Origin of the sequence: Ferrovibrio terrae, from assembly GCF_943371255.1 — a bacterium.
Lineage (GTDB): Bacteria > Pseudomonadota > Alphaproteobacteria > Ferrovibrionales > Ferrovibrionaceae > Ferrovibrio > Ferrovibrio terrae_B.
This window is the reverse complement of sequence record NZ_CALRUC010000015.1, coordinates 1-53,384: the sequence shown is the minus strand read 5'-3', so window position 1 is coordinate 53,384 and position 53,384 is coordinate 1. Positions and strand designations below refer to the sequence as shown.

Genomic DNA, 53,384 nt, shown 5'->3' with positions numbered 1-53,384 from the left:
GGAATGGCGGTCAGGCCATTGTCACTCATGGTGCCCCAGGCCACCGAGGCCGACGACACCAGGAAGGCATTGCCGAAGGCCAGCATGCCGCCGCCCAGGCCCATCAGCAGCATCACCGCGCCGATCGGCAGGCCGATCAGCATCAGCGCCACCATGACCAGGAACCCGATAACCCCAATGGCGACCATGCTCATGGTGTCGGATCTTTCGTCAACGGCAGATCCGGATCGGCCGAGACACCGCGTGCCCGCAGATCGTCGAGCTCTTCCTGCAATTCTTCCTTGCTGCCGCGCGGACCGTAGAAGCGATTCAGATCACTGCTGCGACCGGCCAGCGCCAACCGGGCAAACCGCATCAGTTCAAGCACGGCGACGACACCGAACACCCCCAGGGCACACAGCCAGGCGGTCTGCGGAAGCCAGAGCGGCGTCGCCCAGGGTGTCTGCGCCGTGGCATTGAACAGCAGCGATTCATCGAGCGCGATCCAGGCCATGCGCAGCAAGGCTGCCGCACAGAGCGCGATACACAGCAGCGACAGGCCATTGAGCGCGATGCGCAGCGGCTGCGGCAGACGGTCATGCAGCAGGTCGATACGGATATGGGCGCGGCTGATCAGGGCAACGGCGCAGGCCAGCGCCGCACCGCAGGCCAGAAGATAGCCGCCCAGTTCATCGACGCCCTGCAGCGAATAGTTGAACAGTTTGCGCAGCAGCGTTTCCGCGGCCACAGCCAGGGCCTGGATGAGGAAGACGGCCCCGAACAGCGCGGCGGCCACAGTTTCAAAACGCTTCATCGGGATTGCGTGCCGGCAGCGGTCGCCGCCGGCACCGCCTCGCCTATTTCAGGCCGATGATCGGCCCGACCGAGGCCTTCCAGCCCGCCGAGCAGCCGGGATTGACCTTGTCGCAGGCTTCCGACCAGGCCGGATAGGAAATCTCGCGCACGGCACCCTTTACCAGATCAAGATCCTGCGGCTGCACCGCGACAGTGGTGAGTTTGTATTTCTTGCCGGTGGTGCAGGGCTCCTGCCCGGCATTGCAGCGCATTGCATCATCCCAGAGTTCCTTGGAATAGCTCCAGATGCTTTCATTCAGATCGGTGAAGGCCTTCTGCAGCTTGACCTGCTGGTCCGGCTTCAGCTTCTTCCAGGTATCGAGATTGATGCCATAACCCTGCACCGCGACCTGCAGCGCTAGCGGATAGACATGGGTGACGCTTTCCGGCCAGCCGGCGGAATTCGCCGAGCTGGGGCCGGTGACGGCGCAATCGATGGTGCCGAGCGACAGGCCCTGCGAGACCTCACCGAACGCCATGGTGACCGGCGTGGCGCCGACCCGCTCCATGAATTTCGCCATCACGCCATCGAGGATACGGACCTTGAGGCCCTTGAGATCGGCCAGCGACTTGATCGCCGGCTTGCAGAACACCAGCTGCGGGCCGAACGGCCAGACGCCGAGCAGCTTGGTGTTGAAGAGTTTCTGCAGCCGCTCGTCGACGGCGCCCTGATAAGCGGTCACCACCTTGCGGGCGGTGTCGTAATCGCCATTGAGGCCGACCAGGTCGAGGCCAAGAATGGTCGGCTCGTCGCGCGAAATCTGCGCCAGACGCAGGCCGATGATGTCAAACAGGCCGGAGCGGGCCACGCGCAGCTGCTCGAATTCCTTGATGCCGGTGGAATCGAGCGGCTTGTAATCGACTTCGACCGGGAAGCCGAGGGTCTTGGGCAAGGTCTCGAAAAACGGCTGCTCGCGATCACTGCGGATCTTGCCGGTCGCCAGCGGCATCCCCATGACCCGAAGCTTCACGGCCTCCTGGGCCTGGGCCATACCTGTCAGGGCCAGGCAGCCCACCATCAACAGGCCGCCTATCGTCGCTGCAATCGTCTTGGTCATGATCATCCCCTCGCTCAGTACCCGGAAAAGGTTTGCAAAGACCAGGCCACGCCTGACCAGGCGCCGGAAGCAAGCCAGGGGCATGAATTGCCGCTCCCCCGTCCGTCTGCCCGCCTTCAGTAAAGACCATGCGCTTATAAAATAGGCAATCCCGGAGGAGCAGACGCCCTAGAGCGGGCGCCGCTCCGGCGGCAGGGCGTCATAAGGTGTGCGCGTCCCCACCCGGTGATTGACGCGGAAGACATTGCCTTCCGGATCGGCCAGCACCGCCTGACGCGCATTATAGTAGGTCAGGTACGGTGGCTTGAGCACCGCACCGCCCAGCCGCACACAATTCTCGGCAATACGATCAACCGCATCGGCGCTGTCCAGTTCGATGGTGAAATAGACCCCGAGTGGCAACGGGTTTTGCGCATCCACCGGCTGTCGTGTCTGCAGATTGAGCAGCGCATAGGCCTCGGTGGCATTGAAGCCCAGTTCAGCGCCATGGGCATCGAGGCAGCGATAGATCGGCGAGCGATGCGCCGCGATCTCGGGAAAGCCCAGCAGTTCTGTATAGAATCCCGACAGTGCAACAATGTCGCGGGCAAACAGGTTCACATAGGCAAGACGGGCGGCAGCCATGCTTATCACCCTGCCTTGCGGCCGTAGGAGCGATTAAACATTTCCATCATATGCTCGCCGGCCAGGCAGGGCGCATGGCGCGGCGGCCGTTCCGCGCTGCTGCAACCGGGCAGGCATTCGATACGGGCGAAATGATCGGGCGTATAGAAGAACGGCACTGAATAGCGATCGCGCGAAACTTTGGCGCGGTTCAGCACGCGATGCATGTTGGAGCGATAGAGATCGTTGGTCCAGCGCTGCACCAGATCGCCGAGATTGATCACGAAGCTGCCGGCCAGCGGCGGCGCGACGATCCACTCCCCCGCCGTGTTCTGCACTTCCAAGCCGCCGGCATCGTCCTGCGCCAGCAGCGTGATGCCGCCCCAGTCGGTATGCGCGCCGGCGCCCAGCTGGTTGAACTGCGCCGCCTCTGGCTGCGGCGGATAATGCAACAGCCGGACAACAGCATTCGGCTTGCGATACATCGGCACAAAATAATCCGGCGCGAGATCGAGCGAGCGCGCCAGCAGGCTGAGCAGCCGGTCGCCCAGCACGCGCATGGCCGCATGATAGGCCTGCATCTGCCTGCGGAAGCCGGCGGCATCGAAGCCGGGCAGGTCATCACCGGGCCACTGGTTGCCGCCATAGCCACGGATGCCGGCGACGACATAGGCATCATCTTCCGGCAGGTCGGCCGTGTAGTAAAAGCCCTCTTTCAGGTCCGGCGGCGAAGCCGCATCCAGTGTCTGCCCGGCCAGCGGTTCGTAGCCGGCGAAGCTGCGCGAGCGCTTCATATGCAGGGCCGCCTTCACATCCATCGGCAAAGCGAAGAAGCGCCGCGCCCAATCGAATTGCGCGGCAACCAACCCCTCTGCCACGCCATGACCGGCAACATAGAAAAAGCCGGTATCCCGGCAGGCCTTGTGAATCTCCCAGGCTGTTGCGCGGCAGGCGGCGTCATCGTTACCCGCCGTGGCGGCGATATCGATGACGGGCAATTCCCTGGCGGGCTGCGGCGGGGAGTAGAGAACCATGATGCGGCATCCGGACTGATGAACTCAGCCTCAGGCCATGCAGCATTGATGCCAAAGCACCAGATCAGGCGGCGCGGTCGTCCTGGTGCGCCAGCACGACATCGAGAAACACCTGGCCAAAGCGTTCCAGCTTGGCCTGGCCGATGCCGTGAATATCAGTCAGTCGATACAAACTGGTCGGCCGCTTGGCCGCCAGTTCAAGCAAGGTGCGATCCGAAAAGATCACATAGGCCGGCTGCTGCAACTCGGTGGCAAGCTGGCGCCGCAGATCCTTCAGCGCTGCCAGCAGGCGCTGATCCGCCGGTTCGAGTGCCGCCTCGGCCATGCCCGATGCGCCGCGGCGGCTTTTTTCACGCCGCGCGCTCAGGGATTCAACACGCATCTCGACCTTCTGCTGGCCACGCAGCACCGCACGGCCGGCATCGGTGATGAACCAGCCGCCATGGCCAGCAATATCAAGATCGATCAGGCCGCCACCATAGAGCTGGCGGAAAATCGAGCGCCAGGCATTGGCATCGCGATCCTTGCCGACGCCGAAGGTAGGCAGGCGATCATGCTCGCTGCGCAGGATCGCATCGGTGGTGTTGCCGAGCAGCAGCTGCACCAGATGCTCGGTGCCATAGCGCTGGCCGGTGCGCATCATCGCCGACATCGCCTTCTGCGCCTCCACCGTGCCATCGAAGCGCGCCACGCCATCCTGGCACAGGTCGCAATGACCGCAGGGCTCAGAAGCCTCGCCGAAATAGGCCAGCAAGGTCTGGCGACGGCAGCGCGGCGATTCACACAGTGCCACCAGGGCATTGAAGCGCTGGCGTTCGATGCGCTTGCGCTCATCCGAGGTCTCGCCCTCTTCGATCTGCATGCGGCGCAGCCGCATGTCGTCGAGGCCATATAGCGTCAATGTCTCGGCCGGCAGCCCGTCGCGGCCGGCACGGCCGATTTCCTGGTAATAGGCTTCCACATTGCGCGGCAGGTCGGCATGGCAGACATAGCGCACATCGGGTTTGTCGATGCCCATGCCAAAGGCCACGGTCGCCACCATCACCACGCCATCGTCGCGCAGGAAGGTATCCTGGTTGGCATCGCGCAGGCGCTGCTCCATGCCGGCATGATAGGGCAAGGCATTGTGGCCCATCGCCACCAGGCCGGCAGCCAGCTCCTCGGTCCGCTTGCGCGACGAGCAGTAGACGATGCCGTTCAGGCCGCGGCGGGCGGCGATGAAATCGCCGATCTGTTTGCGCGCGCTGGCCTTGGGCTGCATCATCAGATGCAGGTTTGGCCGGTCGAAGGAACGGATGAATTCGCGCGGCACCTTCCCGCCATCGCCGGCGAACAGCTTCTGCACGATATCGGCCCGGGTCGGCGCATCGGCCGTCGCCGTCAGCGCAACGGTGGTGATATTGCCCAGTTCGGCACGGATGCTGCCCAGCGCCAGATATTCCGGGCGAAAATCATGGCCCCATTGCGAGACGCAATGGGCCTCATCGATGGCCAGCAGGCCGGCATTGGAGCGCTTGAGCAGAGCCACGGTGTCGGGCCGCACCAGCCGTTCGGGCGCGACATAGAGCAGCCGCAGGCTGCCCTCGCGCAGGTCGCGATAGACCCGCTGGTTCTCGGCCTCGTCATTGGCGGAATTCAGGCTGGCGGCGTTGATGCCGAAGCCCTGGAGCTGCCGCACCTGGTCGCGCATCAGCGCGATCAGCGGCGAGACCACCACGGTCAGGCCGCCGCGCAGGATCGCCGGCAGCTGATAGCACAGCGACTTGCCGCTGCCGGTCGGCATCACCGCCAGCACATCCTCGCCCCCCAGCAGCGCCTGCACGATCTCGGCCTGCCCGGCGCGGAAACGCTCGAAGCCGAACACCGTGTGCAGCATGGCCTGCGCTGCATCCATCGAAACAGGACTGGGGGAAACTGATGTCATGCCAACCGCTTGGCAGCACCGATTCGCTGCGCACCCACTGGCATAACAAAGATGCCACCGCCGGGCGAGGCCTCAGGCCGGGCTGGTTTCGCGGTTAAGTGCTTGAAGAAAATGGTGCGCTCGAAGAGATTCGAACTCCTGACCCCCAGATTCGTAGTCTGGTGCTCTATCCAGCTGAGCTACGAGCGCACGGCGATTGGTATCGCAACGGGGGCGGAACCTACTCAATTCACTGGGGGGACGCAAGGGCCAAGCCCGGAATACTGCCCTGCCGTGCAAGCCTCGGATTCTACAGGCAGATGATGCTTGCGGGCGGTTCTGCCGACCCCTAGAATAACGCTGTCTCCAGAAGGCTCGCCACGCGGTTCTCCGCTGGGCTGGAACCACTGAGACGGGGGGCCTCCAGGCCAGCAGTTCTGAGTTCATAACAATCAACGCGAGACCGCGCGGCATGGCACATCCTGTTCGTAATCCGGCGCATCGGCGTCGAATGCTGGCTTCGGCAAGCACGATTTCCCTCGCTTTGCTGCTCTCTGGCTGCTCTTACGTCAGCGATGAACTCTGGCCGTCCCTGACCGGCGCCGACCCCTCCGAACAGCCGGTGATGCGCCAGCAGATTCCGGCCTCGGCGGCAGAATCGAACCCGAGCCCGATCCTCAGCCAGCCTGCCATGGGCAGCACCAATTTCGTCGTGCCGGGCGTCACCCAGGCCGCCTCGACCGGCACTTTTGTCGGCCAGAAGGTGCAGCAGATGCGCGGCGAGCTGTCGCAGCTGCAGCAGCAGGTCACCCAGCGGAACCAGCAGTTGCAGGCGGCCCGCGGCAGCGCCACCCAGAATTCCCAGCGCTATCATGGCACGGTTGCCGCCGTGTCGACGCGCCTGCAGATGGGCACCACGCCGGGCAATCCGATCCTGGTCAGCCAGTGGACCCAGGCGCAGACCGATCTCGACCGCATGGCCGCCGATGTCGGCACCCTGAGCAACATCGCCAACCAGGTGGCTGCCGATTCCGCGATGTCGACCTATCTGCTGCAGTCGATCAAATCGACCTACAGCCTGCAGGGCGCCATCGACGAAGATCATCGCCAGCTGTCGGTGCTGGAAGACGAAACCTCGAAGACCGTGGTGCTGATCGACCGCCTGCTTGGCGAACTCAGCACCGATGTCGCGCGCCAGACCAACTATATCGGCGCCGAGCGTACCAACCTGACGACGCTGTCGGCCGCCATCAAGCAGGGTGAGCTGCTCGGCCCGGGCCTGGGCAACCGCGCCAACTTCTATGCCGGCGCGCAGCAGTTTGCCGCCGCCGATGCGGCCGCCGCGCCGTTTGCCGCCGATGGCCGCACGCCGCTGGTGGTGATCCGCTTCGACCGCGCCGACGTGCCCTACCAGCAGGCGCTGTACAACGCCGTTTCGCAGGCGCTGGCCCGCAAGCCCAATGCCGTGTTCGACGTGGTGGCGATTGCCGCCGGCGGTACCCAGGCGCAGACCGCCAGCAACCAGAACCAGGCACGCCGCAATGCCGACCGCGTCCTGCGCTCGCTGGCCGATATGGGCCTGCCGGCCAGCCGGGTGAATGTTTCGGCCGCCAGCAGCAGCCAGGCCGCCACCAACGAGGTTCAGGTCTTCGTGCGCTGAAGCGCTCCGGCCTTACGACACTAAAAAAGCCCGGCTTTGAGCCGGGCTTTTTCTTTGTCTGAAGGCTGTGGATCCTACTGCCAGGACACCGCCGTCAGGTCGTTCACGAAGATCGGTGCATTGACCCAGAAACCGGTCAGGCCCTGCTTGTACACGCCCAGCCGCGGCAGGTTGTACAGATAGACATTGACCGCATCGTCGGCCAGCAGGCGCTGCAGATCCTGCAGGGCCCTGGCACGCTCGGCCTTGTCGAGCGTCGAATTCGCCTTGGCGATCAGGTCGCGGGCCTTCTGGCTGTCATACTGCCAGTAATATTCCGGCTCGGCATATTTTACGAAGTCGTTCGGCTCGACATGGCTGATCACCGTCAGGTCGAAATTCTTGTTCTTGAAGGTGCCATCCAGCCACTGCGCCCATTCGACATTCTCGATCTTGGCGGTGATGCCCACCTGGCTCAGCATGGCCTGCACCACCTCGCCGATCGGCCGCGCATAGGGCGGCGGCGGCAGGCGCAGCGTGACTTCCAGATTGTTCACGCCGGCTTCCTTCAGCAGCGCCCTGGCCTTGGCCGGATCGTAGGGATACTGCTTGGTCAGATCGACATAGGCCGGATCATGCGGGGGGAAATGGCTGCCGATCGGCTTGCCATAGCCTGCCGTGGCGGCCTCGATCACCGCATCGCGGTCGATGGCGTAGGTGAGCGCACGGCGCACCCGCACATCATCAAACGGCTTGCGCTTGTTGTTGATGATCACCATGGTCTCGCCTTCGGTCGAGCCGGCCGTGACCTTGAAACGCTTGTCCTTCTCGAACTCGCGCACATTCTCGCCGGTAATGCCGATCGGCACGGCGTCGATATCGCCGGCCCGCATCGCCGCCACCATGGCGCCCTGGTCGCTGATGAAGCGCATCTTCACCGTCTTGATCTTGATGGCGCCCGGGTTGCGATAGGTATCGGTGGCAACCAGGGTGACGGAATCGCCCTTCACCCAGTTTTCCAGCTTGTAGGGGCCGGTACCCACCGGCTTGGTGGCATTGGTATCGCTCGATTCCGGCGCCGTGATCACCGCCGTGTTCTCGCCCAGGCTGAACAGGAAAATCGGGTCCGGGGTCTTGAGCGTGATCGCCACCGTGAGCGGATCGGGCGTCGCGATGGAGGCAATGTTGGTGAACACCGCCTTGCGCTTGTTGGTGCTCTTCTCGCCGGCATATTTCTCGAACGAGAATTTCACATCGGCGGAATCGAAGGTCGTGCCGTCGTTGAATTTCACGCCTGCCTTCAGCTTGAAGGTGAAGGCCTTCATATCCGGCGACACAGTCCAGCTGTCGGCCAGCAGGGGCTGCACCTCGCCATTCTCGGCGATCTTGGTCAGGCCCTCCAGGATATTGTAATGCACCACATCGCCAATCGCGGCGGCCGGGGCGATGGTGGGATCGAGACCCGGCGGCTCCAGCGACATGGCCATGATGAGGGATGTCTTGGCTTGTGCCAGCGCCTGGCCGGCAGCCAGCGATGCCGCCGTCATTCCCATCGCAACCGCGAATATTTTCCAGCCCTGCATGACGTCCTCCTTACGAATTCCGCGCCGCGGCGACCACATCGCGAGCAGATTGCAATGCTCCCAGCGGATCGGCGGCCCAAACACCGCGCGCTGCCGCACGGGCAACGCAATCGGCGGCGATACTGCCCACCCTGGCGGTGAGCCAGAATGTGTCGGCGGCATCCTGGGTATCCTGCCACGTTGCCGTGGCGAGGGCAAAGAGGGTATCGCCATCGAAAGGCGTGTGAACCGGCCGCACCGCCCGGGCCAGGCCGTCATGCGCCATGGTGGCAATCTGCCGCAAGGCGGATTTGTCGAATGCGGCATTGGTGGCCACGATACCGATGCAGGTATGGCTGCCGGCAGCCGGCCGGCCAAGGCGGGATTCCGCAGCCAGCCCCAGATCGACGCTCTGCGCCTGAAACGGCAGCCCGCCAAACTCCGCATCCTGCTCCCAGGGCGCCGCCCAGAAGCTGCGGTTGCCCGGGGTCAATACGCTGCCGACTGCATTCACGGCCACCATGGCCGCCACGATCAGGCCGTCAGGCTCGACCCAGGAGGCACTGCCCAGCCCGCCCTTGATCTGGCCGGCCATGGCGCCGAAGCCCGCGCCCGTATTGCCGAGCGGGAACGGGCCGGCCGAAGCCGCATCGCAGGCCTGCCGCCCGAGCAGCCGGTATGGCGGCTCCACGCCCCAGTCCTTGTCGCCACCATTGTTCAGGTCGAACAGGATGGCCGCTGGAACGATGGGCACGATATGACCGCGCACTTCGACGCCACGCCGGCGCTCGGCCAGCCAGTGCATGGCGCCCGAGGCGGCATCCAAGCCGAAGGCCGAACCGCCGGACAGGCAGATGGCATCCACCGCCTGCACGGTGGCCTCGGGCCGCAGCAGATCGGTTTCCCGCGTGCCCGATCCGCCGCCGCGCACATCGACGGAACAGGCCGCACGCTGCATCGGCAAGATGACGCTGACACCGGAACGCAGCCTTTCATCAACCGCATGCCCGACCATGAGGCCGGGCACATCGGTGAGCAGGTTCTGCGGCCCCGGTTTGCCGGTCATGCTAAAGACTGGCCATCTTGGGACCCTGGTTGGGCGGATAACCATAGACCTTGTTGAGCGGCACAGCGGCCGGATCGACGGCATGGGCCGCCAGTTTGCCGCCCATGCAGGCGCCTTCGAAGCTGCCGACATTGAGGCCGGTGTAGATCCAGTCGCCGGCGATCACCAGATTGGCAAAGCCGGAGTCCCAGGCCTTCAGGCGATATTTGGTGCTGCCCGGCGGCGAGGTGACATAACGTTCGGTGGGATCGATATTGGGTTTCCAGAACTGCTGCTCCAGACGCGCGACACCGAGCGTGGTGGCGTCATCCTTCAGGCAGACCAGCTGCGAGAAATCGAAGCCGATCATGTCGCCCGGCGGATTGACCGCATTGGTCACCGACTTCGGCAGCAGCGCCCCCATGCAGGCCTGCAGATACTGCTGGGCCTGATATTTCACGCGGGCCTTTTCGCGCACGGGATAATCATGATCGCTGAACGGCGGCTGTGCGCTGTATTGCGGCGCGGCACCGGAGAAATACAGCAGCGACTGCGGCGTATGATCGGCCGGCCAGTCCTCCACCGGGATCAGGTCGGTGAAATCTGCGACACCATCGATTGGATTGACAAAGGTGGCGCCGATCAGGCGGTCATAATTCTTGTATTCGAAGGGCAGGCCCATGTCTTTCAGGGTGCGGTTCATCCAGATCTGCAGGGTCTGGGTCTGCACCGTCTTGATGGCTTCGACCATCGGCGGCCATTGCGGATTGGCCTGCATCAGCTGCGGCGCCAGGATCGGCAATGCGCCGATGGAAATGGCGCAGATCACGGTGTCGAAATCCTCGCCGGCCTTCAGCCGTTTCTCGGCGACAGGCTGCCACGGCGTCCAGTAGGATTCGATGTCGACCTTCGCGGCCTTCATCGCCTCGCCCTGGACCAGCTGATCGAACAGCGGACGATCAGGCCAGACCGGCAGGGCCTTGCCGTTGTATTTCGCCAGCGGCAGATCGATCAGCGGCTCGTAGCCCCTGGCCGGATCCTTCAGCGTGGCCTGGATGTCGAAAACGACCTCGCCGACGCCATTCGGCCCCGTGGTGATTTCGCGCACCTTGTGGAACAGCTCGAATTTCACACCGAGCCGCTTGAGCAGCTGGTACAGCGGCGCCACCACGGTATCCCCGGTGCCGGCCGCGAACAGCCAGCCGAAGGAGCCCAGATAGGCGAATTCGCGCAGCGTCCAGTGCAGATAGGCGCCGGCCGCCATCGCCGGTGGCCGTGTCGTGTCGCCATCAGGATACTGGTAGGACAGGTTCGGTGTATTGAGGCTGAGCGGCGAGGAGATCGTCAGCATCGAGCCGCCGTGGCGGGCGAACCAGTCGGAGAAATTCTCGTTGTCGAGCTGGTCGAAGCCCAGGTTGATCACGTCATCTGCGATGATGCCGCGGATCATGGTCAGGAAGTAATCCAGCGTGATGTAGAGATGGCGCAGGGCGTCGTTCTTCTCGACCAGCGCCTCGACATGTTTCTTGAACCACAGCCAGAAATCATCGATTGCCTTGAGCAGCGGCCCGCCCTCGCCCGTCGCGATCTTGTCGGCCTCGGCGGCGAGCTTGTTGAACAGCCCGCGCGCCAGGGTGAATTCCAGGAAAGTCGACGGCACCGTGCCGGCCGCATGGTCCAGCCGCTTGCCGAGAAACTCGACCAGCGCCTTGATCCAGTGCTGCAGCGTCGGCAGCGATTCCGGTTCCCAGGGCTTCAGGTCGTTGCGCGGCATGGTCAGCGGCCAGTTGACCCAGCGATAGTCGCGGAACTCCCAGCACAAGATGGAATCGACCGGGTAGAAAGCCTGCTCGAAGGTGGCGAGCGGCACATCCTTCGGCCGATCAAGCTGCTTGTAGACCTCGGTCATCATCGACAGCGTGTTGTAGTAGCAACCGAGGAAGCCATGGATGCCATGCTCCTCGATGCGCATGCCGAAATCGGCATTGCGGCCGGTGGCGCATTTGCCGCCCAGGCGCCAGCCGATGCAATACAGGGTTATGTCGTATTTCTCGGCGGCGCCCGGCTGCGATGCCAGATAGAACGCACTGGTGAGCGCGGAAACTCCGCCGCCCAGGATGGCAATCTTCTTTTTCCCCGCATCAGACATCTGGCAGCACCCCCGTTTTATTGCCGCCACCATCATGCAGCGGTTCTATGTCTATTTGATGCCGGTACGCATGGTCTGCTCAAGCCTTGAGATAGACAAAATAGCGGTCTGGCGGAATCGGCACGGGAACCGGCTGCAACAGCAGGTCGGGATGGGTGAGCTTCTGGTCGCTGAGGAGTAGCGCGCCGCGCCCCAAGAGCGGCGGCAACCAGCCGCTCATCTGCACCACCTGGCGGGCATTGGCCTCGGGATCACCCAGCCCGACATCGCTATGCACCAGAATGGCGGCACCGGGGCGCCGGGCGGCAAAAGCCTGCAGGGTGTCGCCGAACTCCCCGAGCACCAGGCGGTCATCGGGCGGAATCGAGCGCGGGTTGGCATTATTGGCGCGGTCAAATGCGTAAATGCGGTCTGCCGTCAGCCCGGCGCGCAGATGGTCATAGGTGCGTCCATTGCCAAGGCCGACCTCCAGCACCAGACCTTCACGCTGCCTCACCCATTCGATCGCCCAGTTGAGCAATTCACGCTGGGCCGACAGACGACTGATAAAACTGTCCAAACGGCTCATGCCTGCGGTCAGCCCTTCACCTTGGCCGAAAGCTCGCGCAGGTCCGCCGTGGTGCGATCCAGTCGCTGTGCCAGCACACGCATGATCTCGATGGCGATCTGCGGGAAGTCACCAATCAGGCGGAAGAACAGGTCCTTCTCGATACGCAGCACCGTGGTTTCCAGGGTGGCCGTAACGGTCGCAGTGCGCGGCACATCGCACAGAATGGCGATCTCGCCGACAAAATCGTTCTGCCGCAGATGCGCCACCTTCAACGGGCCGGTCGGCGTATCGACCACGACATCGGCTTCGCCACCGATAATCACAAAAGCCGCGTCACCGGGATCGCCCTGGTGAAACAGAACATCGCCCGGCTTGTAGGTGAGACGCTGACTGGTGAAGGCCAACAGTTTCAGCTTCGACGGTTCGATCTTGGCGAAGAGCGGAATCCGTCGCAGCAGTTCGACTTCTTCAATCAGACTCATGACCTGCTCTCCATCAATGCGCGGCTCAGGCCGGCGCCAGCATCTGCTTGAACCGGGCACTCTTCTCGCACAGCTCGGAATATGAACCGGTATGCGTGACGCGCCCATTTTCCACGACGACGACAATATCGAAGCTTTCGCAGTCCGTTGCGCGCTGCAGAGACCAGATCAGGCCGGCCTCCTTGCGCAATTCGGTAACCGCCTTCACCACGACTGCATGGCTGCGCGGATCGAGCGCCGCAGTGGCTTCAGACAGCATCACCCAGTCCGGCTGCTTCACCAGGGCGCGCGCAATCGACAGTTTCTGACGCTGTGCCGCCGTCAGACGGGCACCGGCGATGCCAACCTCGAACAGCAGGCCGACCGCGATGATCGGCTCGCGCAGCTTGAGCTGTTCGACGACATCGGCCATGACGCGGCCAATCTTCTCCTGCGCCTGCGCCTGCCCGTAAGCGACGCGCCCGAACAGGATATTGTCGACAATGCTGGACGAGACGGTGAAATGCTCCGGATCGAAGAAGGCGATCGCACCCTGGCGATCTTCCGGCAAGGTATCGGCGAAGATTTTACGGGCCTTCAGGATGGCCTCGCGCTCGGCATCATTGAAATGGCCAAGACGGTGGCGCGCGAATACCAGCTTGAACGGCAAGGACATCAGCCGGGCGCGATCCCCCTCCGGCAGCTGATCCAGCGCGCCAGGCTTGGCACGCTGCAGCAGGTCTTTGTAGTCGGGCAGATCTTCGGACGAGATGAAGCTGAACTGCTGGAAGAATTCATGCTCGGGCGGCAGATCGGCGAACAGTTCGACCATGGTGGCGGCGACTTCATGGCCGATCTCAAGGAAGCGTTGCCGCAGGCCGACTTCATCGAGCACGCGCAGCATATGCGAATCACGCGCCAGGTTGTCTTCGTGATAAATCCCATTGCGCGCGGTACCGAACATCAGGTTTTCCGCCACCGTGGCATTGCTGTTGTAGCGCGCCGGATCCCAGCTTTCGACCAGATCAGCCAACGCGCCATTGGTCAGCTTCTCGCGGAAAGCCCGCCGCGCGGCAAGAACGCGCTCCGCCACGTCGGGCTTGGCGGCCGGATCAACGGTTCCGCGCATACCCAACTGATAGACATCCTCATCGAAGCTGGCGGCTTTCAATGCGGCGATCGCCACTGTCACGAGATTGTCAGGCCCGTCAGCGCCGGCCGCCGCATAATCGGTCCAGTCCGCATCGGGATCATACGACGAGTTGCCTGAGGCTTCGGCTTCGGCGACCTCACGCTCATACCGCGCCTGCACGGCCTCGCTCAGGCTGCGGGTTGTCAGCGGGCGATGCCGCAGGCCCATGAACAGGTTGTCGCCCAGGCTGGTATTGAAGACGTAGCTGGCCGGGCCGACATAGGCGAGCCGGCGCCCGGTGACGGTTTCGGGCAGTTCGGCCAGATTACGTTCATTGATGGCGATCCGGCCGCGGGTCGGATCATGCAGCCGCGCCAGAAGCTGCAGCAGTTCATCCCGCCCGTTATCGCCCACCACGGCCACACGGGATGGCCAGGGCAATGACAGGCTGAGATTCTCCAGGATCGGCTGTCCCTGGTCGTCATGCAGAACCAGGCCGGAAACCGCGACCGGACCGGCCAGCGACACCGGCTGTTCCGGCTCCACATGCTGGTCGTCGGGGCCACGCATGCCGTCCAGCACAAACTGGGTGACAACCTGTTCGTATTTCTGCTTCACGTCCTCGCGCTGCTGATAGTGGTTCAGCAGTTCCTTCCAGGGCGCCGCCATTTCCTTGTGCGCGTTCACCGCTGCCACCACGGTACCGACATCCATCTGGCCGCGGATCGTGAGGTAGCCGCCAATGGCATAGAAGAAGAATGGCCCGAGCTGCTGGATGAAGTTGTTGAGAAACTTCACCATGAACTTGCGCTGATAGATCTCGACGCGAATCCAGTAGCTGATGCTGAGGCGGCCGCTAAATTCCGCCAGCATGCGGTTCGACACATCATGGGTGTGCAGATCGGTCACGCCACTGATGGTCTCGCCAATGCGATCCGACAGCCTGCGCTGGTTCTTGATGCGCTCGCGGCCGAGCGCCCGGACCTTGGCCTGCATTTTCGGCACGAAGTAGAACTGGATCGGGTATAGCGCGACGGCCGCCAAGGCCATCAAAGGATTCTGCAGCAGCAGGAAGCCAAAGATCACCAGCAGCATGCCACCCTGGAAGATCGGCAGGGCAAAGCTTTCGCCGATAAAGCCGCCGACCGGCTCAACCTCGGCGATCACCATCGGAATGATTTCACCCTGGCTGGTACGCCGGAATGTGTGCAGCGGAAACCGCAGGATATGAGCGTAAAGCTCATAGCGCAGCCTGCGCAACATGCGTTCGCCGGCAACGCCCTGGAAGTAATTTATGGCGTATTTGAAGCCCTGCTGAATCAGCACCAGCAGCAGGAAGACACCGCAGAGCAGGAACAGATAGGCCGTGTTATCGAATTGCCACAAACCCCAGCCGAACAGGTCGACCGGGTAACTGATGTCTTTGCCCTGAATACCCTGATTGACGATCGATTTCGGGATGCTCAGGTAATAATAATAGGGAATAAAGGAAACGACCGAGAGCAGCGTGATGATAACCTGCTGCTTCAGACTGTATTTTAGGATGAAGCTGTAGAGATTTTTTTCCACCGGACTTCCCCGCTTTGTCCCGACCTTAACCGAAGGTCGACAGCCCGCCAATTGTCAGACGGGACCGGACTGTGCCCGGTATCACTATTTATCTCAGGGGCTTGTGAGAACCAGGGCTTGGCCTGAGCGGGGGGGCTATGCCATAGTCCGGGCAGACTTTCGACCCCAGAACGCTCCCGATTGCTCCCCGAGGGGGGAAACCAGCATGGTATCGCGCAGTGACGGCACGCGTGTGCTGATATACAGCCACGACACCTTCGGACTCGGCCATTTGCGCCGATGCCGGACGATTGCTCATGCCCTGGTCGAGCGGCACCAGGACATGTCGGTCCTGATCATGTCCGGCTCGCCGATCATCGGCAGTTTCGATTTCCGCAGCCGCGTCGACTTCGTCCGCGTGCCCGGCGTTATCAAGCTGCGGGACGGCCAGTACACCTCGCTGAACCTGCCGATGGATATCGAGGAGACCCTGAGGATTCGGGCCGAAATCATCCAGCATACGGCTCGGGTCTTCGATCCCGACATCTTCATCGTGGACAAGGAACCGCTCGGCCTGCGGGGCGAGGTTCTGGAAACCATGAAGATGCTCAAGGCCAATGGCACCCGTCTGGTGCTCGGCCTGCGCGATGTGATGGACGAGCCCAGCGCGCTTAAGCCGGAATGGGAACGCAAGAACGTCATGCCGGCGCTCAAGAATCTGTTCGACCAGATTTGGGTCTATGGCCTGCCGCAATTCTGCGATCCGCTGGAGGGCATCACCCTGCCCGAAAAGGTCCGCCGCAAGGTGGTCTATACCGGTTACCTGCCGCGCACCTCTAACGAGTCTCCGCCGGAGCACCAGTTGCCCGAAATCACCCAGCGGCCGTTCCTGCTGGTGACGCCGGGCGGCGGCGGCGATGGCGAAGGCCTGATCGACTGGGTGCTGCGAGCCTATGAAAGCACCGAGATGCTGCCCTATCCGGCACTGATCGTGCTGGGCCCCTTCATGCAGAAAGACCGCCGCGCCGATTTCCTGGCCCGGGTAGCCCGCCTACCGCGCGTGGAAGCCATCACCTTCGACGCGCATATGGAGCATCTGGTGCGCAATGCCGTCGGTGTGCTCGCCATGGGCGGCTACAATACCTTCTGCGAAATCCTGTCGCTGGACAAACGTGCCATCATCGTGCCGCGCAAGCGCCCGCGCATGGAGCAGTTCATCCGCGCCAGCCGCGCCCAGGAACTGGGCCTGATCCGCATGCTGGAAGATGACGGCCAGTATGATCCGGCCGTGATGGCAAATGCGCTCCGCAACCTGCCGCGCCAGCCGCTGCCCTCGCAGATCGTGATTCCCGGCCTGCTTGAAGGCCTGGATAACGTCGACCGCCTGGTGCAGCCGTGGCTCCGGCCGCGTGCCGAATTGTCCGGCAACGTGGTCGAATTGCGGGGCTGATCCGCCCGCCGTTTCCGCGTATGTCCGTGTCCGCACCGCCGTCTGTCGCCTTTGTTCTGAAAGGCTATCCACGCCTGTCGGAAACCTTCATCGCCCAGGAGATCGCGGCGCTTGAAGCGCGCGGGCTCGATATCCTGATCGTATCGTTGCGCCACCCCACCGACACGAAGCGCCATGCCCTGCACGATCAGATCAAGGCGCCGCTGCTATACCTGCCGGAATATCTGCATCAGGAACCGTTGCGCGTGCTGCGCAGCTGGTGGCGCGCGCGCCGCCTGCCCGGCTATCGCGCCGCATTCCGGCTCTGGTGGCAGGATTTCAGCCGCGACCGTACCCGCAATCGCCTCCGGCGTTTCGGCCAGGCCATGGTGCTGGCTGCCGAACTGCCGGAACGCTATCGCCATCTGCATGCCCATTTCATCCACACACCGGGCTCGGTGGCGCGCTATGCAGCGCAGATTCTGCAATGCCCGTGGACGGCATCGGCCCATGCGCGGGATATCTGGATCACACCGGACTGGGAGAAGCGCGAGAAACTGGCCGACTGCCAGTGGGCCGTCACCTGCACGGCGCATAACCACACGCATCTGTCGGCGCTGAGCAATCCCGAGCGCGTGTCGCTGGTCTATCATGGCCTGGATTTCAGCCGCTTTCCCGATGCACCGGCCTGGCGACCGCGCCGCGATGGCCGCGACGCCCAGGATCCGGTGCGGCTGCTCTCGGTTGGCCGTGCCGTGGAAAAGAAGGGCTACGACCTGCTGCTGCAGGCGCTGGCCCGGCTGCCGACGGACCTGTACTGGCATTTCACCCATATCGGCGGCGGCCCGTTGCTGAAAACGCTGAAGACGCAGGCGGCGCAGCTCGGTATTGCCGACTGCATCACCTGGCGCGGCGCGGCGGCACAGGATGATGTGATTGCCGCCTATCGCGATGCGGATATCTTTGCACTGGCCAGTCGCCGCGATCGGGACGGCGACATGGATGGCCTGCCCAATGTGCTGATGGAAGCCCAGAGCCAGGCACTGCCCTGCGTCGCCACAACCATTTCCGCGATCCCGGAATTGATCAACGATGGCGAGACCGGCCTGCTGGTGCCGAGCGAGGATATTGGCGAACTGATGGTCGCGCTGAATCACCTGATCGTCGACCCGGCTCTGCGCCATCGGCTGGGCGCTGCCGCCGCAAGCCGGGTCCGACAGACCTTCGGCATGGGCAACGGCATCGCCGAGCTGGCCCGGCGTTTCGGCCTGGCGGCCTGAACCGGAGCGCGGCGATGCGGATCGGCTTCTATGCACCGCTCAAGCCGCCCGATCATCCGGCGCCATCTGGCGATCGTCGCGTCGCCCGGCTCTTCATGGCTGCCCTACGTGGCATGGGCCATGATATCGAGCTGCTCTCCGATCTGCGCAGTTTCAATCGCGACGGCGATACGGCACACGAAGCCGCCACAGCCAATGCCGCCGCCACCACAGTCGACAGCCTGAGCCGCAGCTGGCTGCAGGATATACGCCGCAAACCCGATCTGCTGTTTACCTACCATGTCTATCACAAGGCCGCCGATTACATCGGCCCGGCCCTGAAGCAGCGCTTCGGCCTGCCCTATGTGATTGCCGAGGCCTCGGACTCGCCGCGGCGCCGGGAGGGCGCCTGGGCAAAAGGCTATGCCCAGGCCATGCAGGCGCTGTCAGCCGCCGATGCCCTGCTGGCCATCACGCGATACGACCTGCCGCCGCTGATCGCCTGCGCCGGCACGCGGGTGCAGTATTTCGCTCCTTTCATCGATCCGGCGCCATTCACGGCCGCAGCCACGCGGCGCCAGCAGCATCGCAACGCCTTGGGCGCGCAGTTTGGCTTACCGCCGGATCGTCCATGGCTGCTGGCTGTCGGCATGATGCGCAGCGGCGACAAGCTGGCGTCGTTCCAGCGCCTGGCCGAAACCCTGCCGCTGGTGGCGGAGGCGGACTGGCATGCGGTGCTGGTCGGCGATGGCCCCGAACACCAGGCCGTGCAGACCGCCTTTGCGCCCCTGGGCAACCGGATAACACTGACCGGTCAGCTTGATGCAGACAGCCTTGCGGCATTTTATGCGGCCAGCGATTTGTATGTCTGGCCTGCCGTGAACGAAGCCTATGGCATGGCATTGCTGGAAGCGCAGGCCGCCGGCCTGCCCGTGCTGTCGGTGGATACGCGCGGCGTGCCTGATATCGTGGCACATGGCAAAACCGGCTGGCTGACAGCCGATGACCAGCCGCAAACGCTGGCAACCGCGCTGCGCAACCTGCTCACCGATCCGGCCCTGCGACTGCGCATGGCGGCTGCCGCACCGCTGCGTGTCGCCCGTGACCTGTCGATGAGTGCGGCACAGAAACGGCTGCAAACCCTGTTCACACAACTGGGGCTGCCGGCATGACCCGCCATATCGTGCTGCTGCGCCACGGGCCAACCGACTGGAATGCCGAAAAACGCCTGCAGGGCCGCACCGATACAGCGCTGTCCGAGGCTGGCCGGCAGCAGTTCGGCGGCCGGCGCATTCCGGCCGCCTATCGGGGCTGGACCTGGTATGCCAGCCCACTGCGCCGGACGCAGGAAACCGCTGCTCTGCTGGGATTGCAGGCCACCGCCGAACCGGCCCTGATCGAAATGAACTGGGGCGCGTATGAAGGCAGCACGCTGGAAGAACTTCATGCCAAATATGGCGCTGCCTTTGCCGCCTATGAAGCTCTTGGCCTCGATCTGCAGCCACCCGGCGGCGAAAGCCCGCGCCAAGTCCAGCAACGCCTGCTGCCCTGGCTGCGCAATCTGCCGGGCAATGCCGGCGCCGTCACCCACAAGGGCGTGATCCGCGCGATCCTGGCGCTCGCCTTCGACTGGCCGATGCTGGGCAAGCCGCCCGTCAGGCTCGACTGGCGCTGCCTGCAGGAATTTAGCATAACGGAGGATGGGCGGCCCGTTCTGGCCGCCGCCAATGTTCCGCTGGAGTGACGATGGCCGCGCCGCGCGTCCTGATCTATGTGCAGCACCTGCTCGGCGTCGGGCATCTGCATCGCGTGGCGACAATCGCCCGTGCGATGCGACGCGGCGGCTGCACGACCATGCTGGTTTCGGGTGGCCTGCCCGACCCCACCCTGCATGGCCTGGATGGCATCGATTTCGTCCAACTGCCGCCTGCACGCGCCAAGGATGCCACATTCAAGATTCTGCTGGATGAAACCGACAGCGAAATCACTGACGCCTGGAAAGCGATGCGGAGCAACAAGCTGCAGGCTACGGTGACGGCATTCAGTCCTGATGCCATCCTGACCGAGCTGTTTCCCTTCGGTCGCCGGCAGATGCGGTTCGAGTTGCTGCCCTTACTGGACAAACTGCACCGGCAGCCGCGGCGCCCCCTGATTTTCTGCTCCGTGCGCGATATCCTGGTCGACCGCAGCAAGCCGCAGCATGATCTCGACACCCTGTCATGGCTGCAAACCTATTATGATGGCGTGCTGGTACATGGCGATCCGGCCATCGTGCCATTCGAGCAGACCTTCCCGCTGGCCAGCCAGATTCGCGACAAGCTGTACTACACCGGCTACATCGCCGAACGGCATGCCGTCGCCGCAACCGACGCCGGCGCCGGGGAGGTGCTGGTCTCGGCCGGTGGCGGCGCAGTGGGTATGGCATTGTTTGATGCCGCGCTGGCAGCACGGCCGTTGTCGCTGGCCCATGCCGCACCCTGGCGCCTGCTGGTCAGCCCGCAGGAGGATGCGGGTGCCATTGCCGCACTCCAGCAGCGAGCAGGACCCGATGTGATCATCGAGCCCGTGCGGCCAGATTTTCCGGGCATGCTGCGTCACTGCCTGCTGTCGATCAGCAAGGCCGGCTACAACACCGTGATGGAAACCCTGGGCAGCGGAGCGCGTGCCGTGGTGGTGCCTTTTGCCGGTGGCCGCGAAACCGAGCAGACGCTGCGCGCCGAGCTGCTGGCGCAACGCGGCCTGCTGCAGATCCTGTCGGAGCAGGACACCAATCCCGAAACCCTGGCCCGGGCCATCGACCGGGCGCTGACCGCGCCCAGGCCCGATCCACGCGCCATTCGGCTGGACGGGGCCGAGGATACCGCCCGGCGGGTGCGTGAACTGGTGGAGGCCCGGCCATGACCGCCGCTGCCTGGCAGGGCCTGACCGCCGAACTCGATCTCTGGGCGGCCCAGGGCCGCACGGCTTATTTCTGGTGGCGTGATGACGATGCCGTAGCAGCCTCGCCGGCGCTCGACCGGCTACTGGAACTGCAAGCCACCCGTGAAGCTCCCCTGGCGCTTGCGATCATCCCGGCGCAGCTGCAGGAGAGCCTTGCTGGCCGGCTGGCGGGCCACGATGGAATTGCTGCGCTGCAGCATGGCTATGCCCATCGCAATCACGCCAGTTTGACCGAAAAGAAATGCGAATTTCCCGCCAGCCGCCCCCTGGCTGACCGCCTGTCCGACCTGCAGGCCGGGCAGGCTCTGATGCGGCAGCATTTTGGCCGGCAGTTTCAGCCGATCTTCGTGCCACCCTGGAACCGGCTGGCCGCCGACTGCCTGCCTGAAATGCCCCGTCTGGGCTACACGGCCGCTTCCGGATTCACGCCGCGTAAAACCTACTGGGCTGCGCCCGGCCTGGCCTGGCTCAACACCCATGTGGACCCGATCGACTGGCACGGCACTGATAACTCCGGTGCCGCCATGCGCAGTCTGACCGCTGCCAGCGCGCTTTTGCGCGCCATGCGACTGGGCGAACAGCAACTGCAGCCTGTTGGCCTGCTGACCCACCACCTGCGCCATGACGAGACCATCTGGCACTTCACGGATGTCTTCCTGGCGACGACAACGCGGCATGCCGCAGTGCGGTGGCTCGACCCGGCTGCCGCCCTGCAGATCGGTTCACCGCCGGCTGTTCCACCGGCTGTCACGCCGACGTCATGACGCGGCTGTATTACCCCCTCGCCCGTCTCTGGCCGGACTACCTGCGGGCGGCTGTCGGCCTCGCCATCTGTCTGGGACTAGTGTTGTTCACCGCCCTCCAATCTGTCATTTTTGGACTGCTGGTCGGGTTGAGCCTGTTGCTCGCCTGGCTTGGCGCCGTCACGTTATGGCGTCAGCAGATCGAGATCGAACTCGACGCGTCCGGGGTGGTCCGGCGCAGCCTGTGGTTTGACCGCCCCGGGCTGGGCCGATGGGGATGGGGTGGGGCTTTGGCGTTGCGATGGTCGGGGATCAGGGCCGTCAATCTGCGCTATTATTCCACCCGTCACGACCGCAGCGAGGGCTGGCTGCAGTTAACGATCGAGGCAGATGGGGGAACTTTGCGGGCCGATAGCGATTTGATTGGTTTTCCATCCTTGGTCGAGCAGGCCTTCGCCGCGGCCGAGCGCAATGGCATTGCTGTCAGTGAAGCCTCCCGCCTGAATGCCACGCGCCTGTACAGCGTGAATGAGAGCCACCGGGGATACCAGCCGTGAGCAATCCGGAGCTGAACCGCAACGTGCTTGAGGTCAAGAATCTGCAGGTCCAGTTCGACCTGCCGGAGGGTGTTGTCCGCGCCGTCAACGGTATCAGCTTCAACATTCCCCAGGGCGGCACGGTCGCGCTGGTCGGTGAGTCGGGCTCGGGGAAATCCGTGGTCAGCCAGGCGATCATGGGCATCCTGCCGCGCATGGCCCGCATCGCCGGCGGTGAAATCCTGTTCCACGACCCGCAGCTGCCGGGCCAGACCACCAATATCGCTGAGCTGCCGCGCGGCGGAAGCGCCATGCGGCAACTGCAGGGCGGTCGCATCTCGATCATTTTCCAGGAACCGATGACCTCGCTGAGTCCGCTCCATACCATCGGCGACCAGATCACCGAAGCCCTGCGGCTGCATCGCAAGGCCGGCGAAAGCGAAGCGCGCGAGCTGACGACAGATATGCTGCGGCTGGTCGGCTTCCCCGACCCGCAGCGCGCCTTGCGCACTTACGCCTTTGAGCTGTCGGGCGGTCTGCGCCAGCGCGCCATGATCGCCATGGCACTTGTCTGCCGCCCCGCCCTGCTGGTCGCCGACGAACCGACCACGGCGCTGGATGTGACCATTCAGGCGCAGATTCTCAAACTCCTGAAAGACCTGCAGTCTGAACTCGGCATGGCCGTGCTGATGATCACGCACGATCTTGGCGTGGTGGCCAACATGGCCGATGAGATCGTGGTGATGTATCACGGCCAGGCCATGGAGCGCGGTGGCCTGCAGGATATCTTCGGCAACCCGCAGCATCCCTATCTGAAAGCCCTGCTCAATGCCGTGCCGCGCTTCAACATGAAGCCGGGCGAACGGCTGGTGCCCCTGCGCGAGATCAAGGGCGAAGTCGGCACCCTGCTGCGTAGCGGCAAACCGGCAGATACGGGCAAGCGCGGCGAACCCCTGCTGGAAGTCGAGCATGTCAGCAAAAGCTTCACCTTGCGCAAGGGTGGCCTGTTCCGGCCCGGACCTGCCGCAACTGCGCTGGCCGTGGATGACATCAGCTTCACGGTGCAGCGCGGTGAATGCCTGGGTCTGGTCGGCGAGTCCGGCTGCGGCAAGACAACCGCCAGCAAACTGATCCTGCGGGCGATCAAGCCCGACAGCGGCAACATCCGTTTCAATGGCGCGGATGTGCTGCAGCTGGAAGACCAGGCGCTGTTCAATTACCGCCGCCAGGTACAGTTCATCTTCCAGGATCCGTTTTCCTCGCTCAATCCGCGCATGACGGTGTTCGATATCGTTTCCGAACCGCTGGTCATCCACAAGATCGGTGACGAGGAAGAGCGCTTCCAGCGCGTCAAGGAGCTGATGTCGCTGGTCGGTCTCGATCCGCGCTTCCTGCGCCGCTATCCGCATTCCTTCTCCGGCGGACAGCGCCAGCGTATCGGCATTGCCCGCGCCCTCGCCCTGCAGCCTGAACTGCTGATCTGCGATGAGCCGGTCTCGGCACTCGACGTCTCGATCCAGGCGCAGATCCTGAACCTGCTGAAGGATCTCAAGGCCGAACTCGGCCTGACCTACCTGTTCATCTCGCATAACCTGGCTGTGGTCGACTATATCGCCGACCGTATCGCCGTGATGTGCGCCGGCCGCCTGGTGGAACTGGCGCCGCGCGAACAGCTGTTCAACAATCCGGTGCATCCCTACACCAAGGCGCTGCTGGCCGCCGTGCCCAAGCCAGATCCGAACAGCCGTCTCGACCTGCATCTGCTGATGGAGGGCAAGGCGTCCAGGCCGGCCGACTGGCCACGCCCCTTCACCATCGACAGCACAACACATCCACGCATGGTCGATGTCGGCCAGGGCCATTTCGTTCGCGCTGACGCCAGCGCCGATTTCCGGGATCTTGTAGCATGAAGACGATATCCAGCCTTGGCGCCGGGCTTCTTGCCCTCGCCCTCTCCTACACCGCGGCGCAGGCACAGATGCCGGACCTGCAGGAAACTCCGATGCTGGCTGCGGAAGTCAGCGCCGGCAAAATGCCGCCGATTGCGCAGCGAATCCCCGAACAACCGCTGATCGTTACACTGAAAGCGCCGCAGGAAGCCGGCAAGCCGGGTGGCGACCTGCGCAGCATGATCAGTCGTGCCCGCGAAACCCGTTTGCTGAACGTGATCGGCTATACCCGGCTGATCACCTATAACGAGAAATACGAATACGTTCCGGACCTGCTGGAAAAATTCGAGATTCAGGACGAACGCGTCTTCACCTTCTACCTGCGCAAGGGCCATCGCTGGTCAGACGGCCATCCCTTCACCACCGAAGATTTCCGCTATTACTGGGAAGACGTCGCCAACAACAGGGACCTCAGCCCGGCGGGCCCGATGCAGGATCTGCTGGTTGACGGCGAAAAGCCCAAGGTTGAAATCATCGATGCAACCACGGTGCGCTTCAGCTGGTCCAAGCGGAACCCGGCTTTCCTGCCGCGCATTGCCGGCACCTCGGCCTTCAACCTCTACCGGCCGGCGCACTATCTGAAACAGTTCCATGTCCGCTACGCCGATCCGCAGAAGCTGGCGGCACTCGCCGCCGCCGACAAACGCCCGAACTGGGCTGCCCTGCACGGCAGGCTGGACAATATGGTCGAGGGCGATAACCCCGACCTTCCCGGCCTTGATCCCTGGACGATGACCACCAAGCCGCCGGCAGTGCGCTTCGTTGCCGCCCGCAATCCCTATTTCCACCGCATCGACAGCAATGGCCGTCAGTTGCCCTATCTCGACCGCATCATCTTTACACAAGCGGATGGCAAGCTGATCCCGGCCAAGGCCGGCGCAGGCGAGGCCGATCTGCAGTTCCGCAACATCAACTTCAGCAACTTCACCTTCCTGAAGGAAAACGAGAAGCGCGCCGGCTACAAGACCCTGCTCTGGCGCACCGCAAAAGGTTCGCATATTGCACTATACCCGAACCTGAACAGCAACGACGAAACCTGGCGCAAGCTGATGCGCGATGCGCGCTTCCGCCACGCGCTGTCGCTGGGCATCGACCGGCAGGCCATCAACGAGTCGCTGTTCTTCGGTCTGGCGATCGAATCGAACAACACGGTGATGCCGGACAGTCCGCTGTTCAAACCGGAGTACAAGGACACCAATGCCCAGCTGGATGTCGCCACGGCCAACCGCCTGCTCGACCAGATCGGCCTGACCCGGCGCGACGGCAGCGGCATCCGCCTGCTGCCCGATGGCCGCCCAGCCGAAATCATTGTCGAGACCGCCGGTGAAGATACCGAGCAGACCGATGTGCTGGAGCTGATCGGTGAAAACTGGGCCAAGATCGGCATCAAGCTGTTTGCCAAGCCGAGCCAGCGTGATGTGGTGCGCAACCGCATTTTCTCGGGCGAGGCGATGATGTCCGTCTGGGCCGGCATGGAAAACGGCCTGCCGACGGCCGACATGAAGCCGAACGAACTGGCGCCGACCTCGCAATATGGCCTGCAGTGGCCGAAATGGGGCCAGTGGTTCGAGACCGGGCAGAAATCGGGCGAGCCGATCGATATGCCGCTGGTGCAGGAGTTGTTCGATCTCTATCAGGCCTGGCTGGATACCGGCGATCGCGCCGAGCGGGCCCGTATCTGGCATCGTATGCTGTCTATCCATGCCGAGCAAACCTTCACGATTGGCGTGGTGACCGGCGTGTTCCAGCCGATCGTGGCGAACAAGAAGCTGCACAACATCCCCAAGGAAGGCGTTTTCAACTGGGACCCGGGCGCTTTTGTCGGCCTGTACCGCCCAGAGACCTTCTGGTTTGGCCAGTAAGCGCACAAAAACATGCTGACTTACCTCGCGCGTCGCACACTGCTGATGATCCCGACACTGCTGATCATCAGCCTGTTGATCTTCCTGATCATCAAGCTGCCGCCCGGCGATTACCTGACCAACCAGATCGCCGAGTTGCGCGCGCAGGGCGAGACCAATGCGATGGAGCGTGCGGAGTTCCTGCGTAGCCAGTACGCGCTGGACCGCACGATCTTCGAGCAATATGGGATCTGGATGGGCTTCATTCCCGGCCCGAACGGCTTCTCCGGCCTGCTGCAGGGCGATTGGGGCTGGTCATTCGAATACAACCGTCCGGTCGGCGAATTGATCGGCGACCGCCTGCTGATGACGGCGGTGATCAACTTCTTCACCATCCTGTTCATCTACATCGTTGCCTTCCCGATCGGTATCTATTCGGCGACCCGCCAGTATTCCTGGGGCGACTACGGTTTCACGCTGTTCGGCTATATCGGCCTGGCAACGCCGAATTTCCTGCTGGCGCTGGTGATGCTGTATTACGCCAATGTCTGGTTCGGGGTCAGCATCGGCGGCCTGGTCGACCCGGAACTGATCGACGCGCCCTGGAGCTGGGAAAAAATACAGTCGCTGATCATCCACATGATTGTGCCGGTCGTCGTGATCGGTACGTCGGGCACCGCATCGATGATCCGTCGCCTGCGCGCCAACCTGCTGGACGAGCTGCAGAAGCAATATGTGACCACGGCACGCGCCAAGGGGCTGCCGCCGCTGCGGCTGCTGATCAAATATCCGATCCGCATGGCGCTCAATCCCTTCATCGCCGATATCGGCAATCTGCTGCCCTCGGTGGTTTCCGGCTCGGTGATCGTGTCGGTGGTGATGAGCCTGCCGACGGCGGGCCCGATGCTGCTGGGCGCGTTGCAGTCGCTGGACCAGTATCTGGCCGGCTCATTCCTGATGTTCCTCGCTCTGCTGACCGTGGTCGGCATGCTGATCTCCGACATTCTGCTGGCACTGCTGGATCCACGTATCCGCCTGACCGGCGGCCAGGCCAAATAGATGCGCGACGATCAACCGATAAAGCCGGCCAAAACCGGCTCTGAAGCCGAGCATTGGGTCAACCCTGCTCCGTTCGATCCCTATTCGATCGAAGCCCTGACACCCGGGCAGGAACAGTATTATCGCGCCTCGCAGTGGCGGATGATGTGGTGGAAATTCCGGCGCCACCGCCTCGGGCTGTGGAGCGGCATCATCCTGCTGCTGATCTACGCCTCCACGCTGTTTTCGGAATTCATCGCGCCCTACAATCTGCAGACCCGCAATCCACGCGGCATCTATGCCCCGCCGCATGAGATTCACCTGTTCCACGACGGCCAGTTCGTCGGCCCGTTTGTCTATGGCCTGCGCTTCCGCATGAACACGGAAACTCTGAAACGCGAATACGCGCCCGACCTGAGCAAGGTGCAGAAGCTGCGCTTCTTCTGTCAGGGCGACGAATATGAATACATGAACCTGATTCCGATGCGCTTCCATCTGGTCTGCCCGGCCGAAGGCGGCGACTTCTATCTGCTCGGAACCGACCGCCTCGGGCGCGACATCTTCTCGCGCATTGTTTTCGGCACCCGTATCTCGCTGACGGTCGGACTGATCGGCATTGCCATCAGCTTTATCATCGGCATCGTGCTGGGCGGCATATCGGGCTATTACGGCGGCTGGATCGACAGCCTGATCCAGCGCATGATCGAACTGATCCGCAGCCTGCCGGAACTGCCGCTATGGATGGCGCTCTCGGCCGCCCTGCCGGTCACCTGGTCGCCGATCCTGGTCTATTTCGGCATCACCATCATTCTCGGCCTGCTCGACTGGCCCGGCCTTGCCCGCGCCGTGCGCTCCAAACTGCTGGCGCTGCGCGAGGAGGATTTTGCCACCGCCGCGCAGCTGATGGGCGCCTCGCCCAGCCGCATCATCGGCCGGCATCTGCTGCCCAGCTTCATGAGCCATCTGATCGCTTCGGCCACGCTGTCGATCCCGTCCATGATCCTGGGCGAAACCGCGCTGTCCTTCCTGGGACTGGGCCTGCGCCCGCCGATCACATCCTGGGGCGTGCTGCTGAACGAGGCGCAGAATATCAACGTGGTGGCGCTGTATCCCTGGCTGATGGCACCGGCGATCCCGGTGATCGTGGTGGTGCTGGCCTTCAACTTCTTCGGCGACGGCCTGCGTGACGCGGCCGATCCCTATCGCTAGGGCGAGCGTCAGCTCGGTTTCACCAGCCACAGGCTGGCCGGTTTTGCTTCGGCCACATGCGGCAGGCGGCCGATGATGCTGGTGCTGACTGCACGCGCCAGTCGCGTCAGCGCATAGTGGCTGGAAAATAATGGCGTAAAACCGCCCGCCAGCAACGGCCCGATCGCCTGCTGCTCGTTATACCCGCGCCAGGCCCAATCCTGCGGGTAGTCATCCGGCAGGAAGATGTCGTGGATATGCACCAGCACACCATGCGGCAGGGCTGGTAATACGCGATTGAACAGCCAGTCCACATCGGTGCCCGGCATCAGGATATGGCTGGAATCGATGAACAGGATATCGCCCGGCTGCAGTGCCTTGAAGATCGCCGGATCGGCGGTCTGCACGATGGCCGGGTGGAAGGTTACCGGCAGGCCGGTGAGGGCTGCGCGCGGCTGCGGATCGATCGCGGTGATCTCGGTCGGCAGGCCCGCATCTTTCGCGGCACGGGCCAGAAAACGGGTGGAATGCCCCGAACCGATCTCGACAATGCGCCGCGGCCCGTATTGCCGCACCAGCGTATAGGCCACCACGGCATCCAGGGTGGGAAACCAGCTCTGCTCGAATTTCGGCGCAGGCGCGACGCCCTGCTCCCCGGCAATGGCCTGCAGTGCCTCGGCATAGTCGTCGGCACCGCGCAGCAGATCGAGGAAAACCGGCTCGGCCGCGGCAAACCGCTCCGCCAGCGACGCGTAGACCGGCTGTGTGGCGTCGACACTGTCGGCATAACGGTAGGGAATGAAAAAGCCCTGCCGGCGCAGGCCAAAGACCGGACCCAGCAGCGTCTGCAGCCCCATGCGGAGCCGCCGCCAGTGTTTGATCCCGGACATTACGGCCGCAGGACCAGGCCCTCACGGGCCACGACAGAGCCCGGGCGCGCTTTCTCGACGTCGGACGCAACCTTGTCCATGAAGGCGTCATCGTGCTCGGGGTCGTGATGGAAGACTACAAAAGTCTTCACTCCGGCGGCATCGCACAGTTGCGCGCCGGCCTGCCAGGTGGAATGGCCCCAGCCCTTGCGGCAGACATATTCCTCATCGGTGTACATCGAGTCGTAGATCACGATATCGGCGCCATCGATCAGCTTGAGGATATTCTCGTCATGGCCTTCCGCCGGGTGCTCGGTATCAGTCAGGTAGCAGATCGACTTGCCCTGGAATTCGACGCGGTAACCGGTGGCGAGATCGGGGTGACTCAGCGGTCCGGTGCGCACGGTGACCCCCGGATGCGGATGCAGCACGGCACCCTGCTCGAAATCATGGAAGCTCAGATTGGCCTGGAAAATTTCCAGCGGCACCGGGAATAGCGGCGAGCACATCATCTGCTTCAGCACGCCCTTGATGCCGCCGTTATCGGTAACATGGCCGGCATGGATGCGCAGTGTATTGCGCGGATCGAAGGCCGGGCAGAAATGCGGCAGGCCGCAGACATGGTCGTAATGGGTATGGGTGAAGAACACGTCCGCATCGATCGGCTGCTTCTGATCGCTCAAAGCGATGCCGAGCGCCCGCACGCCGGTGCCGGTATCGAAGATCAGCAGATGCGAGCCACAGCGCACCTCGATTGCCGAAGTGTTGCCGCCATAGCGCATCACTTCCGGCGAGCCGACGGCTATGCTGCCGCGCACGCCCCAGAAGCGGACGTAAAAATCTTCAACCCCCACCGTGGCCTCCTTTTTCCCGTCAGCGTCGAGGGATGGAGTGCCTTCTGTGCCGACTGAGCCTTGCCGGCTGGCTAGGTCTGTGCGGAAATCTGTCATGGAGAAGATTAAGGGCGGACCGAGGGATGTCTCAAGTATTTCTTGCCGAAATCCAAGGTTCTTTGGCGACCATCACATTTTGCCGGCCGGAAAAGCACAATGCCCTTGAAATCGCTGACCTTGAGGCCCTGGACGCGGCCCTGATCGGGCTGGCCGGGCGGTCCGATATCCGCACACTTCTGCTCTGTGCCCAGGGCAAAAGCTTCTGCGCCGGGGTCGATTTCGGTGCCGTCAGTGGCCATGACTGGCGCGACAACCCCCTGGAGCGTGTTTCCGACCGGCTGGAAAACCTGCCCTTCCCGACGCTGTGCGTGCTGCAGGGCGGCGTATATGGCGGTGGCACCGATCTGGCGCTGGCCTGCGATTTCCGGATCGGCGCACGCGGCATCCGCTGCTTCATCCCGCCAGCCAAGCTTGGCATTCAGTACCACCCGCATGGTCTGAAACGCGCCGTCACCCGGCTGGGCCTGGGCCCGGCCAAGCGGCTGTTCCTCGCCACCGAAACCTTCGACGATGCCGAGATGCTGCGTACCGGCTTTCTTGATTGGCTGGTGGAACCGGATGCCCTATCCGAACGGGCCCAGGCCCTGGCCGCCACGTTCTCGGCACTGGCACCGCAGGCCGTGCGTGGCATGAAGCAAAGCCTGAACGAAGTCGCCGCCGGCCTGTTTGACGAACGGGCTGCCCGCGACCGCGCCGCCGGCAGCTTCCGCACCGCCGACTTCCAGGAAGGCCGGGCGGCCATGGCGGAGAAGCGCCCGCCAAAATTCAGCGGCCAGTAGTCACCGTATGGATATCAGCTGTATTGCCGCAATCAGGGTTGCAGGCGGTAGCCACCCGGGTCGGTGATCAGCAGCCTGGCGGTGCTGGGATCACGTTCGATCTTCTGGCGCAGGCGATAAATATGCGTCTCCAGCGTATGGGTGGAAACTCCGGCATTGTAGCCCCAGACTTCCGCCAGCAGGGTTTCGCGCTGCACCGGCTTGGTGCCAGCCCGCAGCAGGTATTTCAGGATCGCGGTTTCCTTTTCGGTCAGCCGCACCTTCTTGCCGGCCTTCTCGTTATCCAGCAGCAGCTTGCCGGCCGGGCGGAAACTGTAGGGCCCGATGGTGAAGACGGCGTCCTCGCTCTGCTCGAACTGGCGCAGCTGGGCGCGGATGCGCGCCATCAGAACACCGAGCTTGAACGGCTTGGTGACATAGTCGTTGGCACCGGCCTCCAGGCCCATGATGGTATCGGCCTCGCCATCGGCAGCGGTCAGCATGATGACGGGCGCCCGCAGGCCCTGGTTCCGCAATTCGCGGCACAGGTCGCGGCCATCCATGTCGGGCAGGCCGACATCCAGCAGAACCACGTCGAAATGCTCGGTCGGCGCCGCCTGCAGCGCTGCCGCCGCATCATTGACGCATAGCGTGGAAAACTCGCGGGTGGTTTCCAGCTGTTCCGCCAGCAGACCCTGCAGGGTCTTGTCGTCGTCAACCAGAAGAACGCGCTTCAATCCGCTCATCATCATCCCCCTCGGCGCAGCATTGCGGCCATGGCGATTTGCAGGACCGCGCCAGGCTGTGCCATCTGGTCGACAATATCGAAGTGATGCTTATCCGGTGCCGTGATGGCGGTCACCTGCCCGCCACGTGCTTTCCATGCAGTAACGAAATCGTGTTGCTGCTGCAGGAAGGCCGGGGTTTCCGCGCCACCCACGGCACAGGTGAGCGGCGGCAGGCCGGACGTGCTGGCTGGCAGCAGCAGAAGCGGCGAATTGCGCGCGGCCACGGCATCGTCCATGCCCAGCCTGTCGTTCAGATACGTCAGGCGGATCGGGCGCAGGTCGTAGACCCCGGAGATCGAGAACCCACCCTTGACCAGATCGGCAGGCGCCTCTGTGTCCAGCGCCGGCCAGTCGGTCAACATGGCCATCAATGTCAGATGACCGCCGGCGGAATGCCCGCTGACATAGATGCGGTTGCGGTCATACCCATAGGCCGGCGCATGATGCCACAGCCAGAGCAACGCGCGGCGGATCGAAGCCACGATCTGGTCCATCCCCGCCTCGGGGCCGATCGGATAATTGACGGCCGCGACATTGGCCAGGCCGTCGCAGACGAAGCCATGGGCGATCAGCGAGGCTTCTCCCTTGCTCATCGCCTGCCAATAACCGCCATGAATGAAGACCAGCAGCGGCCCGCCGGGCGTGGCAAGTGTGAACAGGTCAAGGAGTTCACGCGGATGCGGGCCGTAGGCAAGATCGGCGTGACAGGGCAGTTCGGCCCGCGCGCGCGCGCTTTCTGTGGTCCAGCGCGCAATATCCCGCGGGTGCGTGGGAACAGCCTCGCGATTGTTATAAAGCTTGTCGAGGGTCGCGCGATCCATCCGGACTCCCTCGTTCAGTCGCCTTACTTGAAGGCGACTGACACGATCTCATAAGCCTTGGCGCCGCCTGGCGTCGAGACTTCAACATTCTCGCCAGCAGACTTGCCAACCAGCGCGCGGGCCAGCGGTGCCGTAATCGACAGCAGTCCGGCCTTGATATCCGCCTCGTCGGCGCCAACGATCTGGTAGGTGCTTTCCTCGTCGGTGTCTTCGTCGGCCAGCACTACCGTGGCGCCGAACTTCACCTTGTCGCCCGACAGCTTGGAAACATCGATCACTTCAGCGCGGCTGAGCTTGTCCTCAACTTCGAGGATTCGCGTCTCGATCCAGCCCTGACGCTCCTTGGCGGCATGATATTCGGCATTCTCGGACAGGTCGCCATGCTCGCGCGCTTCCGAGATCGCACGGATCACCGACGGCCGTTCGACCGACTTCAGGTTCTTCAATTCGGCTTCCAGACGCTGGTAACCGGTCGCGGTCATCGGAATCTTTTGCATCATTGCCTTCCTGTCAGACCGTCAAAAGTAAGCCTGGAGGGGGGTTACCGCAAGGCTCCCTGAACGCAAAGCCTCGATCGCCCGCACCGCCGCCTTGGCCCCGGCAATGGTGGTGAAATACGGAATCTTGTTCATCAGGGCGGTGCGACGAAGGTCGAAACTGTCGCGGATCGAGGCCGAGCCCTCGGAGGTATTGAACACCAGGTTGATGTCGCCATTCTTCATCGCATCAACAACATGCGGGCGGCCTTCCATCACCTTGTTGACACGCTTTACGGCAATGCCGTGCTCCTCGAAGAAGCGGGCGGTGCCGGCAGTGGCCACAACCTCGAAGCCCATCGCCACCAGCCGGCGGGTGGCATCCACCAGGCCGGGCTTGTCGCCATCGCGGACCGAAATGAAGACGCTGCCCTTCAGCGGCAGGACCGTGCCGGCAGCCAGCTGCGCCTTGGCAAAGGCGGTGCCGAAGTCATGGTCGATGCCCATGACCTCGCCGGTCGACTTCATCTCAGGGCCGAGAATGATGTCGACACCGGGGAAACGGGCAAACGGGAAGACGGCTTCCTTGACCGCAATATGATCGACCTTGTTTTCATGCAGGTTGAAGCTGGCGAGCTTTTCGCCGGCCATGACCCGCGAAGCGATCTTGGCCAGCGGCACGCCGATGGCCTTGGCCACGAACGGCACCGTGCGCGAGGCGCGCGGGTTGACCTCGAGGATGTAAACCACGCCATCCTTGACGGCATACTGGACGTTCATCAGGCCAACGACCTTGAGCGCGCGGGCAAGCGCCTCGGTCTGCCGCTTGATATCCTCGATGATCTCCGGCGCCAGGCTATAGGGCGGCAGGGTGCAGGCACTGTCGCCCGAGTGAATCCCCGCTTCCTCGATATGCTCCATGACACCGGCGACAAACTGCGTCTCGGCATCGGCCAGGCAGTCGACATCGACCTCGATGGCATCCGACAGGTAACTGTCGATCAGTACCGGGGATGAGCCGGACACCTTCACGGCTTCGGTCATGTAGCGTTCAAGCTGCGCGTTGCTGCGCACGATTTCCATGGCACGACCGCCCAGCACATAGGACGGCCGGATCACCACGGGATAGCCGATCCGGGCCACCACGGCACGCGCCTCGGCTTCCGAACGGGCAATGCCGTTGACCGGCTGCTTGAGGCCGAGTTGCTGCAGCAGCTGCTGGAACCGCTCGCGGTCCTCGGCCAGATCGATGGCATCGGGCGACGTGCCGAGGATCGGCACCTTTGCGGCTTCCAGGCCGGCGGCGAGCTTCAGCGGCGTCTGGCCACCGAACTGCACGATCACGCCGAGCAGCTTGCCCTTCGACATCTCGATGCGCACGATCTCGAGCACGTCTTCGACCGTCAGCGGTTCGAAATACAGGCGATCCGAAGTGTCGTAATCGGTCGACACGGTTTCCGGATTGCAGTTGACCATGATGGTCTCGAAGCCGGCTTCCTTCAGCGCATAGGCGGCATGGACGCAGCAATAATCGAATTCGATGCCCTGGCCGATGCGGTTCGGCCCACCGCCCAGGATCATCACCTTGGTGCGGTCCTGCGCCTGCGCCTCGCATTCGGCATTGGGGCCGAATTCGTAGGTCGAATACATATATGGCGTGCGGCTTTCGAATTCCGCGGCGCAGGTATCCACCCGCTTGAACACCGGCACAACGCCCAGCTTGCGGCGCGCGGCCGAAACCTCGGCTTCCTTGGCCTGGGTCAGTTCGGCCAGGCGCGCATCCGAGAAGCCCATGCGCTTTAGCGCCTGCAGGCCATCGGCATCCTTGGGCAGGCCGTCCTTGCGGACTTTTTCTTCGGTCTGCACCAGTTCCTCGATCTGTTCGAGGAACCACGGGTCGTATTTGCAGGCAGCATGGATCTCGGCAATGCTCAGGCCATGACGGAAAGCCTGCGCGATCACCAGCAGGCGATCCGGCGTCGGCTTGGCCAGCGCAGAGACGATGGCTTCCTTGCCATCGGGCTCATCGGCATTGGGAATGACCACCTCATTGAAGCCGTTGAGCCCGGTCTCCATCGAGCGCAGCACCTTCTGGATGCTCTCCTGGAAGCTGCGGCCCATCGACATCGCCTCACCCACCGACTTCATCGAGGTGTTCAGCAGGCGGTCGGTGCCGGGGAACTTCTCGAAGGTGAAGCGCGGCATCTTGGTGACGATGTAATCAATCGTCGGCTCAAACGACGCCGGCGTCACGCCGGTGATATCGTTCATCAGCTCGTCCAGCGTGTAGCCGATCGCCAGCTTGGCGGCGACCTTGGCAATCGGGAAGCCGGTTGCCTTGGATGCCAGCGCCGAGGAGCGCGACACGCGCGGATTCATCTCGATCACTACCATGCGGCCGTCGGCCGGATTGACGGCGAACTGCACGTTCGAGCCGCCGGTTTCCACGCCGATCTCGCGCAGCACCGCCATCGAGGCGTCGCGCATGATCTGGTATTCCTTGTCGGTGAGCGTGAGCGCCGGTGCGACGGTTACGCTGTCGCCGGTATGCACACCCATCGGATCGATATTCTCGATCGAGCAGATGATGATGCAGTTGTCCTTGCGGTCGCGGACAACCTCCATCTCATACTCTTTCCACCCCAGCACCGATTCATCGATCAGCACTTCGGTGGTGGGCGAGGCATCGAGGCCGCGCGTCACGATCTCGTCGAATTCCTCGCGCGTATAGGCGATACCGCCGCCGGTGCCGGCCAGCGTGAATGACGGACGGATGACCGCCGGCAGGCCCACGGTGGGCAGCAGCGCGCGGGCTTCGTCCAGCGTATGGGCGGTGCCCGAGCGCGGCATGTCGAGCTTGAGGCGGTTCATCGCCTGGCGGAACTGCTCGCGGTCTTCGGCCATCACGATGGCTTCGCGGCTGGCGCCGATCAGCCGGACGCCGAATTTCTTCAGCACGCCCTGCTCGTCCAGCTTCATCGCGGTGTTCAGCGCGGTCTGGCCGCCCATGGTGGGCAGCAGCGCGTCGGGGCGCTCCTTCTCGATCACCTTGGCGACGATCTCGGGCGTGATCGGCTCGATATAGGTGGCATCCGCCAGGCCCGGATCGGTCATGATCGTGGCCGGGTTGGAGTTGATCAGGATGACACGATAGCCCTCCTCGCGCAGTGCCTTGCAGGCCTGCGTGCCGGAGTAATCGAACTCGCAGGCCTGACCGATCACGATGGGACCGGCGCCGATGATCAGGATGCTTTTGATGTCAGTACGTTTGGGCATGATTCACCAGGGAGCGGGCGGTTAAGATCAACCGCGCTTCTGCTCCATCAATTTCGCGAAGCGTTCAAACAGATAGTGGCTGTCCTGCGGGCCGGGCGAGGCTTCGGGATGATACTGCACCGAGAAGACCGGCTTGTCGGTCAGCTTGATGCCTTCATTCGAGCCGTCGAACAGCGACACATGGGTGCGCACCACATTCTTGGGCAGGCTTTCCTCGATCACGCAGAAGCCGTGATTCTGGCTGGTGATCTCCACCTTGCCGGTCTCGATGTCCTTCACCGGATGGTTGGCGCCGCGATGACCGCGATCCATCTTGCCGGTCTTGCCACCGAGCGCGAGCGCCAGCATCTGGTGGCCAAGGCAGATGCCGAACACCGGCTTGCCGCTGTCGATCAGCGCCTTGATGGTCGGCACGGCATAGACGCCGGTGGCCGCCGGATCGCCGGGACCGTTGGACAGGAACACGCCATCAGGTTTATGGCGCAGCACATCCTCGGCGGTGGCGTTGCCCGGCACGACGGTCACCTTGCAGCCGACATCGGCGAGATTGCGCAGGATGTTGCGCTTGATGCCGTAGTCGATGGCAACGACGTGGAATTTCGGATTTTCCTGCTTGCCGTAGCCCTTGCCGAGCTGCCAGCGAGTCTCGTCCCAGCCATAGGTCTGGCGGCAGCTCACCTCGGCGGCGAGATCCATGCCTTCCAGCCCCGGCCAGGCCTTTGCCTTCGCGTGGAGCGCGGCGAGATCGAACTTGCCGGCCGCGTTATGGGCGAGCACGCCGTTCGGCGCGCCGAGATCGCGGATGCGGCGCGTCATGGCGCGCGTGTCGATGCCCGAAACGCCAACCAGGGCGCGCAGCTTGAGCCAGTCGCTCAAATGCGTGGCGCTGCGGAAATTGGACGGGCTGGTGATCGGCGCACGCAGGATCAGGCCGCGGGCGGCGATGCCCTGGGTCTCGATGTCTTCGGTGTTGGTGCCGACATTGCCGATATGGGGAAAGGTGAAGCTGATGATCTGGCCGGCATAGGAGGGATCGGTGAGGATTTCCTGGTAGCCGGTCATCGAGGTGTTGAAGCAGACCTCGCCCACGGTATCGCCTTCGGCACCCAACCCGTGACCCCAGAACACGCTGCCATCGGCCAGCACCACGACGCCGGTATAGCCCGGCCCGGGCGGTGCGGCGTATTTCGGTGTCTCGGCCATGGGGAACTCCATTACTCGGTCGGGCGGGGCAGGCATCAGGCCGCAAAAAGCCACCGGAGGCGGGCGCATCCGGTGGTACGGCACAGCTATTCACGATGATTGCGGCGGCGGCGGGCGCCGCTTCAACCGAGGCCGGAACATACCAAACCAACCGCCCCCGTCAAGCCCGGCACAAAGGTTAAAAGGCCAGCAAAATCATATATTTATTCCTTTTGCACCCGCGAGGCGTCTAGGCTATGCTGCGCGCCTTTCAAAAACCGCTCCGATTCCGTTACCGCTGGGGGACCACTGATGCTGCGCGAGACGCTCAACCAGGCGCTCAAGGACGCCATGAAGGCCAAGGATGCCCGCCGGCTGGCGACGCTCCGCCTGATCCTGGCTGCCCTGAAGGACCGCGACATCGCCGCCCGCACCTCCGGCGACGACCGCACCGGCATTCCCGACGACGCCATCCTCGCCCTGCTGCAGACCATGGTGAAGCAGCGCCGCGAGTCGATCACGCTCTATGAGCAGGGCGGTCGGCAGGATCTGGCGACCCAGGAAAAGGAAGAAATCGCGGTGATCGAGGGCTATCTGCCCAAGCAGATGTCGGATGCCGAGATCGAGGCCGCCGCCAAGGCCGCGATTGCCGAGGTCGGCGCCCAGGGCATCAAGGACATGGGCAAGGCGATGGCCGTTCTGAAGGCGAAATACACCGGCCAGATGGACACCGCCAAAGCAGCGGCTATCCTGAAAGGCCAGTTAAGCTGAGCGGCCCCGAGTCGGCCGAGTCGCCAGTTTTCCGGGGCCAAATGCCCTCCTGGGAGTAGCATGGCGTTTCCCGATTCCTTTCTGGAAGAGATCCGCAACCGGGTGCCGCTGTCCGGCGTGGTCGGCCGTTCGGTACGGCTGATCAAGCGCGGCCGCGAATTCACCGGCCTGTGCCCGTTCCATAACGAGAAGTCGCCGTCGTTTACGGTCAACGATGACAAGGGCTTCTTCCACTGTTTCGGCTGCGGCGCCCATGGCGACGTGATCGGCTTTGCCATGCGCAACGGCGGCCTGGCTTTCCCCGAAGCTGTCGAACAGCTCGCCATGGAAGCCGGCCTTGAAGTACCGCGCGTGCGGCCGGAAGACCGCGAAAAGGCCGACCAGGTCGCCACGCTGGGCAAGGCCATGGAAGAGGCCACCAAGTGGTTCCAGGCACAGTTGCAGGGCAATGTCGGCAACGAGGCGCGCGCCTATATCCAGAAACGCGGATTGAAGCAGGAAACCGTCGAGCGCTTCCGCATGGGCTATGCGCCGCAAAGCCGCACGGCGCTGAAGGAAGCGCTGCTGGCGCGCGGCATCCCCGAGCCGCTGCTGATTGAATCCGGTCTGCTGATCAAGCCCGAAGACGGCGGGCCGAGCTACGACCGTTTCCGTCATCGCGTGATGTTCCCGATCGGCGACCGCCGCGGCCGGGTGATCGCCTTCGGCGGCCGCGCCATGGACCCGGATGCACCGGCGAAATACCTCAACTCGCCCGAAACCCCGCTGTTCCACAAGGGACGCAATCTCTACAACCACGCGATTGCGCGCGAAGCCGCCCGCGAAAGCGGCACCGTTGTCGTGGTGGAAGGCTATATGGACGTGATCGCGCTGGCCCAGGCCGGCATCGACCATGCCGTGGCCCCGCTGGGCACCGCACTCACCGAGGAGCAGATCGCGCTGCTCTGGCGCCTGTCGGCCGAGCCGATCCTGTGTTTCGACGGCGACAATGCCGGCATCCGGGCCGCCATGCGGGCGGCCGACCGGGCCCTGCCCCTGCTGGAGCCCGGCCATTCCTTCCGTTTTGCCATTTTGCCCGGTGGCCAGGATCCGGACGATCTGGTGCGCAGCCAGGGCCGCAAGGCCATGGACGAGGTGCTGGCGGCAGCCCTGCCGATGGCCGACATCCTGTGGCGCAAGGAGACCGAGGGCCGGCCGCTGGACACCCCGGAGCGCCGGGCCGCGCTGGAGGCCGCCCTGTTCGAGGTGGCCCGCCAGATCAAGAATCCGGCGGTTCAGGGCCATTATCGCGACCATTTCCGCAACCGGCTGCGCACCCTGTTTACCCCGACCCGGACCTGGACCCCCAATCGTCCCGGGGGGAACCGCCCCGCCTATACCGGCCCCGGCTCCTGGAACAGGCCACCCGAGGGCGACAAGGGCCCGATGGCCAGCAATCTGGAAAGAACAGAAAAGGCCCTTCTGGCCGCCGTGGTGATGCATCCCTGGCTGCTGGAGGAGCATGGCGAGGCTTTTGCCGGCCTCGCCTTTCCCCCGGGGCCGCTTGACAGCCTTAAGAGCCGGATTCTAGAAGAAGCATCCCGCCATCCGGGTCTTGACGGCGAGGCCTTTGCAGCCCATTTGAGGCAGCGAGGACTCGGGCCCGCGCTCGACCTCGTAACTGGCGAGGCCGGCAAGATTTTGGAGCCGTTTGCGCGCCCCGATACCGAGCCGGATAAGGTCGAGCGAGGTTGGTGGCAGGCCGTGCAGCGCTACCGGTTGGCGGAACTGGAACAGGAACTGGCGGCGGCAGAGGCCGAATTGGCCAGTAATACCAACCCCGAGGCATGGCAGCGTTTCGTCGCCCTCAAGGCAGAGGTCGGCTCGGCACGCAGCCTGGTTTCGGTATCAGATACAGATTGAGGCCGTCCTCCCGGCAGATTTTGGGCGGACGGCTTTGTGTTTTTTAGAGATAGGACCAGTTAGGAACCGGCATGGCGAAACAAGCAGCTGCACCTGACACTGCGGAAGCTCCTGAAAAGGAAGAGACCGTTGACACACCGCTGATCGACGCATCGATGGCGGCGATCAAGCGCATGTTGGCGAAAGCCAAGGAGCGCGGCTACGTCACCTATGACGAGATCAATGCCGTGCTGCCGCCCGAGCATGTCTCGTCCGAGCAGATCGAAGACACCATGGCGATGCTGTCCGAAATGGGCATCACCATCGTGGAGTCCGAGGAGCAGGACGACGCCGGTGGCGCCGCCGCCGGTGAAAAGGACGAGGCGGAACAGGAAGTCGAGTCCGACGGCGAAGTCGCCGCCACGGCGCCGGCCAAGGCCGAGGTCGACCGCACCGACGATCCGGTGCGCATGTATCTGCGCGAGATGGGTTCGGTCGAGCTGCTGTCGCGCGAGGGCGAAATCGCCATCGCCAAGCGGATCGAGGCCGGCCGCGAGAAGATGATCGGCGCGATCTGCGAAAGCCCGCTGACCATTCAGGCCATCGTGAAATGGCGTGACGACCTGGTCGACGGCAAGATCCTGCTGCGCGACGTCGTCGATCTCGAAGCCACGCTGGGTGGCGGCGCCGAAGAGGCTGCCGCTGCCGGCATGGAAGGCGAAGAGGAAGACGGCGCCGAACCCAAGATGGTCGAGCCGAAGCTGCCGGTGAAGCTGGATCTGAAGCTGGATGCCAAGTCGGCCAAGGTTCTGGCCGAGGCAACCGGCACCGTGCCGAAGCTGGAAAAGAAGAAAAGCGACGGCCCCGCCATCGAAGGCGAAGTGGTCACCACGCCCGAAGAGCTGGACGAGGAAGACGAGGCCAACCTGTCGCTGGCCGCGATGGAAGCCCAGCTCAAGCCGATGGTGCTGGAAGCTTTCGATGCCATCGCCAAGCATTACAAGAAGCTGCAGAAGACCCAGGAAGAGCGGCTGCAGGCTGCCCTTGTGCATGCCGACATGGATGCCAAGAAGGACAAGACCTACGCCAAGCTGAAGCATGAGATGGTTCATCTCATGGAATCCGTGCATCTGAACAACACCCGCATCGAAATGCTGGTGGAGAACATGTACGGCCTGAACAAGCGGCTGATGATGCTGGAAGGCCGCCTGCTGCGCACCGCCGAGAGCTACAAGATTCCGCGCGACGAATTCCTGAAGCAGTATGAAGGCCAGGAACTCGACCCCAAGTGGCTCGCCAAGGTCGGCAAGCTGAAGTCGCACAAGGGCTGGCTCAAGTTCGGCGAAGCCGCCGTCAAGGACGTCACCCCGATCCGCGAGCAGGTTGCCGCCATCGCCACTGAATTCGGCCTGCCGATCTCGGAATTCAAGCGCATCTACAAGCAGGTGCGCGAAGGCGAGCGCGAAGCCAGCGTGGCGAAGAAGGAAATGGTGGAGGCCAACTTGCGCCTCGTCATCTCGATCGCCAAGAAATACACCAACCGCGGCCTGCAGTTCCTTGATCTGATCCAGGAAGGCAATATCGGCCTGATGAAGGCGGTTGATAAGTTCGAGTATCGCCGCGGCTACAAGTTCTCGACCTATGCCACCTGGTGGATCCGGCAGGCGATCACCCGCTCGATCGCCGACCAGGCCCGCACCATCCGTATCCCGGTGCATATGATCGAGACGATCAACAAGCTGGTGCGCACCTCGCGCCAGATGCTGCACGAAATCGGCCGCGAGCCGACACCGGAAGAGCTGGCTGCCAAGCTCGGCATGCCGCTGGAGAAGGTGCGCAAGGTGCTGAAGATCGCCAAGGAGCCGATCAGCCTCGAGACGCCGATCGGCGACGAGGAAGACAGCCACCTGGGCGACTTCATCGAGGACAAGAATGCCGTCCTGCCGGTGGATGCCGCGATCAACTCCAACCTGCGCGAAACCACCACGCGCGTGCTGGCGACGCTGACGCCGCGCGAGGAGCGCGTGCTGCGCATGCGCTTTGGCATCGGCATGAACACCGACCACACGCTGGAAGAAGTCGGCCAGCAGTTCTCGGTCACCCGCGAACGTATCCGCCAGATCGAAGCCAAGGCGCTGCGCAAGTTGAAGCACCCGAGCCGGTCGCGTAAATTGCGTTCGTTCCTGGATACCTGAGCCGTATCCGGAGCACGGAGATCAGGGCCCCGGTCTCAAAACCGGGGCCTTTTCTTAAGATGTCGTCTCTCGGGGTTTGTGGGCCTGTAGCTCAACTGGTTAGAGCCGGCCGCTCATAACGGTCTGGTTGCAGGTTCAAGTCCTGCCGGGCCCACCATCCCCTGCCCTTGCGATTATTTGGCCAGCCGGTTCTGGTAGACCGCCAGATGCGTATAGGCGAGCGACAGCAGCGGGGTCGACAACCCGGCCTTGCGCGCCCGCGCCAGCAGATCGCCGACGATCTGGTCAGCCTCCACCGCCGAGCCCTTCAGCAGATCGCGATACATCGACGAGGTATGGGCCGAGCCCGCCTTGGTCAGGGTCTCGCGCGTGTTGGCGACAAAGGCCTCCGTGGGCGCCACGCCAACCGCCTTCACTGTCGTCACAACCTCATCGATCAGGCCGAGCGCGAAATCGGTGCCGCCGGGCGCCGCCGCCACTTCGCCCACCGTGCCGCGCATCAGGCAGCACAGGCCGCCGAGTGCGGCGAGCAGGGTCCACTTCTCCCACATCTCGCGCTCGATATGCGGCGTCAGCTTGGCATCGAAGCCCGCATCCTTCAGCACCGCATCCAGCGCCAGAATCCGCGCGGAACTGCTGCCATCCATCTCGCCATAGGCCAGGTCGTGGAACTTGCCCATCTGGATCACGCGGCCCTGCTCGTCCATCTGGGCCGGAATGCGACACAGGCCGCCGATCAGAGCTGCCTTGCCGAAACGGGCCGTGATGGCATCGACATGCTTCATGCCATTCAGCACCGGCAGAATCATGGTCTGGGGGCCGGCAGCCTTCGCCATGTCATCCAGCGCGGCGTCGAGCTGATAGGCCTTCACGGTCAGGATGATGGCGTCGAAGTGCTGGTCGATCCGGTCAGCGGTGAGCAGAGCGGGTTTCAGCGTCACATCGCCATGCGGGCTGACGATCTGCAGGCCATCCTTCTGCAACTGGGCGGCACGACCCGGCCTGACCAGGAAGGTGACATCGCGACCGGCCTGGGCCAGGCGGCCACCGTAATAGCCACCGGTCGACCCGGCTCCGACAACAAGCAGACGCATGATTCCCCCTAAGATCGGTATGCAGACCATCCAACTACCGCACTGGGCAGAATGGTCAAGCATCACCAGCTGGCGCTATTTGAAGCTCGCCTTTGCGCCGCCGAGCCAGAACAGCAGGGCCAGCAGCCAGAACCCGACCGCAATCGCCGTCGTGTATAGCGCATAGCGCAGGTAAACCTCTCGCAGCGTCACGGTAATGATGCGCTGCGCCACTTCGGGGGCCAGTTCGATACGGCGATCAAGCAGTATCCACAGTTCGGTCTGCTTGTAGGAATGCCGCACCACCCATTCCGCTTTGATCAGCAGCACGCAGGCGACAATCATCGTCAGGATGGCGCCCGACTTGAGAGATTGAAGCGGCTCCGCAATCAGGCCGATCATGACGCAGAAAATCGCCAGTGCGGCAAAGAAGCAGCCGCGCCCGATCGAGAGTACCGCCAATGTCCGCACCCTGTACTTGTCGGGCTCGGCCATGGCGGCGCCCGTCTCAGGCCAGTCCGGGCAGGGTCAGCAGGATCGCGGCGCCCAGCCAGATGAACATCGATGTCTGGTCGGTTTCCTCGCGCCCGGTCAGACGCTCGAAAATGCCCGCCGGCACTGCCGACAGCATCAGGGTGGTGACGGAGACGATCAGAGACGTGCCGTAGAGCAGCACAATCCGGGTCGGAGGAACGAATTCCGGCAGCCAGACCGGCGCCATGATGAAGACCAGCGGCACGATGGGCGAAACGAAACCATTGAGCAGGGTGATGCCGAGAATGGCGATGAAAATGGTTTGCGGGCTCATGATACCGCCTGTGTCAGGCTGGGGGCCAAACCATTCGCGGCAAACAGGAAATGCGCCACGTACCGCAGGGCAAAGCACCAGAATGCCGTTACCAGCGGGATGAAGCGCAGATTCACAAAGCGTGGCGTGATCCAGTCGGTCATCCAGACCGCCCAGTTGGTCAGCAGATGGAAAAACCGGAAGATGTAATTCGGATGATCCGGCGGCAGAAAGGCCGTCATCATGAACCGTCCGATGCAGGTCCAGCCGATCAGTGCAAACGCATAGCTGACCGCCCAGTACGGCAGGTAACTCCAGAAAAAGTCAGGTTGTGAGGTCATTGAAAATCCGGAAAGAAAACTGGATGTGCAGACTACAAAAGAAAACGGCGGGGGCCAATGGCCCCCGCCGTCACTAACACGTCACTGCACTTAGTGCGAGATGGCGTCGTCGGCATTCGCCAGCTTCACGTCACCCTTCGGCACACGGATGCTGTCGATGAAGTCCTGCATTTCCTTCGCCGGGGCCGCTGTCATCAAGCTGACGACATAGGTCACGATGAAGGCCGCCGGGATACCGAACAGGCCACAGGAGATGTTCTTGACCCCGAACCACAGCGGCATGCCATAGAACTGGGTCATGATCAGGTAGTACAGGCAGACGCCGTAACCCGCGATCATACCGGCAACCGCGCCGGCATTGCTGGTCCGCTTCCACCAGATGCCCATCACCAGCGCCGGGAACAGACCCGAAGCGGCGATCGAGAAGGCCCAGGCCACCATCGCGAGGATGTGCGACGGCTTGGTCGATGCCACATAGGCCGAGATGATCGCCACCACGATCAGCAGCACGCGGCTGATGATCAGGCGACGCTTGGTCGCGGCATGTGGGTCGATCATGCGGTAGTAGACGTCATGGCTGAGCGCGTTGGCGATGGCGAGCAGCAGGCCATCGGCCGTGCTGAGCGCCGCTGCCAGACCGCCAGCCGCAACCAGGCCCGCGATGACATACGGCAGACCGGCGATTTCCGGCGTGGCCAGCACGATGGCGTCGGCCGAGATACGGAACTCGCTCAGTTGCAGGATGCCGTCGGCATTGCCCGTCACGCCCTTGCACAGCGCATACTGTGCCGCCGCATTGGCCGCATCGCAGGCGCCGACCAGACCGATCGCCCCCCACGACTGCACCCAGCCCGGCAGAGCGGTGATCTGCTGGCCGATCACGTTCTGGTACACTTCCAGCTTCGCGAACACCGCATAGGACGGCGCGGTGAAGTAGAGCAGGAAGATGAACAGCAGGCTCCACGCCACCGACTTGCGCGCATCACGCACGCTGGGCGTGGTGAAGTAGCGCATCAGGATGTGCGGCAGGGCGGCCGTACCGACCATGAGGCAGAGGATCAGCGCGAAGAAGTTCAACCCGTCGGTGAAGTTCATCACGCCCTTGGCATCGGCGAAGGCCGCGGTGTGGCTCTTGACCACGCCGAGGGCCGGCTCCAGTGCCAGGATCTTCTCCAGCGCCTGACCGTACATCAGCTGCGGGATCGGCACGCCGGTGACCTTGGCCGACATGATCATGACCGGGATCAGGTAGGCGATGATCAGGATGATGTACTGCGCCACCTGGGTCCAGGTGACCGCGCGCATACCACCGAGCATCGAGCAGACCAGAATACCGGCCAGACCGACGAACACCGCAACCTCGAACGAGATGCCGAGGAAGCGCGAGGCGATGATGCCGACACCGAAGATCTGCGCCGTCACATACGCGAACGAGGCAGAGATCAGCACGATCACGCCCACGAAGCGCGCGACGTTGCCGCCGTAACGGGCGCCGAGGAAGTCGGGCACCGTGTACTGGCCGAACTTGCGCAGGTATGGCGCCAGCAGGATCGACACCAGCAGGTAGCCGCCGGTCCAGCCCAGCACAAAGGCGAGGCCGTCATAACCCGACAGGTACAGCGTACCGGCCATGGCGATGAACGATGCGGCCGACATCCAGTCGGAGCCGGTGGCCATGCCGTTGTAGAAGGCGGGCACCTTGCGGCCGGCGACGTAGTACTCGCCCATTTCCGCCGTGCGCGACAGAACGCCGATCAGCGCGTAGACGCCGACCGTCATGAACACGAACAGATAGCCGATGATCTGGTTCGAGACCCCCATCTGTTCAAGGATGGCGAGCACGATCACGAAGGCGGCAAAGCCGCCCGTGTAAATTCCATAAATTTTACCGAGGTTATCGATAAAACTCTTACCCCCGGTTTGTGTGTTGTTTGCCATGATGGCGTTCCCCCCTGTTCTATTCGTCTTCGGCGACGCCGAACTCTTCGTCGATTGCGTTCTGCTTGGACGCGAACCAGAAGAGCGAGACGACGAAAGCAATCAGCGAGCCCTGCGCGGCCATGTAGAAGCCAAGCGGGAAGCCGATGAAGCTGATCTTGTTGAGCTGCGGTGCGAAGAAATGCACCACGAAGCTGAAGAAGAACCAGATACCCAGCATCGTCCACATGAGGCCGGAGGTCCGGCCCCAGTAGGCCTTAGCCTTTTCGGGAGTTAATTCTGACATGAAGCGCTCCTGCCCCTTGTTTATGATTTAGTTATTCGTCTGACGGCAGATTCGACCCGCACGCCAGCTTCGTGCAGTATAAGAGTCGGTTCTTGCCACAGCCCATTAGACCAAAGTGTAAGCGAGGTTGGGCAGGCAGTTATGCCAGCGTATCACAGGGGGAAATGCATTTTGCTGCGCCGCACACTCGAGTTCTTTTTTCCACCGTCGGTTTCGACACCCGAAGAGCTGAAGGCCTTCGCCGCCGGTGAGGCCTCTTATCTGGCGCAGAAAACGGTCATCGGCTATTGCCGGGTCAAGACCATGCTGGACTACGAGAAGTTGCTGACAGAGCCGGCTTTCCGGGACGCCCAGGAAAGTTGCCGCTGGGAGGCTTATGCCAGCACGCTGGGCGATATGCTGGTTCTGATCGAGGGCTGGCTGCGCCCCGGTGCGGAACCGGCCCGGCACAAGCTGGCCGATTCGCTGGCCGCTTTCTACCCGGCGATCCTGGGCCAGCATGTCCCGCCGCACCGCCAGGACTGGGCCGACAGCCTTGCCGCCTTTGAGCGGCGTTTCGCCCTCGCCCGTGCCTCCGAGCCGGCCGCCCCGGAACAGGTGGTGACGGAATCGGCAAAGCTGATCCATGAGCTGGTGCCGATTGCCGACCGGCTGAAGCGCAACGACCGCGAGGTGATCAATGGTGATCTGCGCATGCATATGCTGGCGGCACATAGCTCGATGCTGAAACGGTTCCGTCGTGATGCGCTGGTGGCAGCGCTGACGGGTTGAGGCGGCAGGATGCGGCGGGCGCTGAGCGGCGGATTCAATCGCATCCTGGCGCGGCTGCGCAGTCCGGCGCCGCCGCAACCGGCCATCACCCTGGCCGATGACGAACCGCTCGCCACGCTGCCCGCCCTGCTGCTGGATACCGAGACAACCGGGCTGGACGTGACGCGTGACCGTATCGTCTCGATTGCCGGCCTGTCCTATCGGGGCGGCATGGCCGAGCCGCAGCCTGCACTCGATTTTTTACTGCATCCCGGTATCCGCATCCCGAAGACGGCAACGGCGATTCACGGCATTGATGATGCGGTGGTGGCGACGGCGCCGACGCTGGCCCTGCTCTGGGGCGGCATCCAGCTGTTCTGGCAGGGGCGCGTTCTGGTCGGCCACAATATCGGCTTCGACATCGCGTTGCTGCGGCACGAGGCCGCGCGCCACCGCCTGCCCTTCCATGCGCCGGCCGGCGCACTGGATCTCGGCCTGCTCTATGCCGGACTGAAACCGCGCGCGACGCATATCACCCTGGAACGCATCGCCGAGGATTTCTCGGTAGTCGTCGATGGCCGCCATACCGCCCTGGGCGATGCCGAGACCACCGCAGGCATCTGGCGCCACATGCTGCCGGCACTCGGCCGCATCGGCGTTGCCACACTGGGCGACGCGCGCCGCCTGATTCAGCGCCAACGCGATCTGCTCCATCGCCAGGAGCGTGCCGGCTGGGCGCTCGAAATGCTGCTGCCGCCGCGATGAGGCAACCATGATCACTCCAGCCCCCGTCCTGCCCGATCTGGAACCCTATCGCCGTCGGGTGAGCGAAGCCATGCAGCAGCCGGTTACCGATATTGCGGCGGACGCCACCATGGCGGAGATCGCGCGCCGCATGAGCGCTGCCTCACATGGCGCCCTGCTGGTGCGCGACCAGTTCGATCGTCATGTGGGCATCCTGACCGAACGCGATATCACGCGCGCGCTCGGCCGCGACGGGGAAGCGGCATTGCGCCTGACCGCTGCCGACCTGATGACGCAGGACGTTGTCGCCATCGCCGAAACCGCCTTCCTGTTCCGCGCCATCGGCCGTATGCGCCGGCTCAACCTGCGCTACCTGCCGGTCACCGACAGCGCCGGCCGCTATACCGGGATGCTGACCGCCCGCAGCCTGCTGCGCCTGCGGGCACAGGATTCGCAGATGATCGCCGACGAGCTGGATGTGGCACAGACTGCGGCCGAACTTGGCCATGCCCGCGCCGCCCTGCCGCATCTGGCGGCAACCTTGCTGGGCGAAGGCTCCGATGCTCCGGCGGTCGCCGCCGTGATCTCCGGGATCTATGCCGACATGACCGCGCGCGCCGCCGCCATTGTCGAGGCCGAAGCCAACCAGGCCGGCACCCCTGCGCCGGCGCCATGGTGCATGCTGATCCTTGGCTCGGGCGGGCGCGGCGAAAGCCTGCTGAAACCCGACCAGGACAACGCCATCATCCATGCCGGCAGCACCGAGGATGATGGCTGGTATGCGCGCGCCGGCGAACGCATTGCCGCATTGCTCGACAGTGCCGGCATTCCGTTCTGCAAGGGTGGCGTAATGGCGAAGAACACCGCCTGGCGCGGCAGCCAGGGGCAGTGGCGCGCCCGCGTAACCGAATGGATCGCCCGCCACACGCCAGAAGCCCTGCTCAACGTCGACATCTTCTACGACCTGCAGCCGGTCTACGGCACGCTTCGTCTGGGCGATTCTCTGCGCACCGAGGCGCTGGCTGCGGCGCGCAGCTCGCCACTCTTCCTGCGCCTGCTGGCCGAGCAGTCGGCACGGCTGCAGCCGGCTCTTGGCCTGTTCGGTCAATTGAAGGCCGATGCCGATGGCCGCATCGACCTCAAGCTCGGCGGCCTGCTGCCCCTGGTCAGCGGCGCCCGCCTGATGGCCCTGCGTCTGGGCACGGCCGCCACCAGCACGGCGGCACGCCTGCAGGCGGTCGGTCAGGCCGGCCTGATCGGCGACAGCGACATCGCAGGACTGATCTCCAGCCATGGCCTGCTGCTCGACCTGACCCTGCGTCAGCAGATCGCCGATCTGGCCGCCGGCCATATACCGGGCAGCCGCATCGACCTGGCAAGCCTGCAGCGGCCACAGCGCGACCGACTCAAGGCGGCGCTGAAACATGTGTCGCTGCTGCCCGAGATGGTGCAGGGCGTGCTGACGGCCGCCACGACACCGGGCAGCGGGAAACCCTCCTGACTTGAGCCGGATCAATGCCGGCCGGGTCGACCTGCCGCATCCTGGTTCTGCAGCAACGAGGAAGACAGCGATGACGAGCACCTGGGAACTGGTCCATGGCCATGTCGAGGCCGCCCTGGCAGATGCGACCAGGGCTTCGATAACACCTGATGCGGTGGCCAGCACCCTGATCAGTGAAGCGGTACGAATTCTGAAAGGCCACCGCACACTCGACGACGTCCGCGCCGAGCTGCAATTCGCCATCGAGAATCTGCAGGACCGCGATTATGAGTTTATGCGACCCTAGTCAGAATCCATATTCTCATCGCCCAGCGACATCACGGCAATCCCCATCTGGATACTGCCCATCGTCAGTCCGGTGAAGAACCAGAGCAGCAGAAGTGGCAACGGATGACCGACGGCACCGATCAGCAGATGCCCGAGCCCGAATGCATTGCTCCACAGGACCGCGCCGACGAACACCGCGGCCAATCCAAAGCCGATCAGCGCATGCCGTAGCAGGAACAGCACCTGTGCACGCCAAGACTGCCGTTCTGTATGTCGCGAGGCGAAAGTCATTCTGCAGTATCGGGTCCTTTTACACCCGGATGTAGCAGACATGTCGTCGCAGGCCGGGTTAATCCCCCGGCAACAGGGCAGCCAGTTTTTTCGGCGCGATCAGGCGATAGCTGCGGCGCACCAGTTCAGCCACTTCCCTCCAATCAACCCGGCGATCCAGCCACATGCCGACCCATCCCTTGTGGCCCAGGTAGGGCGGGACAAAGAAACGGTCCGGATCGGCACCCACCAGCAACTTCTGGCTGCCCGGCTGCGCCTTGCACCAGACGGCGGGGCGCTCCGCGATAGCGCTTTCCAGCGCGAAGATCTTGCCGCGAATGCGATAGGTTGGAATCTCCCAGGTCTCGCGCTCCTCCGCTTCCGGCAAGGCGAGGCAAATCACACGCAGGCGTTCCGTCGGCGTCTTCGGCGCCATCTTGCGCACGTCGTTTTTCTTCGGCACCTGATATTTTGCCATCAGAACAGCCTGCCCTGCCGGACATCGAGTTCGGGATGGCGAAACAGATCCCGGCGCAGGCGCAGGCGACGTTCGTTGAAACCGATGCGCTTGATTGCCAGCTGGAAGCGCTGGGCCAGCAATTGGGCATAGGCGCCCTCGCCACGCATACGGTCGCCGAAATCGGCCACATAGTCTTTGCCGCCGCGCGAGTCCTGCACCAGCTTCATCACCTTGCTGGCGCGGTCGGGGTAATGCTCCTGCAGCCATTCCCGCCACAACTCCTTCAACTCATAAGGCAGCCGCAGCAGCACCCAGCCCGCTTCACGCGCGCCGGCCGCCCAGGCGGCTTCCAGCAGGCGTTCCAGTTCCATGTCGTTGACGGCCGGGATCATCGGCGCCGTCATCACGCCACAGGGAATGCCGGCCTCGTTGAGCATGCGGATCGCGTCCAGCCGCTTGGGCGGCGTGGAGGCACGCGGCTCCATGGCCCGTGCCAGCTTGCGATCCAGCGTGGTGAGCGAGACAAACACCTTCACCAGGCCGAGCTTGGCCATCTCCGACAGGAGGTCGATATCGCGGGTGACCAGATGGTTCTTGGTCACGATGCCGAGCGGGTGGCGGGTTTCCAGCAGCACCTCCAGGATCGAGCGGGTGATCTTCTGCTCGCGCTCCACCGGCTGGTAAGGATCGGTGTTGGTGCCCATCGACAGGGTGGCAACCTGGTAATTGCGGTTCGCCAGCTCCTTGCGCAGCAGCGCGGCGGCATTGGGCTTGATGACAATCTGCGTTTCGAAATCCAGCCCGGGCGAAAACCCCAGATAGGCATGGCTCGGCCGCGCAAAACAGTAGATGCAGCCATGCTCGCAGCCGCGATAGGGATTGATCGAGCGGTCGAAGGGAATGTCGGGCGACTTGTTCCAGGCGATGATGTGCCGCGTGCTGTCTTCATGCAGCACGGTCTTCAGCGGCTCGGCCTCCTCCAGATTGTCCCAGCCGTCATCCTCGCGCTGGCGCGTTTCGGTGTCATAGCGGCTGCGCACCGCCGAAACCGCGCCGCGGCCGCGCCGGGCATCGGGATGCGCCTGGTCGGCGGGCACGGAAATGGCGCGCGCGGTGAATTTCTTCATGGCGCCGAGTATGCCGCGCCAATGAGAACATTTCAAGAACTATCGGATGTTGGAAAACCGCGCTTACAACTCGATATTGTACCGCACAAAGGGCGCCCGCTTGGCGACCCGTTCGTACAGCCGGCGCGCCGTGCCGTTGAATTCCTCGGTCTGCCAGTAGAGCACGGCGGCCCCCTTGGCCTTGCTGATCTCGGTGACGGCGGCGATCAGCCGGCGGCCGATGCGTTTGCCGCGCGCTGCCGGCACCACGAACAGATCCTGCAGATAAACATTGCCGCCCATGTTCCAGGTGGAGGGATGCAGCAGATACTGCACCAGCCCGAGCGCCACATCGCCCTCCCAGGCCATCAGCCCTTCGACGGCATCTTTCGGATCGATCAGGCGCTGCCAGGTGAAATCGGTGACCGCCGCCGGCACGCTCTTTTCATAGAAGGCGAGATAGCCGAGCCAGAGCGGCTCCCACTGTGCGCGCTCGGAGGCTGCAACTTGACGGATGACGATATCGGACATGGCGACACTTTCTGCAGTTTTTACCTGACCCGATTACCGCGAAAGCGGTTCTAGGATAAGCGCCAGTTCCTGCAAAACCTATAGGGCCAGTTATCGCCGCGCGGCGTTACTTGCCGCCGCCGCGCCGCTCATGCTCGCGCAGGCGCGGAAACAGCTCGACGAAATTGCAGGGCTTGTGGCGGTAGTCGAGCTGGTCTTTCAGGATCATGTCCCAGGCATCGCGGCAGGCCCCGGGCGAGCCGGGCAGCGCGAACAGGTATGTGCCGCGACAGACGCCGGCCGTGGCACGCGACTGGATCGTGGAGGTGCCGATCTTCTGGTAGCTGAGCATGCGGAACAGCTCACCGAAGCCCGGAATGCTTTTCTCGTAGATGCCCTCGAAGGCCTCGGGCGTCACATCGCGACCGGTGACGCCGGTGCCACCAGTGGCGAGGATGACATCGACAGTGTCATCGTCGATCCAGTCGGTCAGTTGCCCCTGAATCTCGCCGACCTCGTCTTTGACGATGGCGCGCGCCGCCAGCATATGGCCGGCCTCGGTCAGCCGTTCGGCCAGCGTATTGCCCGACTTGTCATCCTCAAAACTGCGGGTATCGGACACGGTGAGCACGGCAATGCGCACCGGCACGAACAGGCGCTTGCCCTCGGCGTCAATGAAGGACTGGGGAGAGAGTTCGGTCATGGCGCGGCTCCTGAAAGCAGAGACGGCCTTAACCTATGATCTGCGACAGGCCGCGGCTAGGCGTCAGTTCTTTTTTTCCGCGCGCTGATCGCCGCGGTCGAAGCCGCGATAGACCGGCCAGCTGCCGGTCATGGTGGCGCTGAGCGAGGTATCGGGCTGGCCGATACGGGTGCGGTAGATCCAGTAGTTGGTCAGCACGCGCTGCACGAAATTGCGTGTCTCGCCCAGCGGAATGGT

General features: G+C 63.4%; 50 protein-coding genes and 2 tRNA genes. 21 read left to right on the top strand and 31 right to left on the bottom strand.

Going from position 1 to position 53,384, the window contains the following annotated elements; genetic code table 11:
- The 7 genes from AAG799_RS05680 to AAG799_RS05650 form a co-directional block, all read right to left on the bottom strand.
- A partial coding sequence (locus AAG799_RS05680; protein WP_341894833.1) for a hypothetical protein occupies positions 1-194 on the bottom strand: 194 nt, incomplete at its 3' end.
- Entirely contained in the window at positions 191-793 is a 603-nt protein-coding gene (locus tag AAG799_RS05675) for a TRAP transporter small permease (RefSeq protein WP_341894832.1), read from the bottom strand. The genes AAG799_RS05680 and AAG799_RS05675, both read right to left, overlap by 4 nt.
- A 43-nt stretch (positions 794-836) precedes the next feature.
- Positions 837-1,892: a TRAP transporter substrate-binding protein gene (locus AAG799_RS05670; protein WP_341894831.1), complete on the bottom strand. Its 1,056-nt coding sequence runs from the start codon at positions 1,890-1,892 to the stop codon at positions 837-839.
- A 168-nt stretch (positions 1,893-2,060) separates the two neighbouring features.
- Positions 2,061-2,516: a VOC family protein gene (locus AAG799_RS05665; protein ID WP_341894830.1), complete on the bottom strand. Its 456-nt coding sequence runs from the start codon at positions 2,514-2,516 to the stop codon at positions 2,061-2,063.
- A gap of 5 nt (positions 2,517-2,521) precedes the next feature.
- On the bottom strand, positions 2,522-3,529 hold the full coding sequence (locus AAG799_RS05660; protein ID WP_341894829.1) for a 2-oxoglutarate and iron-dependent oxygenase domain-containing protein: 1,008 nt from the start codon (positions 3,527-3,529) through the stop codon (positions 2,522-2,524).
- A gap of 64 nt (positions 3,530-3,593) precedes the next feature.
- The gene (gene recQ, locus AAG799_RS05655) at positions 3,594-5,453 is read right to left on the bottom strand and encodes a DNA helicase RecQ (RefSeq protein ID WP_341894828.1); all 1,860 of its coding nucleotides are present in this window, start codon (positions 5,451-5,453) and stop codon (positions 3,594-3,596) included.
- Positions 5,454-5,565: 112 nt separating this feature from the next.
- Positions 5,566-5,642 (bottom strand) — tRNA-Arg (locus tag AAG799_RS05650).
- A 301-nt stretch (positions 5,643-5,943) separates the two neighbouring features.
- Between AAG799_RS05650 and AAG799_RS05645 the strand changes: the two genes are divergently transcribed.
- Complete coding sequence (locus AAG799_RS05645) at positions 5,944-7,092, top strand: hypothetical protein (protein WP_341894827.1); 1,149 nt, start codon at positions 5,944-5,946, stop codon at positions 7,090-7,092.
- 74 nt (positions 7,093-7,166) lie between these two features.
- Here AAG799_RS05645 and AAG799_RS05640 read toward each other — a convergent pair whose 3' ends face one another.
- The 6 genes from AAG799_RS05640 to AAG799_RS05615 all read right to left on the bottom strand — a co-directional run bounded on the left by AAG799_RS05640 (position 7,167) and on the right by AAG799_RS05615 (position 15,539).
- Complete coding sequence (locus AAG799_RS05640) at positions 7,167-8,654, bottom strand: ABC transporter substrate-binding protein (RefSeq protein ID WP_341894826.1); 1,488 nt, start codon at positions 8,652-8,654, stop codon at positions 7,167-7,169.
- Between the two features lie 10 nt (positions 8,655-8,664).
- Complete coding sequence (locus AAG799_RS05635) at positions 8,665-9,699, bottom strand: P1 family peptidase (RefSeq protein ID WP_341894825.1); 1,035 nt, start codon at positions 9,697-9,699, stop codon at positions 8,665-8,667.
- A 1-nt stretch (position 9,700) separates the two neighbouring features.
- Positions 9,701-11,827: an NAD(P)-binding protein gene (locus AAG799_RS05630; protein WP_341894824.1), complete on the bottom strand. Its 2,127-nt coding sequence runs from the start codon at positions 11,825-11,827 to the stop codon at positions 9,701-9,703.
- Positions 11,828-11,906: 79 nt separating this feature from the next.
- A complete protein-coding gene (locus AAG799_RS05625; protein ID WP_341894823.1) occupies positions 11,907-12,395 on the bottom strand; it encodes a class I SAM-dependent methyltransferase in 489 nt (162 codons plus the stop codon).
- Positions 12,396-12,403: 8 nt separating this feature from the next.
- Entirely contained in the window at positions 12,404-12,859 is a 456-nt protein-coding gene (locus AAG799_RS05620) for a cyclic nucleotide-binding domain-containing protein (protein WP_341894822.1), read from the bottom strand.
- A 25-nt stretch (positions 12,860-12,884) separates the two neighbouring features.
- Positions 12,885-15,539 carry an ABC transporter transmembrane domain-containing protein gene (locus AAG799_RS05615; protein WP_341894821.1) on the bottom strand — a complete coding sequence of 885 codons (2,655 nt, stop codon included), beginning with the start codon at positions 15,537-15,539 and terminating at the stop codon, positions 12,885-12,887.
- A 205-nt stretch (positions 15,540-15,744) separates the two neighbouring features.
- Here AAG799_RS05615 and AAG799_RS05610 point away from each other — a divergent pair, with 205 nt between their 5' ends.
- The 11 genes from AAG799_RS05610 (at position 15,745) to AAG799_RS05560 (ending at position 28,462) form a co-directional block, all read left to right on the top strand.
- Positions 15,745-16,968 carry a glycosyltransferase gene (locus AAG799_RS05610; RefSeq protein WP_341894820.1) on the top strand — a complete coding sequence of 408 codons (1,224 nt, stop codon included), beginning with the start codon at positions 15,745-15,747 and terminating at the stop codon, positions 16,966-16,968.
- A gap of 20 nt (positions 16,969-16,988) precedes the next feature.
- Positions 16,989-18,227 carry a glycosyltransferase gene (locus tag AAG799_RS05605; RefSeq protein WP_341894819.1) on the top strand — a complete coding sequence of 413 codons (1,239 nt, stop codon included), beginning with the start codon at positions 16,989-16,991 and terminating at the stop codon, positions 18,225-18,227.
- A 14-nt stretch (positions 18,228-18,241) separates the two neighbouring features.
- Positions 18,242-19,378: a glycosyltransferase family 4 protein gene (locus AAG799_RS05600; RefSeq protein WP_341894818.1), complete on the top strand. Its 1,137-nt coding sequence runs from the start codon at positions 18,242-18,244 to the stop codon at positions 19,376-19,378.
- Positions 19,375-19,950, top strand: a complete 576-nt coding sequence (locus tag AAG799_RS05595; protein ID WP_341894817.1) for a histidine phosphatase family protein — start codon at positions 19,375-19,377, stop codon at positions 19,948-19,950. Before AAG799_RS05600 ends, AAG799_RS05595 begins: the two co-directional genes overlap by 4 nt.
- A gap of 2 nt (positions 19,951-19,952) precedes the next feature.
- Positions 19,953-21,107 carry a glycosyltransferase gene (locus AAG799_RS05590; protein ID WP_341894816.1) on the top strand — a complete coding sequence of 385 codons (1,155 nt, stop codon included), beginning with the start codon at positions 19,953-19,955 and terminating at the stop codon, positions 21,105-21,107.
- The gene (locus AAG799_RS05585) at positions 21,104-21,910 is read left to right on the top strand and encodes a polysaccharide deacetylase family protein (RefSeq protein WP_341894815.1); all 807 of its coding nucleotides are present in this window, start codon (positions 21,104-21,106) and stop codon (positions 21,908-21,910) included. The genes AAG799_RS05590 and AAG799_RS05585 overlap by 4 nt, the downstream gene beginning before the upstream one ends.
- A gap of 83 nt (positions 21,911-21,993) precedes the next feature.
- Positions 21,994-22,446 (top strand): hypothetical protein, encoded by a 453-nt coding sequence (locus tag AAG799_RS05580; RefSeq protein ID WP_341894814.1) that lies wholly within the window; start codon positions 21,994-21,996, stop codon positions 22,444-22,446.
- Positions 22,443-24,335, top strand: coding sequence for an ABC transporter ATP-binding protein (locus tag AAG799_RS05575; RefSeq protein WP_341894813.1), 1,893 nt, complete (start codon positions 22,443-22,445; stop codon positions 24,333-24,335). Before AAG799_RS05580 ends, AAG799_RS05575 begins: the two co-directional genes overlap by 4 nt.
- On the top strand, positions 24,332-26,236 hold the full coding sequence (locus AAG799_RS05570; protein ID WP_341894812.1) for an ABC transporter substrate-binding protein: 1,905 nt from the start codon (positions 24,332-24,334) through the stop codon (positions 26,234-26,236). The genes AAG799_RS05575 and AAG799_RS05570 overlap by 4 nt, the downstream gene beginning before the upstream one ends.
- A 12-nt stretch (positions 26,237-26,248) precedes the next feature.
- On the top strand, positions 26,249-27,274 hold the full coding sequence (locus tag AAG799_RS05565) for an ABC transporter permease (RefSeq protein WP_341894811.1): 1,026 nt from the start codon (positions 26,249-26,251) through the stop codon (positions 27,272-27,274).
- Complete coding sequence (locus AAG799_RS05560) at positions 27,275-28,462, top strand: ABC transporter permease (protein ID WP_341894810.1); 1,188 nt, start codon at positions 27,275-27,277, stop codon at positions 28,460-28,462. It begins immediately after the preceding gene.
- An 8-nt stretch (positions 28,463-28,470) separates the two neighbouring features.
- Here AAG799_RS05560 and AAG799_RS05555 read toward each other — a convergent pair whose 3' ends face one another.
- Both AAG799_RS05555 and AAG799_RS05550 read right to left on the bottom strand, forming a co-directional pair.
- Positions 28,471-29,298: a class I SAM-dependent methyltransferase gene (locus AAG799_RS05555; protein ID WP_341894809.1), complete on the bottom strand. Its 828-nt coding sequence runs from the start codon at positions 29,296-29,298 to the stop codon at positions 28,471-28,473.
- 32 nt (positions 29,299-29,330) lie between these two features.
- Positions 29,331-30,164, bottom strand: coding sequence for an MBL fold metallo-hydrolase (locus AAG799_RS05550; protein WP_341894808.1), 834 nt, complete (start codon positions 30,162-30,164; stop codon positions 29,331-29,333).
- Between the two features lie 32 nt (positions 30,165-30,196).
- On the opposite strand from AAG799_RS05550, the gene AAG799_RS05545 reads away from it, so the two are divergent.
- Positions 30,197-31,042 (top strand): enoyl-CoA hydratase-related protein, encoded by an 846-nt coding sequence (locus tag AAG799_RS05545; RefSeq protein WP_341894807.1) that lies wholly within the window; start codon positions 30,197-30,199, stop codon positions 31,040-31,042.
- A gap of 32 nt (positions 31,043-31,074) precedes the next feature.
- Here AAG799_RS05545 and AAG799_RS05540 read toward each other — a convergent pair whose 3' ends face one another.
- From AAG799_RS05540 to carA, 5 genes are read right to left on the bottom strand one after another with little or no spacing between them, the layout of a single operon-like run.
- On the bottom strand, positions 31,075-31,767 hold the full coding sequence (locus AAG799_RS05540; RefSeq protein ID WP_341894806.1) for a response regulator transcription factor: 693 nt from the start codon (positions 31,765-31,767) through the stop codon (positions 31,075-31,077).
- Between the two features lie 2 nt (positions 31,768-31,769).
- Positions 31,770-32,630: an alpha/beta hydrolase gene (locus AAG799_RS05535; RefSeq protein WP_341894805.1), complete on the bottom strand. Its 861-nt coding sequence runs from the start codon at positions 32,628-32,630 to the stop codon at positions 31,770-31,772.
- A gap of 23 nt (positions 32,631-32,653) precedes the next feature.
- The gene (greA, locus tag AAG799_RS05530) at positions 32,654-33,127 is read right to left on the bottom strand and encodes a transcription elongation factor GreA (RefSeq protein WP_341894804.1); all 474 of its coding nucleotides are present in this window, start codon (positions 33,125-33,127) and stop codon (positions 32,654-32,656) included.
- A 21-nt stretch (positions 33,128-33,148) separates the two neighbouring features.
- The gene (carB, locus tag AAG799_RS05525; RefSeq protein WP_341894803.1) at positions 33,149-36,382 is read right to left on the bottom strand and encodes a carbamoyl-phosphate synthase large subunit; all 3,234 of its coding nucleotides are present in this window, start codon (positions 36,380-36,382) and stop codon (positions 33,149-33,151) included.
- 27 nt (positions 36,383-36,409) lie between these two features.
- Positions 36,410-37,585 carry a glutamine-hydrolyzing carbamoyl-phosphate synthase small subunit gene (gene carA / locus AAG799_RS05520; RefSeq protein WP_341894802.1) on the bottom strand — a complete coding sequence of 392 codons (1,176 nt, stop codon included), beginning with the start codon at positions 37,583-37,585 and terminating at the stop codon, positions 36,410-36,412.
- 291 nt (positions 37,586-37,876) lie between these two features.
- Between carA and AAG799_RS05515 the strand changes: the two genes are divergently transcribed.
- The 4 genes from AAG799_RS05515 to AAG799_RS05500 all read left to right on the top strand — a co-directional run bounded on the left by AAG799_RS05515 (position 37,877) and on the right by AAG799_RS05500 (position 42,568).
- Positions 37,877-38,335, top strand: a complete 459-nt coding sequence (locus AAG799_RS05515; protein ID WP_341894801.1) for a GatB/YqeY domain-containing protein — start codon at positions 37,877-37,879, stop codon at positions 38,333-38,335.
- 60 nt (positions 38,336-38,395) lie between these two features.
- Positions 38,396-40,237 carry a DNA primase gene (dnaG, locus tag AAG799_RS05510; RefSeq protein ID WP_341894800.1) on the top strand — a complete coding sequence of 614 codons (1,842 nt, stop codon included), beginning with the start codon at positions 38,396-38,398 and terminating at the stop codon, positions 40,235-40,237.
- 71 nt (positions 40,238-40,308) lie between these two features.
- Positions 40,309-42,411: an RNA polymerase sigma factor RpoD gene (gene rpoD / locus AAG799_RS05505; protein ID WP_341894799.1), complete on the top strand. Its 2,103-nt coding sequence runs from the start codon at positions 40,309-40,311 to the stop codon at positions 42,409-42,411.
- 80 nt (positions 42,412-42,491) lie between these two features.
- A tRNA-Ile gene (locus AAG799_RS05500) sits at positions 42,492-42,568 on the top strand.
- 16 nt (positions 42,569-42,584) lie between these two features.
- Here the strand turns inward: AAG799_RS05500 and panE are convergent.
- The 6 genes from panE to AAG799_RS05470 all read right to left on the bottom strand — a co-directional run bounded on the left by panE (position 42,585) and on the right by AAG799_RS05470 (position 46,836).
- The gene (panE, locus tag AAG799_RS05495) at positions 42,585-43,505 is read right to left on the bottom strand and encodes a 2-dehydropantoate 2-reductase (RefSeq protein ID WP_341894798.1); all 921 of its coding nucleotides are present in this window, start codon (positions 43,503-43,505) and stop codon (positions 42,585-42,587) included.
- Positions 43,506-43,580: 75 nt separating this feature from the next.
- Entirely contained in the window at positions 43,581-43,979 is a 399-nt protein-coding gene (locus tag AAG799_RS05490) for a hypothetical protein (RefSeq protein WP_341894797.1), read from the bottom strand.
- A gap of 13 nt (positions 43,980-43,992) precedes the next feature.
- On the bottom strand, positions 43,993-44,292 hold the full coding sequence (locus AAG799_RS05485) for a hypothetical protein (protein WP_341894796.1): 300 nt from the start codon (positions 44,290-44,292) through the stop codon (positions 43,993-43,995).
- Positions 44,289-44,612 carry a hypothetical protein gene (locus tag AAG799_RS05480; RefSeq protein ID WP_341894795.1) on the bottom strand — a complete coding sequence of 108 codons (324 nt, stop codon included), beginning with the start codon at positions 44,610-44,612 and terminating at the stop codon, positions 44,289-44,291. The genes AAG799_RS05485 and AAG799_RS05480 overlap by 4 nt, the downstream gene beginning before the upstream one ends.
- 90 nt (positions 44,613-44,702) lie before the next feature.
- Positions 44,703-46,550 (bottom strand): sodium:solute symporter family protein, encoded by a 1,848-nt coding sequence (locus AAG799_RS05475; RefSeq protein WP_341894794.1) that lies wholly within the window; start codon positions 46,548-46,550, stop codon positions 44,703-44,705.
- Positions 46,551-46,569: 19 nt separating this feature from the next.
- Complete coding sequence (locus AAG799_RS05470; protein WP_341894793.1) at positions 46,570-46,836, bottom strand: DUF4212 domain-containing protein; 267 nt, start codon at positions 46,834-46,836, stop codon at positions 46,570-46,572.
- A gap of 171 nt (positions 46,837-47,007) precedes the next feature.
- Here AAG799_RS05470 and AAG799_RS05465 point away from each other — a divergent pair, with 171 nt between their 5' ends.
- The 4 genes from AAG799_RS05465 to AAG799_RS05450 all read left to right on the top strand — a co-directional run bounded on the left by AAG799_RS05465 (position 47,008) and on the right by AAG799_RS05450 (position 50,117).
- Positions 47,008-47,607 carry a hypothetical protein gene (locus AAG799_RS05465; RefSeq protein WP_341894792.1) on the top strand — a complete coding sequence of 200 codons (600 nt, stop codon included), beginning with the start codon at positions 47,008-47,010 and terminating at the stop codon, positions 47,605-47,607.
- A gap of 9 nt (positions 47,608-47,616) precedes the next feature.
- Positions 47,617-48,351, top strand: a complete 735-nt coding sequence (locus AAG799_RS05460; RefSeq protein WP_341894791.1) for a 3'-5' exonuclease — start codon at positions 47,617-47,619, stop codon at positions 48,349-48,351.
- 7 nt (positions 48,352-48,358) lie between these two features.
- On the top strand, positions 48,359-49,831 hold the full coding sequence (locus AAG799_RS05455; protein ID WP_341894790.1) for a DUF294 nucleotidyltransferase-like domain-containing protein: 1,473 nt from the start codon (positions 48,359-48,361) through the stop codon (positions 49,829-49,831).
- 70 nt (positions 49,832-49,901) lie between these two features.
- A complete protein-coding gene (locus AAG799_RS05450) occupies positions 49,902-50,117 on the top strand; it encodes a hypothetical protein (RefSeq protein ID WP_341894789.1) in 216 nt (71 codons plus the stop codon).
- Here the strand turns inward: AAG799_RS05450 and AAG799_RS05445 are convergent.
- From AAG799_RS05445 to moaB, 5 genes are all read right to left on the bottom strand, one after another.
- On the bottom strand, positions 50,114-50,389 hold the full coding sequence (locus tag AAG799_RS05445; protein WP_341894788.1) for a hypothetical protein: 276 nt from the start codon (positions 50,387-50,389) through the stop codon (positions 50,114-50,116). The two genes, AAG799_RS05450 and AAG799_RS05445, sit on opposite strands and share 4 nt — an antisense overlap.
- Positions 50,390-50,447: 58 nt before the next feature.
- Entirely contained in the window at positions 50,448-50,846 is a 399-nt protein-coding gene (locus AAG799_RS05440) for an MmcQ/YjbR family DNA-binding protein (RefSeq protein WP_341894787.1), read from the bottom strand.
- Positions 50,846-51,991: a PA0069 family radical SAM protein gene (locus AAG799_RS05435; protein ID WP_341894786.1), complete on the bottom strand. Its 1,146-nt coding sequence runs from the start codon at positions 51,989-51,991 to the stop codon at positions 50,846-50,848. Before AAG799_RS05435 ends, AAG799_RS05440 begins: the two co-directional genes overlap by 1 nt.
- A 27-nt stretch (positions 51,992-52,018) precedes the next feature.
- A complete protein-coding gene (locus tag AAG799_RS05430) occupies positions 52,019-52,465 on the bottom strand; it encodes a GNAT family N-acetyltransferase (RefSeq protein WP_341894785.1) in 447 nt (148 codons plus the stop codon).
- Between the two features lie 106 nt (positions 52,466-52,571).
- Positions 52,572-53,147 (bottom strand): molybdenum cofactor biosynthesis protein B, encoded by a 576-nt coding sequence (gene moaB, locus AAG799_RS05425; protein ID WP_341894784.1) that lies wholly within the window; start codon positions 53,145-53,147, stop codon positions 52,572-52,574.
- Positions 53,148-53,384 lie beyond the last annotated feature (237 nt).

Excerpts from the sequence above, each read along its gene's own strand:
- AAG799_RS05675 (WP_341894832.1), bottom strand. The coding sequence starts at position 793 with ATGAAGCGTTTTGAAACTGTGGCCGCCGCGCTGTTCGGGGCCGTCTTC.
- AAG799_RS05670 (WP_341894831.1), bottom strand. The coding sequence starts at position 1,892 with ATGACCAAGACGATTGCAGCGACGATAGGCGGCCTGTTGATGGTGGGC.
- AAG799_RS05665 (WP_341894830.1), bottom strand. The coding sequence starts at position 2,516 with ATGGCTGCCGCCCGTCTTGCCTATGTGAACCTGTTTGCCCGCGACATT.
- AAG799_RS05660 (WP_341894829.1), bottom strand. The coding sequence starts at position 3,529 with ATGGTTCTCTACTCCCCGCCGCAGCCCGCCAGGGAATTGCCCGTCATC.
- recQ (WP_341894828.1), bottom strand. The coding sequence starts at position 5,453 with ATGACATCAGTTTCCCCCAGTCCTGTTTCGATGGATGCAGCGCAGGCC.
- AAG799_RS05645 (WP_341894827.1), top strand. The coding sequence starts at position 5,944 with ATGCTGGCTTCGGCAAGCACGATTTCCCTCGCTTTGCTGCTCTCTGGC.
- AAG799_RS05640 (WP_341894826.1), bottom strand. The coding sequence starts at position 8,654 with ATGCAGGGCTGGAAAATATTCGCGGTTGCGATGGGAATGACGGCGGCA.
- AAG799_RS05635 (WP_341894825.1), bottom strand. The coding sequence starts at position 9,699 with ATGACCGGCAAACCGGGGCCGCAGAACCTGCTCACCGATGTGCCCGGC.
- AAG799_RS05630 (WP_341894824.1), bottom strand. The coding sequence starts at position 11,827 with ATGTCTGATGCGGGGAAAAAGAAGATTGCCATCCTGGGCGGCGGAGTT.
- AAG799_RS05625 (WP_341894823.1), bottom strand. The coding sequence starts at position 12,395 with ATGAGCCGTTTGGACAGTTTTATCAGTCGTCTGTCGGCCCAGCGTGAA.
- AAG799_RS05620 (WP_341894822.1), bottom strand. The coding sequence starts at position 12,859 with ATGAGTCTGATTGAAGAAGTCGAACTGCTGCGACGGATTCCGCTCTTC.
- AAG799_RS05610 (WP_341894820.1), top strand. The coding sequence starts at position 15,745 with ATGGTATCGCGCAGTGACGGCACGCGTGTGCTGATATACAGCCACGAC.
- AAG799_RS05605 (WP_341894819.1), top strand. The coding sequence starts at position 16,989 with ATGTCCGTGTCCGCACCGCCGTCTGTCGCCTTTGTTCTGAAAGGCTAT.
- AAG799_RS05600 (WP_341894818.1), top strand. The coding sequence starts at position 18,242 with ATGCGGATCGGCTTCTATGCACCGCTCAAGCCGCCCGATCATCCGGCG.
- AAG799_RS05595 (WP_341894817.1), top strand. The coding sequence starts at position 19,375 with ATGACCCGCCATATCGTGCTGCTGCGCCACGGGCCAACCGACTGGAAT.
- AAG799_RS05590 (WP_341894816.1), top strand. The coding sequence starts at position 19,953 with ATGGCCGCGCCGCGCGTCCTGATCTATGTGCAGCACCTGCTCGGCGTC.
- AAG799_RS05585 (WP_341894815.1), top strand. The coding sequence starts at position 21,104 with ATGACCGCCGCTGCCTGGCAGGGCCTGACCGCCGAACTCGATCTCTGG.
- AAG799_RS05570 (WP_341894812.1), top strand. The coding sequence starts at position 24,332 with ATGAAGACGATATCCAGCCTTGGCGCCGGGCTTCTTGCCCTCGCCCTC.
- AAG799_RS05565 (WP_341894811.1), top strand. The coding sequence starts at position 26,249 with ATGCTGACTTACCTCGCGCGTCGCACACTGCTGATGATCCCGACACTG.
- AAG799_RS05560 (WP_341894810.1), top strand. The coding sequence starts at position 27,275 with ATGCGCGACGATCAACCGATAAAGCCGGCCAAAACCGGCTCTGAAGCC.
- AAG799_RS05555 (WP_341894809.1), bottom strand. The coding sequence starts at position 29,298 with ATGGGGCTGCAGACGCTGCTGGGTCCGGTCTTTGGCCTGCGCCGGCAG.
- AAG799_RS05545 (WP_341894807.1), top strand. The coding sequence starts at position 30,197 with ATGGAGTGCCTTCTGTGCCGACTGAGCCTTGCCGGCTGGCTAGGTCTG.
- AAG799_RS05540 (WP_341894806.1), bottom strand. The coding sequence starts at position 31,767 with ATGAGCGGATTGAAGCGCGTTCTTCTGGTTGACGACGACAAGACCCTG.
- AAG799_RS05535 (WP_341894805.1), bottom strand. The coding sequence starts at position 32,630 with ATGGATCGCGCGACCCTCGACAAGCTTTATAACAATCGCGAGGCTGTT.
- greA (WP_341894804.1), bottom strand. The coding sequence starts at position 33,127 with ATGCAAAAGATTCCGATGACCGCGACCGGTTACCAGCGTCTGGAAGCC.
- carB (WP_341894803.1), bottom strand. The coding sequence starts at position 36,382 with ATGCCCAAACGTACTGACATCAAAAGCATCCTGATCATCGGCGCCGGT.
- carA (WP_341894802.1), bottom strand. The coding sequence starts at position 37,585 with ATGGCCGAGACACCGAAATACGCCGCACCGCCCGGGCCGGGCTATACC.
- AAG799_RS05515 (WP_341894801.1), top strand. The coding sequence starts at position 37,877 with ATGCTGCGCGAGACGCTCAACCAGGCGCTCAAGGACGCCATGAAGGCC.
- dnaG (WP_341894800.1), top strand. The coding sequence starts at position 38,396 with ATGGCGTTTCCCGATTCCTTTCTGGAAGAGATCCGCAACCGGGTGCCG.
- rpoD (WP_341894799.1), top strand. The coding sequence starts at position 40,309 with ATGGCGAAACAAGCAGCTGCACCTGACACTGCGGAAGCTCCTGAAAAG.
- panE (WP_341894798.1), bottom strand. The coding sequence starts at position 43,505 with ATGCGTCTGCTTGTTGTCGGAGCCGGGTCGACCGGTGGCTATTACGGT.
- AAG799_RS05490 (WP_341894797.1), bottom strand. The coding sequence starts at position 43,979 with ATGGCCGAGCCCGACAAGTACAGGGTGCGGACATTGGCGGTACTCTCG.
- AAG799_RS05485 (WP_341894796.1), bottom strand. The coding sequence starts at position 44,292 with ATGAGCCCGCAAACCATTTTCATCGCCATTCTCGGCATCACCCTGCTC.
- AAG799_RS05480 (WP_341894795.1), bottom strand. The coding sequence starts at position 44,612 with ATGACCTCACAACCTGACTTTTTCTGGAGTTACCTGCCGTACTGGGCG.
- AAG799_RS05475 (WP_341894794.1), bottom strand. The coding sequence starts at position 46,550 with ATGGCAAACAACACACAAACCGGGGGTAAGAGTTTTATCGATAACCTC.
- AAG799_RS05470 (WP_341894793.1), bottom strand. The coding sequence starts at position 46,836 with ATGTCAGAATTAACTCCCGAAAAGGCTAAGGCCTACTGGGGCCGGACC.
- AAG799_RS05460 (WP_341894791.1), top strand. The coding sequence starts at position 47,617 with ATGCGGCGGGCGCTGAGCGGCGGATTCAATCGCATCCTGGCGCGGCTG.
- AAG799_RS05455 (WP_341894790.1), top strand. The coding sequence starts at position 48,359 with ATGATCACTCCAGCCCCCGTCCTGCCCGATCTGGAACCCTATCGCCGT.
- AAG799_RS05450 (WP_341894789.1), top strand. The coding sequence starts at position 49,902 with ATGACGAGCACCTGGGAACTGGTCCATGGCCATGTCGAGGCCGCCCTG.
- AAG799_RS05445 (WP_341894788.1), bottom strand. The coding sequence starts at position 50,389 with ATGACTTTCGCCTCGCGACATACAGAACGGCAGTCTTGGCGTGCACAG.
- AAG799_RS05440 (WP_341894787.1), bottom strand. The coding sequence starts at position 50,846 with ATGGCAAAATATCAGGTGCCGAAGAAAAACGACGTGCGCAAGATGGCG.
- AAG799_RS05430 (WP_341894785.1), bottom strand. The coding sequence starts at position 52,465 with ATGTCCGATATCGTCATCCGTCAAGTTGCAGCCTCCGAGCGCGCACAG.
- moaB (WP_341894784.1), bottom strand. The coding sequence starts at position 53,147 with ATGACCGAACTCTCTCCCCAGTCCTTCATTGACGCCGAGGGCAAGCGC.